The organism is Burkholderia sp. SCN-KJ (assembly GCF_024656005.1).
Taxonomy (GTDB): domain Bacteria; phylum Pseudomonadota; class Gammaproteobacteria; order Burkholderiales; family Burkholderiaceae; genus Burkholderia.
Genome location: NZ_JANKOG010000036.1, coordinates 1 through 45,942, shown reverse-complemented (window position 1 = coordinate 45,942; position 45,942 = coordinate 1). Strand labels below are relative to the sequence as shown.

Here is a 45,942-nt window from a genome sequence, read left to right as displayed (position 1 = left end):
ATCGCAGCAAGCAGGCAAGCAGGCAAGCAGGCAAGCAGGCTGACTGATCAGGCGGGACTTTTATGTACGCCGCGCGCCGTGTCGCGAATGGACGAGTGGCTCGACCCCGCTGCTGCCGGCAACTCCGCAGCCAGGGTGGCCAGTCTTGCACCGCTCGCAGCGCGAGAGTCTGATTGGCGCCGAGTTGTTTGAGCAGATGGCAGCTAATCGACGCATCCTGCTCCTCATCATCGTCGACTGCATCGAACCCGCCCCGCGAGATCTACCACGTCTATCAGCTCCATTGCCACCGGCTTCGAGTCCCGTGCGGTTTCCATCCCGCGATGAACCGACCAGGGGAGCGGTAGCAGATCACCCTTGCGCGCGGCCGAAGGCTCCGTCAATCGCCGGGGTGCCGCCGATGGCCGCGTCATGCTCGAAGTGATCACGCCTCCGGTCGTTCTCCCGTTATTTGCCTCCTCGAGCACATTGCACGGCAAGTCTAGCCATCGCAAATCGGAGTCCATTATCTCGGCTATTGATTGGTGTATATCGGTTATCTCCGCCCAACGTCGTCGATTCTGTTTTGAGGTGCTGGTGTGTGATTGGCGCGTTTCAGGGCAAATCCACGGCTGCCTCGGCGACAGCGCGAGGCCGAGATCGCGCGCCCGTCGGCATATGCGTGACGACCGCAACCGCCATGAGGCCTTCCATCGGCGCGAAGGCGTCGCGGGCGAACCTGATTGGCTGGCTCGATCCTGCCAGAGATCCGTGCTGTTGTTTCTGACGAGAACAGGCTACCCGTTTCGAAGGACATAGATTTCTTCGACGAGCGAATAGGCGGTGCCGCCGAAATAGTCGCGGCCTTCGCCCATCAATCCGAAATGCGTACCGTCCGCGTTGACGCCGGACGACCGCACTATGCATGCAGTGCTTGGACTACCCAGTGCCAAGCGCTCGATGGGGCGAATCGGCGGATCGTGTTGCTGCCCTGGCTCCGGGTCGACATGAGCATCGCCGGGCAGTGAGTAGTCGATGTCGACGAACCCGCGTTGAATGTCGGCTTCCCGGCCGCCTGACTCGTACGGGGCGACGTACAGGCGCCTCGGTCAAAGCCGATGCAGCTCCGCGCTTGACTGAACGAGGTTCCAATCGTATCCACACGTCGGATGGTGCGTGTACAGCGCAGCCTCGCTGCGATAGGCCGCCAAGATATTCATGTTGGTCGGCTCGCATGGCGGACGGTTCGACACAATGCGCGCTGCACTGCTGCAGGGTCGCGGGCGACGGCGACACGCAAGGGACGCGGCAGCCAGGCGTGCGGGCGCAGATCGTCGCGTATCACTGGCAGCAAGACATCTATGCGGGCCGAGCTCTCGGCACCTCCTCGCAAAGGTGCCAGCGTCGCTACCCGCCGCGATAAGTGGGTCGACGCGTCGCTCAGCAACCAAGCGTACGCGATCGCTTCCGGAGTCGTGGCTCGCGAGCGTCGCCGCGCGCTGGTGGCCAACGAGCAGCCGGCGTCGACGGTCGGTTTTAAAGTCTCATACGCTGCGCGAGCCGCGGCACCTTTCGCGCGCCCCGCGGTGTCGCGCTCGGAAAGCGCCTGCTGCCGGACTGCTGGCGATCCTTTCCGTGCTGCGCCACGCATTGTCGACGTCGTCCGCATGCGCACGGGAGAAGCAAAGATCAATGCGAAGGCAAGAAGGACGACTGGGTGTCGCGTGGAGGCAGGGAAACGGGAGAGCTGTCGGCATGATCGCGGGACACGGGATGGTATCGCGCCTGCCTTCCGTCAGCGGTGGTGAGGGGAGCGGGCGAAGATGGCCACTAAGTGCTTTCCTGGTTCGATTCCGGTGTCGCAACGGAGCAAGCGGGAACGGCGGCGCTTTCCCTGGAATCCGGCTTCGGCACCCCGTTTGCCGGAAACCCTTGCGCGCAGAAGCCGGTTGTCCCGGGTTTGGCGGGTGCTGATGTGTCGCCATTAAACAACATCACCCCGCTGGGCTCACGCCGGAGGCCCTGCAGATTCCTCCGGCATGGAAATTGCAAATTTTTTGCATCTACCCGCTTGGCATTATGCGCGAGAGGTCGTATGATGGCGGTCTTTCGTTTTTAGCGAAGATGCAAATCGAAGCTGAAGACGGAGTCTGACGAAGATGTGGGCGCCGATCGGCGATCCTCTTGTGCTTGCCTCAGCCGGGCGAGCGCGGGTGTCGGGTGAGTCGCCAGGGCGCGCTGGAAGAGAATGAAAATAATCTTCCGGATGTGCTTGACAAGAGTGCGATGCACCCCCATAATCGTCAGTTCTCTACGGAGGGGTGCCCGAGTGGCTAAAGGGGGCAGACTGTAAATCTGTTGGCTTACGCCTACGTTGGTTCGAATCCAACCTCCTCCACCAGAACATCAGCGCAGAGAGCGGTAGGGAATCGTTAGTGGCCCGTGCGGGTGTAGCTCAATGGTAGAGCAGAAGCCTTCCAAGCTTACGACGAGGGTTCGATTCCCTTCACCCGCTCCAGTCCGTGTAGTTGAAGCGTAATACCGCCCATGTGGCTCAGTGGTAGAGCACTCCCTTGGTAAGGGAGAGGTCGGCAGTTCGATCCTGCCCATGGGCACCAGCAGTAAAAAGTCAGTGTCTGTTTGCGCGCGGCGCAACATGTGAAATTCCTTTCGGGAGTTGAAAATGGCCAAGGAAAAGTTTGAGCGGACCAAGCCGCACGTCAACGTTGGTACGATTGGTCACGTTGACCACGGCAAGACGACGCTGACGGCAGCGATCACGACGGTGCTGACGAAGAAGTTCGGCGGCGAAGCGAAGGCTTACGACCAGATCGACGCGGCACCGGAAGAAAAGGCGCGCGGCATCACGATCAACACGGCACACGTCGAGTACGAAACGGCTAACCGCCACTACGCACACGTCGACTGCCCGGGCCACGCTGACTATGTGAAGAACATGATCACGGGCGCGGCACAGATGGACGGCGCGATCCTGGTTTGCTCGGCAGCAGACGGCCCGATGCCGCAGACGCGTGAGCACATCCTGCTGGCACGTCAGGTTGGCGTTCCGTACATCATCGTGTTCCTGAACAAGTGCGACATGGTGGACGACGCTGAACTGCTCGAGCTGGTCGAGATGGAAGTTCGCGAACTCCTGTCGAAGTACGACTTCCCGGGCGACGACACGCCGATCGTGAAGGGTTCGGCCAAGCTGGCGCTGGAAGGCGACACGGGCGAGCTGGGCGAAGTGGCGATCATGAGCCTGGCAGACGCACTGGACACGTACATCCCGACGCCGGAGCGTGCGGTTGACGGCGCGTTCCTGATGCCGGTGGAAGACGTGTTCTCGATCTCGGGCCGTGGTACGGTGGTGACGGGTCGTGTCGAGCGCGGCATCGTGAAGGTCGGCGAAGAAATCGAAATCGTCGGTATCAAGCCGACGGTGAAGACGACCTGCACGGGCGTTGAAATGTTCCGCAAGCTGCTGGACCAAGGTCAGGCAGGCGACAACGTCGGTATCCTGCTGCGCGGCACGAAGCGTGAAGACGTGGAGCGTGGCCAGGTTCTGGCGAAGCCGGGTTCGATCACGCCGCACACGCACTTCACGGCTGAAGTGTACGTGCTGAGCAAGGACGAAGGCGGCCGTCACACGCCGTTCTTCAACAACTACCGTCCGCAGTTCTACTTCCGTACGACGGACGTGACGGGCTCGATCGAGCTGCCGAAGGACAAGGAAATGGTGATGCCGGGCGACAACGTGTCGATCACGGTGAAGCTGATCGCTCCGATCGCGATGGAAGAAGGTCTGCGCTTCGCAATCCGCGAAGGTGGCCGTACCGTCGGCGCCGGCGTCGTCGCCAAGATCATCGAGTAAGCCAGTTATTCGTTGATCGACAGTTTTGGGGCTGGCAACAGCCAGCCCCAGCATGGTTTAGGGGTATAGCTCAACTGGCAGAGCGTCGGTCTCCAAAACCGAAGGTTGGGGGTTCGATTCCCTCTGCCCCTGCCAAAAATCGCCACGTGTCCCACGTGGCATTTGTTTTAAGGTGTTATGGCGAATCCATCCGTCGAAACTGTAAATACCTCCGGCGATAAGCTGATGCTGGCCCTGGGCGTATTGCTGGTCTTGGCCGGATTCGTGGGCTTCTTCTGGCTGGCCAACCAGCAGTGGTATGTCCGCGGTGCCGCATTGGCGGTAGGTATCATCGCCGGCGTGGCCGTCGGCCTGATGTCCGCACCTGGCAAGAGCCTCATCGCGTTTGCCAAGGATTCGTACAAGGAAGTCCGCAAGGTCGTTTGGCCCACCCGCAAGGAAGCAACGCAAACCACACTCGTCGTGTTCGGTTTCGTGCTCGTGATGGCGATTTTCCTCTGGTTGAGTGACAAATCGATCGAATGGGTGATTTTCTCGGCGATTCTGGGTTGGAAATGATATGAGCGATACTCCGGCATCCCCGAGCGGAAAGCGTTGGTACGTCGTGCACGCCTACTCCGGTATGGAGAAGAGCGTGCAGCGTGCGCTTCAGGAGCGCATCGAACGTGCTGGCATGCAGGATAAATTCGGTCAGATCCTGGTTCCGACCGAAGAAGTGGTCGAAGTCAAAGGTGGCCACAAGGCAGTAACCGAGCGTCGTTTCTTCCCCGGCTACGTGCTGGTGGAAATGGAAATGACGGACGAAACGTGGCACCTCGTGAAGAACACGGCGAAGGTCACGGGTTTCGTCGGCGGTGCGCGTAACCGCCCGACTCCGATTTCCCCGAAGGAAGTCGAAAAGATCATGTCGCAGATGCAGGAAGGCGTCGAGAAGCCGCGCCCGAAGACCCTGTTCGAAGTTGGCGAGATGGTGCGTGTCAAGGAAGGCCCGTTCACGGACTTCAACGGCACGGTCGAAGAAGTCAACTACGAAAAATCGCGCGTGCGTGTGTCGGTCACGATCTTTGGCCGATCCACTCCGGTCGAACTCGAGTTCGGCCAGGTCGAAAAAGTTTGATCCCGATTCGGTGGGCAGCCTCGGCTGCCCACCTTCGCGCTTACGGTCCGCGTTATGGCCGTTGAGGAGCGTCAGTAGCCAGCGGCGAACGCGCGTTATCACTCACCGAACGCCGTCTGGCGTTCCAACGAGGTTTACAAATGGCAAAGAAGATTGTCGGCTTTATCAAGCTGCAGATTCCTGCAGGTAAAGCCAACCCGTCGCCGCCGGTCGGTCCGGCACTGGGCCAGCGCGGCCTGAACATCATGGAGTTCTGCAAGGCGTTCAACGCGCAGACTCAAGGCATGGAGCCGGGTCTGCCGGTGCCGGTGGTCATCACGGCATACGCTGACAAGAGCTTCACGTTCGTGATGAAGACGCCGCCGGCAACCGTCCTGATCAAGAAGGCGGCGAAGGTGGACAAGGGCTCGAGCAAGCCGCACACCGACAAGGTCGGTTCGATCACGCGCGCTCAAGCCGAAGAAATCGCGAAGACCAAGATGCCGGACCTTACGGCAGCTGATCTGGACGCAGCCGTTCGCACCATCGCTGGTAGCGCACGCTCGATGGGCATCACTGTGGAGGGCGTGTAAATGGCTAAGATCTCCAAGCGCCGTCAGGCATTTGCCGCCAAGGTCGACCGTCAGAAGCTGTACGCGATCGAAGACGCACTGGCACTCGTGAAGGAATGCGCGAGCGCGAAGTTCAACGAATCGATCGACGTCGCAGTCCAGCTCGGCATCGATGCGAAGAAGTCGGACCAGGTCGTTCGTGGTTCGGTCGTTCTGCCGGCAGGTACGGGCAAGTCGGTTCGCGTTGCCGTGTTCGCGCAAGGCGAGAAGGCCGAGCAGGCTCGTGCAGCAGGCGCGGAAATCGTCGGTATGGAAGACCTGGCTGAGCAGATCAAGGCTGGCCAGATGGACTTCGACATCGTGATCGCTTCGCCGGACACGATGCGTATCGTCGGTACGCTCGGTCAGATCCTCGGCCCGCGCGGCCTGATGCCGAACCCGAAGGTCGGCACGGTCACGCCGGACGTCGCAACCGCCGTCAAGAACGCGAAGGCTGGTCAGGTGCAATTCCGTGTCGACAAGGCCGGTATCATCCACGCGACCATCGGCCGTGCATCGTTCGAATCGACCGCACTGCGTTCGAACCTGTCGGCGCTGATCGAAGCGCTGCAGAAGGCGAAGCCGGCAACGAGCAAGGGCGTCTACCTGCGCAAGATCGCACTGTCGAGCACGATGGGCGTCGGCGTGCGTGTCGACCAGGCTACGCTGGCAGCGTAAGAAAGTATTCGGGCCGCTTCGTTCGCGAAGCGGCCTACATGGGCTTTGGGCGGTTGTTCGTGCAGTTGGGCGGGCAACCGGTTATCAAAGACCGTTGGTGGGACGCAGCAGGCAGGCGATCCCTTAATTCAAGCCAACGCAGATGGCGAACCCGAAAAAGTTTTGCAGTGGTGAAGCCGCAGGTCGTGAAGCGATTCACGGCGTGAGGTGGAAATACTCCTAACGAGGTCGGACGCCGTTGTTGAACGAGGTACGTGAGGTTTCGGCCATGCCGGCCGCGCCGAACGTATCGTTTCTGGAGGCTAACCGTGCCGCTTAATAGAGAAGACAAGCAAGCCGTCGTCGCTGAGGTTTCCGCGCAAGTCGCGAAGGCCCAGACCGTTGTGCTGGCTGAGTATCGTGGAATTGCGGTTGGCGATCTGACCAAGCTGCGCGCGAAAGCGCGTGAGCAACAGGTTTACCTGCGCGTGTTGAAGAACACGCTGGCGCGTCGCGCTGTTGAAGGTACCCCGTTTGCTCCGCTGGCAGAGCAGATGACTGGTCCGCTGATCTACGGCATCTCGGAAGATGCAATTGCCGCTGCTAAGGTCGTCAACGACTTCAGCAAGAGCAATGACAAGTTGGTCATCAAGGCTGGTTCGTTCGATGGCAAGGTGATGGACAAGGCTGGCGTGCAAGCGCTGGCAAGCATCCCGAGCCGTGAAGAACTGCTCTCGAAGCTGCTGTTCGTTATGCAATCGCCTGTTTCGGGCTTCGCGCGTGCTCTGGCCGCGCTCGCCGAGAAGAAGCAAGCGGAAGCTGCGTAAGCGAACGTGCATCAGCGTTACTGATCGCTGGCTGTATCCGAATTCAATTTAGGAGTATTTCAAATGGCAATCGCAAAAGAAGACATCCTGGCAGCAGTCGAAGGGATGACCGTTCTGGAACTGAACGAACTGGTCAAGGCGTTCGAAGAGAAGTTTGGCGTGTCGGCAGCTGCAGTGGCAGTCGCTGGCCCGGCAGGCGGCGGCGCTGCTGCTGCTGCAGAAGAGAAGACCGAATTCACGGTCGTTCTGGCTGAAGCAGGCAGCAACAAGGTTGCAGTCATCAAGGCAGTTCGCGAACTGACGGGCCTGGGCCTGAAGGAAGCGAAGGACGTCGTTGACGGCGCACCGAAGGCTGTCAAGGAAGGCGTCGACAAGGCTGCTGCTGAAGAAGCCAAGAAGAAGCTGGAAGAAGCTGGCGCGAAGGTCGAAGTCAAGTAAGTTTCGACGCGCTGTGCGAAGGCTGGCGGTATTTTCACCGCCGGCCTTTTTGTGCTTTGTGGGGACGTTATTCTGGCACTCATTCGGGAGCCCGAATAATCGGCCCCAGAAGCCAAAGAAAACCGCCGAATCGTTGTCAATGCATCGATTGGCGTTTCTCTTTGTCTTCTGAAGCGACTGCAGAAGGCAAGTTTGGTCGGGTAGCGGGCAACACAGGCATCCGCTGCCGTCAGCCAGCGGTTGGTAGCGGCCAACCACCAAGCTTCTCGGCTCGTTCAAGCCATCGGGCGGCCATCGGGTCTCAGTCGGTGAACACTCGGGTATGAAACGTCCAGGTATCCCGCCTCGACAGCACCCGCCGTGATTCGGAGATCGTATGCAATATTCCTTCACCGAGAAGAAGCGCATTCGCAAGAGTTTCGCGAAGCGCCCCATCGTTCACCAAGTTCCGTTCTTGCTGGCCACCCAGCTTGAATCATTCAGCACGTTTCTGCAAGCCGATGTGCCTGGCGCGCAACGCAAGCCTGAAGGTTTGCAGGCCGCCTTCACATCGGTATTTCCCATTGTTTCGCACAACGGCTTCGCGCGCCTCGAGTTCGTGAGCTATGCGTTGTCCGCGCCGGCATTCAACATCAAGGAATGCCAGCAGCGTGGCCTGACGTACTGCTCCGCGCTGCGCGCGAAGGTCCGCCTCGTCATCCTCGACAAGGAATCGCCGAACAAGCCGGTCGTCAAGGAAGTGAAGGAGCAGGAAGTGTACATGGGCGAAATTCCGCTCATGACGCCGACGGGCTCGTTCGTCATCAACGGCACCGAGCGTGTCATCGTCTCGCAGCTGCACCGTTCGCCGGGCGTGTTCTTCGAACACGACAAGGGCAAGACGCACAGCTCGGGCAAGCTGCTGTTCTCGGCACGGATCATTCCGTACCGCGGCTCGTGGCTCGACTTCGAATTCGATCCGAAGGACATCCTGTACTTCCGCGTCGACCGTCGCCGCAAGATGCCGGTCACGATCCTGCTGAAGGCCATCGGCCTGACGCCGGAACAGATCCTCGCGAACTTCTTCGTGTTCGACAACTTCACGCTGATGGGCGAAGGCGCGCAACTCGAGTTCGTGCCCGAGCGCCTGCGTGGTGAAGTCGCGCGCTTCGACATCACGGATCGTGATGGCAAGGTCATCGTCCAGAAGGACAAGCGGATCAACGCGAAGCACATTCGCGACCTCGAAGCCGCGAAGACCAAGTTCATCTCGGTGCCGGAAGACTACCTGCTCGGCCGCGTGCTGGCGAAGAACGTCGTCGACGGCGACACCGGCGAAGTGATCGCGAGCGCGAACGACGAAGTCACGGAAAGCGTGCTCGAGAAGCTGCGCGAAGCGGACATCAAGGACATCCAGACGCTCTACACGAACGATCTGGACCAGGGTCCGTACATCTCGTCGACGCTGCGTGTCGACGAAACGACCGACAAGACGGCCGCGCGCATCGCGATCTACCGCATGATGCGTCCGGGCGAGCCGCCGACCGAAGAAGCGGTCGAGGCGCTGTTCAACCGTCTGTTCTACAGCGAAGAAGCGTACGACCTGTCGAAGGTCGGCCGCATGAAGTTCAACCGCCGCGTCGGCCGCGACGAGATCGTCGGCCCGATGACGCTGCAGGACGACGACATCCTCGCGACGATCAAGATCCTCGTCGAGCTGCGCAACGGCAAGGGCGAAGTGGACGACATCGACCACCTCGGCAACCGTCGCGTGCGTTGCGTCGGCGAACTGGCGGAAAACCAGTTCCGCGCGGGTCTCGTGCGTGTCGAGCGCGCGGTCAAGGAACGCCTCGGCCAGGCCGAAAGCGAAAACCTGATGCCGCACGACCTGATCAACTCGAAGCCGATTTCGTCGGCGATCCGCGAGTTCTTCGGTTCGTCGCAGCTGTCGCAGTTCATGGACCAGACCAACCCGCTGTCGGAAATCACGCACAAGCGCCGTGTTTCCGCACTGGGCCCGGGCGGTCTGACGCGCGAACGCGCAGGCTTCGAAGTGCGTGACGTGCACCCGACCCACTATGGCCGCGTGTGCCCGATCGAAACGCCGGAAGGTCCGAACATCGGTCTGATCAACTCGCTCGCACTGTACGCGCACCTGAACGAGTACGGCTTCCTCGAGACGCCGTACCGCAAGGTCGTGGACAGCAAGGTGACCGACCAGATCGACTACCTGTCGGCGATCGAGGAAGGCCGCTACATGATCGCGCAGGCGAACGCCGCGATCGACGAGAACGGCACGCTGATCGACGAACTCGTGTCGTCGCGTGAAGCCGGCGAAACGATGATGGTCACGCCGGACCGTATCCAGTACATGGACGTCGCGCCGTCGCAGATCGTGTCGGTTGCAGCTTCGCTGATCCCGTTCCTCGAGCACGACGACGCGAACCGTGCACTGATGGGTTCGAACATGCAGCGTCAGGCCGTGCCGTGTCTGCGTCCGGAGAAGCCGGTCGTCGGTACGGGCATCGAGCGCACCTGCGCGGTCGACTCGGGCACGACGGTCCAGGCGTTCCGTGGCGGCGTGGTCGACTACGTCGACGCAGGCCGTATCGTGATTCGCGTGAACGACGACGAAGCGGTCGCGGGTGAAGTCGGTGTCGACATCTACAACCTGATCAAGTACACGCGTTCGAACCAGAACACGAACATCAACCAGCGTCCGATCGTGAAGATGGGCGACAAGGTCTCGCGCGGCGACGTGCTGGCCGACGGCGCCTCGACGGACCTGGGCGAGCTCGCGCTCGGCCAGAACATGCTGATCGCGTTCATGCCGTGGAACGGCTACAACTTCGAAGACTCGATCCTGATCTCGGAGAAGGTGGTCGCGGACGATCGCTACACGTCGATCCACATCGAAGAGCTGAACGTCGTTGCACGCGACACGAAGCTCGGGCCGGAAGAAATCACGCGCGACATCTCGAACCTGGCGGAAGTCCAGCTCGGCCGTCTCGACGAATCGGGCATCGTGTACATCGGTGCTGAAGTCGAAGCGGGCGACGTGCTGGTCGGCAAGGTCACGCCGAAGGGCGAGACCCAGCTGACGCCGGAAGAGAAGCTGCTGCGCGCGATCTTCGGCGAGAAGGCTTCGGACGTGAAGGACACGTCGCTGCGCGTGCCGTCGGGCATGAGCGGCACCGTGATCGACGTCCAGGTGTTCACGCGTGAAGGCATCCAGCGCGACAAGCGCGCGCAACAGATCATCGACGACGAACTGAAGCGCTACCGTCTCGACCTGAACGACCAGCTGCGCATCGTGGAAGGCGACGCGTTCCAGCGTCTCGCACGCATGCTGGTGGGCAAGGTCGCGAACGGCGGTCCGAAGAAGCTCGCGAAGGGCACGAAGATCGACCAGGCTTACCTGGAAGACCTCGACCACTACCACTGGTTCGACATCCGCCTCGCGGACGACGAAGCAGCGGCATCGCTCGAAGCGATCAAGAACTCGATCGAAGAGAAGCGTCACCAGTTCGACCTCGCGTTCGAAGAGAAGCGCAAGAAGCTCACGCAAGGCGACGAACTGCCGCCGGGCGTGCTGAAGATGGTCAAGGTGTACCTCGCGGTCAAGCGTCGCCTGCAGCCTGGCGACAAGATGGCAGGCCGTCACGGTAACAAGGGTGTCGTGTCGAAGATCGTCCCGATCGAAGACATGCCGTACATGGCCGACGGCCGTCCGGCAGACGTCGTGCTGAACCCGCTGGGCGTTCCGTCGCGGATGAACGTGGGTCAGGTTCTGGAAGTGCACCTCGGCTGGGCCGCGAAGGGCCTCGGCTGGCGTATCGGCGAAATGCTGCAGCGTCAGGCGAAGATCGAGGAACTGCGTGTGTTCCTGACGAAGATCTACAACGAGTCGGGCCGCCAGGAAGACCTGGAAAGCTTCACCGACGACGAGATCCTCGAACTCGCGAAGAACCTGCGCGAAGGCGTGCCGTTTGCAACGCCGGTGTTCGACGGTGCGACCGAGGAAGAAATGGGCAAGATGCTCGACCTCGCGTTCCCGGACGACATCGCGGAACAGCTCGGCATGAACCCGTCGAAGAACCAGGTCCGCCTGTACGACGGCCGCACGGGTGAAATGTTCGAACGTCGCGTGACGCTCGGCTACATGCACTACCTGAAGCTGCACCACTTGGTCGACGACAAGATGCACGCACGTTCGACCGGCCCGTACTCGCTCGTCACGCAGCAGCCGCTGGGTGGTAAGGCGCAGTTCGGTGGCCAGCGTTTCGGTGAAATGGAAGTGTGGGCACTCGAAGCGTACGGCGCGTCCTACGTGCTGCAGGAAATGCTGACGGTGAAGTCGGACGACGTGACCGGCCGGACGAAGGTTTACGAGAACCTCGTCAAGGGCGATCACGTGATCGATGCAGGCATGCCGGAATCCTTCAACGTGCTCGTGAAGGAAATCCGCTCGCTCGGTATCGACATCGATCTCGACCGCAATTAATCGGACTACGGAGAGAAGGCAATGAAAGCTCTGCTCGATCTATTCAAGCAAGTCCAACAGGAAGAAGTTTTCGACGCGATCAAGATCGGTCTGGCCTCGCCGGACAAGATCCGTTCGTGGTCGTTCGGCGAAGTGAAGAAGCCGGAGACCATCAACTACCGTACGTTCAAGCCGGAACGCGATGGTCTGTTCTGCGCGAAGATCTTCGGGCCGATCAAGGACTACGAGTGCCTGTGCGGCAAGTACAAGCGCCTGAAGCACCGCGGCGTGATCTGCGAGAAGTGCGGCGTCGAAGTGACGCTGGCGAAGGTGCGTCGCGAACGGATGGGCCACATCGAGCTGGCCTCGCCGGTCGCGCACATCTGGTTCCTGAAGTCGCTGCCGTCGCGTCTGGGCATGGTGCTCGACATGACGCTGCGCGACATCGAACGCGTGCTGTACTTCGAAGCATACGTGGTGATCGAACCGGGCATGACGCCGCTGAAGGCGCGGCAGATCATGACCGAAGAGGATTACTACAACAAGGTCGAGGAATACGGCGACGAATTCCGTGCCGAGATGGGCGCGGAAGGCGTGCGTGAACTGCTGCGCGCGATCAACATCGACGAGCAGGTCGAGACGCTGCGCACCGAGCTGAAGAACACCGGCTCGGAAGCGAAGATCAAGAAGTACGCGAAGCGCCTGAAGGTCCTCGAGGCATTCCAGCGCTCGGGCATCAAGCCCGAGTGGATGATCCTCGAAGTGCTGCCGGTGCTGCCGCCGGAACTGCGTCCGCTCGTGCCGCTGGACGGCGGCCGTTTCGCGACGTCGGACCTGAACGACCTGTATCGCCGCGTGATCAACCGTAACAACCGGTTGAAGCGCCTGCTCGAGCTGAAGGCACCTGAAATCATCGTCCGCAACGAAAAGCGGATGCTGCAGGAAGCCGTCGACTCGCTGCTCGACAACGGTCGTCGCGGCAAGGCGATGACGGGCGCGAACAAGCGTCCGCTGAAGTCGCTCGCCGACATGATCAAGGGCAAGGGCGGTCGTTTCCGTCAGAACCTGCTGGGCAAGCGCGTCGACTACTCGGGCCGTTCGGTCATCGTGGTCGGCCCGACGCTGAAGCTGCACCAGTGCGGTCTGCCGAAGCTGATGGCGCTCGAGCTGTTCAAGCCGTTCATCTTCAACAAGCTGGAAGTGATGGGCGTCGCGACGACCATCAAGGCTGCGAAGAAGGAAGTCGAGAACCAGACGCCGGTGGTGTGGGACATCCTCGAAGAGGTGATCCGCGAGCACCCGGTGATGCTGAACCGTGCGCCGACGCTGCACCGTCTCGGTATCCAGGCATTCGAGCCGGTGCTGATCGAAGGCAAGGCGATTCAGCTGCACCCGCTCGTCTGCGCGGCGTTCAACGCCGACTTCGACGGTGACCAGATGGCCGTTCACGTGCCGCTGTCGCTCGAAGCGCAGATGGAAGCGCGTACGCTGATGCTGGCGTCGAACAACGTGCTGTTCCCGGCCAACGGCGATCCGTCGATCGTGCCGTCGCAGGATATCGTGCTGGGTCTGTACTACGCGACCCGCGAAGCGATCAACGGCAAGGGCGAAGGCCTGTCGTTCACCGGCGTGTCGGAAGTGATCCGCGCGTACGAGAACAAGGAAGTCGAGCTGGCCTCGCGCGTCAACGTGCGGATCACCGAAATGGTCCGCAACGAGGACACGTCGGAAGGCGCGCCGGAATTCGTGCCGAAGATCTCGCTGTACGCGACGACCGTCGGTCGCGCGATCCTGTCGGAGATCCTGCCGCACGGCCTGCCGTTCTCGGTGCTGAACAAGCCGCTGAAGAAGAAGGAAATCTCGCGCCTGATCAACACCGCATTCCGCAAGTGCGGTCTGCGTGCGACGGTCGTGTTCGCCGACCAGCTGATGCAGTCGGGTTTCCGCCTCGCGACACGTGCCGGCATTTCGATCTGCGTGGACGACATGCTCGTGCCGCCGCAGAAGGAAACGATCGTCGGCGACGCCGCGAAGAAGGTGAAGGAGTACGACCGCCAGTACATGTCGGGTCTCGTCACCGCGCAGGAACGCTACAACAACGTGGTCGACATCTGGTCGGCAACGTCGGAAGCGGTCGGCAAGGCGATGATGGAGCAGCTGTCGACGGAGCCGGTGACGGACCGCGACGGCAACGAGACGCGCCAGGAGTCGTTCAACTCGATCTACATGATGGCCGACTCGGGCGCCCGGGGTTCGGCGGTGCAGATTCGTCAGCTGGCCGGTATGCGAGGCCTGATGGCGAAGCCGGACGGCTCGATTATCGAGACGCCGATTACCGCGAACTTCCGCGAAGGCCTGAACGTGTTGCAGTACTTCATCTCGACCCACGGCGCACGTAAGGGTCTGGCTGATACGGCACTGAAGACCGCGAACTCGGGTTACCTGACGCGTCGTCTCGTCGACGTCACGCAGGATCTGGTGGTGGTCGAGGACGATTGCGGCACGTCGAACGGCGTCGCGATGAAGGCGCTGGTCGAAGGCGGTGAAGTCGTCGAAGCGCTGCGCGACCGTATCCTCGGCCGCGTCGCGGTCGCGGACGTCGTGAACCCGGAAACGCAGGAAACGCTGTACGAATCGGGCACGCTGCTCGACGAAACGGCGGTCGAGGAAATCGAACGCCTCGGCATCGACGAAGTGCGCGTGCGCACGCCGCTGACCTGCGAAACGCGCTACGGTCTGTGCGCGGCCTGCTACGGCCGTGACCTCGGCCGCGGCTCGCTCGTGAACGTCGGCGAAGCAGTCGGCGTGATCGCGGCACAGTCGATCGGTGAACCGGGCACGCAGCTGACGATGCGTACGTTCCACATCGGTGGTGCGGCATCGCGTGCGGCAGTGGCGTCGTCGGTCGAAGCGAAGAGCAACGGTATCGTGCGTTTCACGGCGACGATGCGTTACGTCACCAACGCGAAGGGCGAGCAGATCGTCATTTCGCGTTCGGGCGAGGCGCTGATCACCGACGATTTCGGTCGCGAGCGCGAGCGTCACAAAGTGCCGTACGGCGCGACGCTGCTGCAACTCGACGGCGCGACGATCAAGGCCGGCACGCAGCTGGCGACGTGGGACCCGATGACGCGTCCGATCATCACCGAGTACGGTGGTACGGTGAAGTTCGAGAACGTCGAGGAAGGCGTGACCGTCGCGAAGCAGATCGACGACGTGACCGGCCTGTCGACGCTGGTCGTGATCGACGTGAAGCGTCGTGGTTCGCAAGCTTCGAAGAGCGTGCGTCCGCAGGTGAAACTGCTCGACGCAAACGGCGACGAAGTGAAGATCCCGGGCACGGAGCACGCAGTGCAGATCGGCTTCCAGGTCGGCGCACTGATCACCGTGAAGGACGGCCAGCAAGTGCAGGTGGGTGAAGTGCTTGCACGTATCCCGACCGAAGCGCAGAAGACGCGTGACATTACCGGCGGTCTGCCGCGGGTGGCGGAACTGTTCGAAGCGCGTTCGCCGAAGGATGCCGGCATTCTGGCGGAAGTCACCGGTACGACGTCGTTCGGCAAGGACACGAAGGGCAAGCAGCGTCTCGTCATCACGGACCTCGAAGGCAATCAGCACGAGTTCCTGATCGCGAAGGAAAAGCAGGTCCTGGTCCACGATGCTCAGGTCGTCAACAAGGGCGAAATGATCGTGGACGGCCCGGCCGATCCGCACGACATCCTGCGTCTGCAGGGTATCGAGGCGCTGTCGCGCTACATCGTCGACGAAGTGCAGGACGTGTATCGTCTGCAGGGCGTGAAGATCAACGACAAGCACATCGAGGTGATCGTTCGCCAGATGCTGCGTCGTGTGCAGATCACCGACAACGGTGATACGCGCTTCATCCCGGGCGAACAGGTCGAGCGTTCCGACATGCTGGACGAGAACGATCGCATGATCGCCGAGGGCAAGCGCCCGGCTTCGTACGACAACGTGCTCCTCGGTATCACGAAGGCGTCGCTGTCGACCGACTCGTTCATCTCCGCGGCATCGTTCCAGGAAACGACCCGCGTGCTGACCGAAGCGGCGATCATGGGCAAGCGCGACGATCTGCGCGGCCTGAAGGAAAACGTGATCGTCGGCCGTCTGATCCCGGCCGGTACGGGTCTCGCGTTCCACAAGGCACGCAAGGCGAAGGAGATGTCCGACCGCGAGCGTTTCGACCAGATCGCAGCGGAAGAGGCATTCGACTTCGGTACGCCGAGCGCGCCGGCGGAAGAGCCGCAACACCCGGCAGCCGAGTAAGCGCGGGCGGCGCGAGCCGCCTTACGCTGCCGTATTCGCTGTCATCGAAACCGCCCGGTCCGCCGGGCGGTTTTTTTTATCCGTCGTTCACGTGCATGACGGGCTTGCCGCACGGTCGCGCAGGCCCGTCATGCGCGCGCTCGAACCCTGTCCGATCGGCCAACGTTGCACGATTCGCCGCGCGCTGCGCGAGCGGGTTGTTAAAATTGCGGTCATCCTTCCGCCGTCCTCGTTCTCACTCATGTCTCGCGCCCTCGAAATCCTCGACGAAGTTTTTGGTTATTCCGCCTTTCGCGGCCAGCAGGGCGAGATCGTCGAACACGTCGCCGGCGGCGGTGATTGCCTCGTGCTGATGCCGACGGGCGGCGGCAAGTCGCTGTGCTACCAGATCCCGGCGCTGCTGCGCCGCGAGGCCGGGCAGGGCGCGGGCATCGTGGTGTCGCCGCTGATCGCGCTGATGCAGGACCAGGTCGCCGCGCTGAGCGAAGTCGGCGTGCGCGCGGCCTACCTGAACTCGACACTGTCGGGCGCCGAGGCCGCGGCGACCGAGCGCGCGTTGCGCGAGGGCGAGATCGACCTGCTGTACGTCGCGCCCGAGCGGCTGATGACGGCCCGCTTCCTCGACCTGCTCGAGCGCGCGAAGATCGGCCTGTTCGCGATCGACGAGGCGCACTGCGTGTCGCAGTGGGGGCATGACTTCCGTCCCGAATACATCCAGCTGTCGGTGCTGCACGAACGCTTCCCGTCGGTGCCGCGCATCGCGCTGACGGCCACTGCCGACGCGATCACGCGCGACGAGATCATCCATCGCCTCGCGCTCGACGACGCGCGCGTGTTCGTGTCGAGCTTCGATCGCCCGAACATCCGTTACCGGATCGTCGAGAAAGACAACGCGCGTTCGCAGCTGCTCGATTTCATCCGCGCGGAACACACGAACGCGGACGGCACGACCGACGCGGGCGTCGTCTACTGCCTGTCGCGCCGCAAGGTCGAGGAAACGGCCGAATGGCTGAAGGCTCAGGGTGTGCGCGCGCTGCCGTATCACGCGGGGATGGAGTTCGAGGTACGGCAGAAGCACCAGGAAATGTTCCAGCGCGAGGAAGGCATCGTGATGTGCGCCACGATCGCGTTCGGCATGGGCATCGACAAGCCGGATGTGCGCTTTGTCGCGCACCTCGATTTGCCGAAGAGCGTCGAGGGCTACTACCAGGAAACCGGCCGTGCGGGCCGCGACGGGATGCCGGCGAACGCGTGGATGGCGTACGGGCTCGGCGACGTCGTCCAGCAGCGCAAGATGATCGACGAGTCCGATGCGGACGACGCGCACAAGCGCGTGCAGACGTCGAAGCTCGACGCGTTGCTCGGGTTGTGCGAGACGATCTCGTGCCGGCGCGTGCGGCTCCTCAACTATTTCGGCGAGGCGAGCCAGCCGTGCGGCAACTGCGACACGTGCCTCGAACCGCCCGATTCATGGGACGCGACGCGCGAGGCGCAGATGGCGCTGTCATGCGTATTCCGCGCGCAGCGCGCGAGCGGCTTCAATTTCGGCTCGAGCCATCTGATCGAGATCCTGCGCGGCGGCCGCACGGAGAAAGTGTTGCAGCGCGGCCACGACCAGCTCAGCACGTTCGGGATCGGCGCATCGCTGTCCGAACCCGAGTGGCGCGCGATTTTCCGGCAACTCGTCGCGTACGGCTATCTCGCGGTCGACCATGGCGGCTTCGGCGCGCTGATGCTGACCGAGGCCGCGAAGCCGGTGCTGAAGAACGAGGAGAAGGTCACGCTGCGCCGCTACGTGAAGCCGCAGCGCACGCGCCAGTCGTCGAGCCGCAGCGGCACGCGCGTCGACCCGACGGCCGGCATGGGCACGCGCGAGCGCGCACGCTGGGACGCGCTGCGCGCGTGGCGCGCGGAAACCGCGAAGTCCGACGGCGTGCCGGCCTACGTGATCTTCCACGATGCGACGCTGGCGGAAATCGCGCGCAACGCGCCGGAGACGATCGACGACCTGCGCCATATCCCCGGCATGGGAGTGCGCAAGCTCGAACGCTTCGGCGACGAGATCATCGACGTCGTCGAATCGGCCTGACACAGGTGTTCCGACCCTTCCGGTAAACCGGCCGCGCAGCTGGCAAATCACGCAAGCCGTTGACTTAGTTGGCATTTCCGGAATATCATGCTCGGTTCCGGTATTCGGTGGGCCGTGTAGCGTTCGAAAGCTCGCACCCGATTCGCCGGTTCGGAAGTCAACTGTGCGTCGATTCTCGCTTTGCCCGAAATCGATGCGCAGATTTTGTTCAATTTCAGGAATAAACAATGCCAACCATCAACCAACTGGTTCGCAAAGGCCGTCAGTCGGAAACGACGAAGAGCAAGAGCCCGGCCCTGCAGGACTGCCCCCAGCGTCGCGGCGTGTGCACCCGTGTGTACACGACGACGCCGAAGAAGCCGAACTCGGCACTCCGTAAGGTCGCCAAGGTTCGTCTGACGAACGGCTTCGAAGTGATTTCGTACATCGGCGGTGAAGGCCACAACCTGCAGGAACACTCGGTTGTGCTGATCCGCGGCGGCCGTGTGAAGGACTTGCCGGGTGTGCGTTACCACATGGTTCGCGGCTCGCTGGATACCCAGGGCGTCAAGGACCGTAAGCAAGCGCGCTCGAAGTACGGCGCGAAGCGTGCAAAGGCTGCCAAGTAAGCAGTTTTTGATCAGGGATCGCCGCAGGGCGGTCAAGGCGGGAGTGCCGGATTGCCGGTGCTGTCGAGTAAGTGGTCACCCGGCCAAGCTGGTTAGTCGTGAAGATGTGATCGGGTTTGTTGGTGGCCGCGGAGCTGGAACCAGCTCCAACTGAACAAGTAAAGGAAGAATCATGCCGCGTCGTCGCGAAGTCCCCAAGCGGGAAGTGTTGCCGGATCCGAAGTTCGGCAACGTTGATGTTGCCAAGTTCATGAACATGCTGATGCTGTCCGGCAAGAAGTCGGTTGCAGAGCGCATCGTTTATGGCGCATTCGAACAAATCCAGACCAAGGGTGGCAAGGACCCGCTGGAAGTGTTCACGGTTGCGCTCAACAACGTGAAGCCGGTGGTCGAAGTGAAGAGCCGCCGCGTTGGTGGTGCCAACTATCAAGTTCCGGTCGAAGTGCGCCCGTCGCGTCGTATGGCATTGGCGATGCGCTGGCTGCGTGAGGCTGCGAAGAAGCGCAGCGAGAAGTCGATGGCTCTGCGCCTGGCAGGTGAACTCTCCGAAGCGGCCGAAGGCCGTGGCGGCGCGATGAAGAAGCGCGATGAAGTTCACCGCATGGCAGAAGCCAACCGCGCGTTCTCGCATTTCCGTTTCTAAGCGCCTGGCTGGGCTGTTTGCGGAAATAAATTCCGGGCGGGTGCGCTTTTCAGGCGCCTCGCCCGTTTGTGTTGAAGCATGATGCAGCTGGGCTGCATCATGTCATCCCAGTAGAGGATCAAAGTGGCTCGCAAGACTCCTATCGAGCGCTACCGCAATATCGGTATTAGCGCTCACATCGACGCCGGCAAAACGACGACGACCGAGCGCATTCTGTTTTACACCGGTGTGAACCACAAGATCGGTGAAGTCCACGACGGCGCAGCAACGATGGACTGGATGGAGCAGGAACAGGAGCGTGGCATCACGATCACGTCCGCTGCTACCACGGCCTTCTGGAAGGGCATGGGCGGCAACTATCCGGAACACCGCATCAACATCATCGACACCCCGGGCCACGTCGACTTCACGATCGAAGTGGAGCGTTCGATGCGCGTGCTCGACGGCGCGTGCATGGTGTACTGCGCAGTGGGCGGCGTGCAGCCGCAGTCGGAAACGGTGTGGCGCCAGGCTAACAAGTACAAGGTGCCCCGTCTCGCGTTCGTCAACAAGATGGACCGTACCGGCGCGAACTTCTTCAAGGTCTACGACCAGCTCCGTCTGCGCCTGAAGGCGAACCCGGTTCCGGTCGTGGTGCCGATCGGCTCGGAAGAAAACTTCAAGGGCGTGGTCGACCTGATCAAGATGAAGGCGATCATTTGGGACGAAGCGTCGCAAGGCACGAAGTTCGACTACGTCGACATCCCGGCCGAGCTCGCCGAGACCTGCAAGGAATGGCGCGAAAAGATGGTCGAAGTGGCTGCTGAAGCCAGCGAAGACCTGATGAACAAGTACCTGGAAGAAGGCGATCTGCCGGAAGCCGACATCGTCAAGGCGCTGCGCGACCGTACGATCGCGTGCGAAATCCAGCCGATGCTGTGCGGTACCGCGTTCAAGAACAAGGGCGTGCAGCGTATGCTCGACGCCGTGATCGACTTCCTGCCGTCGCCGGTCGACATCCCGCCGGTCAAGGGCGAGCTCGAAAACGGTGAAGAAGCAGAGCGCAAGGCGTCGGACGAAGAGAAGTTCTCGTCGCTCGCGTTCAAGATCATGACCGACCCGTTCGTCGGCCAGCTGATCTTCTTCCGTGTGTACTCGGGCGTCGTCAATTCGGGCGACACGCTGCTGAACTCGACCAAGGGCAAGAAGGAACGCCTCGGCCGGATTCTGCAGATGCACGCGAACCAGCGTGAAGAAATCAAGGAAGTCCGTGCAGGCGACATCGCTGCTGCAGTCGGCCTGAAGGAAGCGACCACGGGCGACACGCTGTGCGACCCGGCGAACCCGATCGTTCTCGAACGCATGGTGTTCCCGGAGCCGGTGATTTCGCAGGCTGTCGAGCCGAAGACCAAGGCTGACCAGGAAAAGATGGGCCTCGCGCTGAACCGTCTGGCGCAGGAAGATCCGTCGTTCCGCGTGCAGACCGACGAAGAGTCGGGCCAGACCATCATTTCGGGCATGGGCGAGCTCCACCTCGAAATTCTGGTCGACCGGATGAAGCGTGAATTCGGCGTGGAAGCGACCGTCGGCAAGCCGCAGGTTGCATACCGCGAAACGATCCGTTCGACGGCGAAGGATGTCGACGGCAAGTTCGTCAAGCAGTCGGGTGGTCGCGGCCAGTACGGTCACGCGGTCATCACGCTCGAGCCGAACGAACAAGGCAAGGGCTACGAGTTCTTCGACGAGATCAAGGGTGGTGTGATTCCGCGTGAATACATCCCGGCGGTCGACAAGGGTATCCAGGACACGCTGAAGTCGGGCGTGCTGGCTGGCTTCCCGGTCGTCGACGTGAAGGTTCACCTGACGTTCGGTTCGTACCACGACGTTGACTCGAACGAAAACGCGTTCCGCATGGCCGGTTCGATGGCGTTCAAGGAAGCGATGCGCAAGGCGAACCCGGTCGTCCTCGAGCCGATGATGGCTGTCGAAGTCGAGACGCCGGAAGACTACATGGGCAACGTGATGGGCGACCTGTCGGGCCGTCGCGGCATCGTCCAGGGCATGGAAGACATGGTTGGCGGCGGCAAGATCGTTCGCGCCGAAGTGCCGCTGTCGGAAATGTTCGGTTACTCGACGTCGCTGCGTTCGCTGACGCAAGGTCGTGCAACGTACACGATGGAGTTCAAGCACTACGCTGAAGCTCCGCGCAACGTTGCTGAAGCGATCATCAGCGCGAAGTCGAAGTAAATCTGCAGCTACCAACCGATATTTTTTGAAAGAAGAGAATCATGGCAAAAGAAAAGTTTGAGCGGACCAAGCCGCACGTCAACGTTGGTACGATTGGTCACGTTGACCACGGCAAGACGACGCTGACGGCAGCGATCACGACGGTGCTGACGAAGAAGTTCGGCGGCGAAGCGAAGGCTTACGACCAGATCGACGCGGCACCGGAAGAAAAGGCGCGCGGCATCACGATCAACACGGCACACGTCGAGTACGAAACGGCTAACCGCCACTACGCACACGTCGACTGCCCGGGCCACGCTGACTATGTGAAGAACATGATCACGGGCGCGGCACAGATGGACGGCGCGATCCTGGTTTGCTCGGCAGCAGACGGCCCGATGCCGCAGACGCGTGAGCACATCCTGCTGGCACGTCAGGTTGGCGTTCCGTACATCATCGTGTTCCTGAACAAGTGCGACATGGTGGACGACGCTGAACTGCTCGAGCTGGTCGAGATGGAAGTTCGCGAACTCCTGTCGAAGTACGACTTCCCGGGCGACGACACGCCGATCGTGAAGGGTTCGGCCAAGCTGGCGCTGGAAGGCGACACGGGCGAGCTGGGCGAAGTGGCGATCATGAGCCTGGCAGACGCACTGGACACGTACATCCCGACGCCGGAGCGTGCGGTTGACGGCGCGTTCCTGATGCCGGTGGAAGACGTGTTCTCGATCTCGGGCCGTGGTACGGTGGTGACGGGTCGTGTCGAGCGCGGCATCGTGAAGGTCGGCGAAGAAATCGAAATCGTCGGTATCAAGCCGACGGTGAAGACGACCTGCACGGGCGTTGAAATGTTCCGCAAGCTGCTGGACCAAGGTCAGGCAGGCGACAACGTCGGTATCCTGCTGCGCGGCACGAAGCGTGAAGACGTGGAGCGTGGCCAGGTTCTGGCGAAGCCGGGTTCGATCACGCCGCACACGCACTTCACGGCTGAAGTGTACGTGCTGAGCAAGGACGAAGGCGGCCGTCACACGCCGTTCTTCAACAACTACCGTCCGCAGTTCTACTTCCGTACGACGGACGTGACGGGCTCGATCGAGCTGCCGAAGGACAAGGAAATGGTGATGCCGGGCGACAACGTGTCGATCACGGTGAAGCTGATCGCTCCGATCGCGATGGAAGAAGGTCTGCGCTTCGCAATCCGCGAAGGCGGCCGTACCGTCGGCGCCGGCGTCGTCGCCAAGATCATCGAGTAATATCGACGATCCGCGGATCCCTCCTGGGTCCGCGATTCCACGGTAGGCAGTCGTACCGTCGAAACCGGGTGTCCAGTTCGATCTGGCACCCGGTTTTTCTTTGTGGAGTGTGCGTTGCCGTATTGACAAACGCACACCACCGCTTCGATTTTTCGTGTAGAATCGCGGGCTTAGCAGTGGAAGTACCGTTCGGGACCGGGCGCCTCGCTCCCCGCAGGCAACAGGTTTCGCGTTCTTTTAGTGTCCGGCGATGCAACATCGCCTCGCTCTTTTCAAGGAATCGTCATGCAGCAACAGAAAATCCGCATTCGCCTGAAGGCTTTCGACTATCGTCTGATCGATCAATCGGCTGCCGAGATCGTCGATACCGCGAAGCGGACTGGCGCAATCGTCCGTGGCCCGGTGCCGCTGCCGACGCGCATCCAGCGTTTTGACATCCTGCGTTCGCCGCACGTCAACAAGACGTCGCGCGATCAGCTCGAAATCCGTACCCACCAGCGCCTGATGGACATCGTCGATCCGACCGACAAGACGGTTGACGCGCTGATGAAGCTCGACCTGCCGGCTGGCGTCGACGTGGAAATCAAGCTGCAGTAAGGCTTTCGGCGCCTCCCGGCGTGCCGGGCGGTGCTAAGTCTTTGTATTGCTTGCGGAAATCGAGAAGTCGGGCTATACTGCTTGGCTTTTCGCGTATTCGCGTAAAAAAGTTGGGCCTTGCGTGCCCGGCATTTTGTAAATCAGCCCCGACCAATCGCAGTCGGGAATGGAGAAAATGATGAGCCTTGGACTCGTAGGTCGCAAGGTTGGCATGACCCGTATCTTCACGGCTGAAGGGGATTCGATTCCCGTCACCGTGCTGGACGTGTCGGACAACCGCGTGACGCAGATCAAGACTGTTGAAACCGACGGCTACACGGCCGTGCAGGTTGCATTCGGCTCCCGCCGCGCATCGCGCGTGACGAAGCCGCTGGCAGGTCATCTCGCCAAAGCCGGTGTCGAAGCCGGTGAAATCCTCAAGGAATTCCGCATTGACGCGGCCAAGGCAGCCGAGCTGTCGAATGGCGCCGTGGTCGGTGCTGATCTTTTCGAAGTAGGCCAGAAGGTCGACGTGCAAGGCGTGTCGATCGGTAAGGGCTACGCCGGTACGATCAAGCGTTACAACTTCTCCTCCGGCCGTGCTACCCACGGTAACTCGCGCTCGCACAACGTGCCGGGCTCGATCGGTATGGCGCAGGATCCGGGTCGCGTTTTCCCGGGTAAGCGCATGACGGGTCACCTCGGTGACGTTACGGTGACGGTGCAGAACCTCGAAATCGCTCGTATCGACGCAGAGCGCAAGCTGCTGCTCGTCAAGGGCGCGATTCCGGGCGCGAAGGGCGGCAAGGTTTTCGTGACGCCGGCCGTCAAGACCAAGGGGGCGAAATAATGGAACTCAAGCTCCTGAACGAAAATGGTCAGGAAGGTGCAGTGGTCAACGCGTCGGACGTCGTGTTCGGTCGTGACTACAACGAAGCGCTGATCCACCAGGTCGTCGTCGCGTACCAGGCGAATGCTCGCCAGGGTAACCGCGCACAGAAGGACCGCGAGCAAGTCAAGCACACCACCAAGAAGCCGTGGCGTCAGAAGGGTACGGGCCGCGCTCGTGCCGGTATGTCGTCGAGCCCGTTGTGGCGTGGCGGTGGTCGCATCTTCCCGAACTCGCCGGAAGAAAACTTCTCGCACAAGGTCAACAAGAAGATGCATCGCGCAGGTCTCTGCTCGATCTTCTCGCAGCTGGCCCGCGAAGGCCGTCTGTCGGTCGTCGAGGACATCATCCTCGAAGCGCCGAAGACCAAGCTGCTGGCTGACAAATTCAAGACCATGGGTCTCGACTCCGTTCTGATCATCACGGACACGGTCGACGAGAACCTGTACCTGGCTTCGCGCAACCTGCCGCACGTGGCGATTGTCGAGCCGCGCTACGCTGACCCGCTGTCGCTGATCTACTTCAAGAAAGTGCTGGTCACGAAGGCTGCGGTCGCCCAGATCGAGGAGTTGCTGTCATGAGCGAGATTCGCAAGAACGATCATCGTTTGATGCAGGTCCTGCTCGCACCGGTGATCTCGGAAAAGGCGACGCTGGTTGCCGACAAGAACGAGCAAGTCGTGTTCGAAGTCGCACCGGATGCCACGAAGCAGGAAGTGAAGGCGGCTGTCGAGCTGCTGTTCAAGGTTGAAGTTGATTCGGTCAACGTGCTGGTTCAGAAGGGCAAGCAAAAGCGCTTCGGCCGTTCGATGGGCCGCCGCAAGGACGTGAAGAAGGCGTACGTTTGCCTGAAGCCCGGCCAGGAAATCAACTTTGAAGCGGAGGCCAAGTAATCATGGCAATCGTGAAAGTTAAACCGACATCGCCGGGTCGCCGCGCGATGGTCAAGGTGGTCAACAAGAACCTGCACCAGGGCAAGCCGTTCGCGGCACTGCTCGACTCGCAGAGCTCGACCGCCGGCCGTAACAACAACGGCCGTATCACCACGCGTCACAAGGGTGGTGGTCACAAGCAGCACTATCGTATCGTCGATTTCCGTCGCACGAAGGATGGCATCCCGGCAAAGGTCGAGCGTCTCGAGTACGACCCGAACCGTAGCGCGAACATCGCGCTGGTGCTCTACGCAGACGGCGAGCGTCGCTACATCATCGCCCCGAAGGGCCTGACCGTCGGCCAACAGCTGATGTCGGGTTCGGAAGCGCCGATCCGTGCAGGCAACACGCTGCCGATCCGCAACATTCCGGTCGGTACGACGATCCACTGCATCGAGATGCTGCCGGGCAAGGGCGCGCAAATGGCGCGTTCGGCTGGCACGTCGGCCATGCTGCTGGCACGTGAAGGCGTCTACGCGCAGGTTCGTCTGCGTTCGGGCGAAATCCGCCGCGTGCACATCGAGTGCCGTGCAACGATCGGTGAAGTCGGCAACGAAGAGCATAGCCTGCGCCAAATCGGCAAGGCTGGCGCGAACCGCTGGCGCGGTATCCGCCCGACGGTGCGTGGCGTTGCGATGAACCCGGTTGATCACCCGCACGGTGGTGGTGAGGGCAAGACGGCTGCAGGTCGCGACCCGGTGAGCCCGTGGGGTACGCCGGCTAAGGGTTACCGCACCCGCAGCAACAAGCGCACGACGACGATGATCGTCCAGCGCCGTCACAAGCGTTAAGGAGTAGGCAATGGCACGTTCTGTAAAAAAAGGTCCGTTCTGCGACGCCCATTTGCTGAAGAAAGTTGAGGCGGCTGCAGCTTCGCGCGACAAAAAGCCGATCAAGACCTGGTCGCGTCGCTCGACGATTCTGCCGGATTTCATCGGCCTGACGATCGCTGTTCACAACGGCCGTCAACACGTTCCGGTGTACATCTCGGAAAACATGGTCGGCCACAAGCTTGGCGAGTTCGCACTGACCCGTACGTTCAAGGGTCACGCGGCCGACAAGAAGGCCAAGAAATAAGGGGCAATCAAGATGGAAGTGAAAGCAATTCATCGCGGTGCCCGCATCTCGGCGCAAAAAACGCGCCTTGTGGCTGACCAGATCCGCGGTTTGCCGGTCGACAAGGCGCTGAACGTTCTGACGTTCTCGCCGAAGAAGGCGGCTGGCATCGTGAAGAAGGTTGTGCTGTCGGCAATCGCGAATGCGGAGCACAACGAAGGCGCTGATATCGACGAGCTCAAGATCAAGAGCATCTACGTCGACAAGGCGGCATCGCTCAAGCGTTTCACCGCGCGCGCCAAGGGCCGCGGTAACCGCATCGAGAAGCAATCCTGTCACATCACTGTGACGGTCGGGAATTAAGGAGCCATACGATGGGACAGAAAATTCATCCGACTGGCTTCCGCCTGGCTGTCAGCCGCAATTGGGCTTCGCGTTGGTACGCGAACAACAACAATTTCGCGGCGATGCTGCAGGAAGACATCGGTGTTCGTGAATACCTGAAGAAGAAGCTGAAGAACGCTTCGGTCGGTCGGGTGGTCATCGAGCGTCCGGCGAAGAACGCGCGCATCACGATTTACAGCTCGCGTCCGGGCGTCGTCATCGGCAAGAAGGGCGAGGATATCGAACAGCTGAAGACGGAACTGCAACGCCGCATGGGCGTGCCGGTTCACGTCAACATCGAAGAAATCCGCAAGCCGGAAACCGATGCGCAACTGATCGCTGACTCGATCACGCAACAGCTCGAGCGCCGGATCATGTTCCGTCGCGCGATGAAGCGTGCGATGCAGAACGCGATGCGTCTGGGTGCCCAAGGCATCAAGATCATGAGCGCAGGCCGTCTGAACGGTATCGAAATCGCTCGTACGGAGTGGTATCGCGAAGGTCGCGTGCCCCTTCACACGCTGCGTGCCGACATCGACTACGCGACCTCGGAAGCGAAGACGACCTACGGGATCATCGGCGTCAAGGTGTGGGTGTACAAGGGCGACACGCTCGGCCGCAATGACGCGCCGGTGGTCGAAGAAGTAGCCGAAGACAAGCGTCCGCGTCGCAATGCGCGTCCGGGCGACCGTCGTCCGCGCCGTGACGGCGAAGGCGGCGCTCCGGGTGCTCGTCGTGGCGCACCGCGCCGTGGCGCCGGCAAGCCCGAAGACGGCAAGACTGGAGAATAACGATGCTGCAACCGAAACGCAGAAAGTATCGTAAAGAGCAGAAGGGTCGTAACACCGGCAAGGCGACGCGCGGCAACGCAGTGTCGTTCGGTGAATTCGGTCTGAAGGCGATCGGTCGCGGTCGTTTGACCGCACGTCAGATTGAAGCGGCGCGTCGTGCAATGACGCGTCACATCAAGCGTGGCGGCCGCATCTGGATCCGGATCTTCCCGGACAAGCCGATTTCGCAAAAGCCGGCAGAAGTGCGTATGGGTAACGGTAAGGGTAACCCGGAGTACTACGTCGCCGAGATCCAGCCGGGCAAGATGCTCTATGAAATGGACGGCGTAACCGAAGAACTGGCACGCGAAGCGTTCCGTCTGGCTGCAGCCAAGCTGCCGCTGAAGACGGCATTCATCGTGCGCCAGCTCGGCGCCTAAGGAGAAAACATGAAGGCTTCCGAACTTCTCCAGAAAGACCAGGCCGCGCTCAACAAGGAGCTGGCGGACCTGCTGAAGGCGCAATTCGGCCTGCGCATGCAACTCGCGACCCAGCAGCTCACGAACACGAGCCAGCTGAAGAAGGTTCGTCGCGACATCGCACGTGTGCGGACCGTCATGACTCAGAAGGCGAACCAGAAATGAACGATAGCGTGAAAACCTCGCTGAAGCGGACGCTGGTCGGTCGGGTCGTCAGCAACAAGATGGACAAGACCGTCACCGTGCTGATCGAGCACCGCGTCAAGCACCCGATCTACGGCAAGTATGTCGTGCGCTCGAAGAAGTACCACGCGCATGATGAAGCGAACACCTGCAACGAAGGCGATCTCGTCGAAATCCAGGAAACTCGTCCTGTTTCGAAGACGAAGGCCTGGACGGTGTCGCGCCTCGTCGAAGCAGCTCGCGTCATCTAAGCGGGCAGAGCAGTAGGCAGTAACAAGCACTTCGCCACGAAGTGCTTGAAATCGCAAAGTTTTTGCTTGCGTGACCAGGGTTATTTGTTATAATCCTGGTCTTCCCTCTTTATGGGAGCCCCGTCGCGGGCGAAGTTGGTGGGGGAAGCGGACTGGCGCCAGCCTGTCCGAAAGATTCACCGAATTGCGATGGCGGGTTTCGTTTGCCGTCGCTGCTGTTCCAACCCAAGCAGCCGATTGGCTGACGGGACCAAGACTGACCGAATGCATCATGGTGGTGCAATCGGATTAAGTTGGGAAAGACAAACCATGATCCAGACCGAATCTCGGCTCGAAGTAGCCGACAACACGGGTGCACGTGAAGTCATGTGCATCAAGGTGCTCGGCGGCTCGAAGCGTCGTTATGCCGGCATTGGCGACATCATCAAGGTGACCGTCAAAGAAGCAACGCCGCGCGGGCGCGTGAAGAAAGGCGAAATCTACAACGCCGTGGTGGTCCGCACCGCCAAGGGTGTTCGCCGTCAAGACGGCTCGCTGATCAAGTTCGACGGCAACGCCGCTGTGCTTTTGAATAACAAGCTTGAGCCGATCGGCACCCGTATCTTCGGGCCGGTGACGCGTGAGCTGCGTAGCGAACGATTCATGAAGATCGTTTCGCTGGCGCCGGAAGTGCTGTAAGGAGTCGCGATGAACAAGATTCGCAAAGGTGACGAAGTCATCGTCGTCACTGGCAAAGACAAGGGCAAGCGCGGCGTCGTGCTGGCTGTCGGTGCAGAACATGTGACGGTTGAAGGTATCAACCTCGTCAAGAAGCATGTGAAGCCGAACCCGATGAAGGGTACGACGGGCGGCGTGGAAGCGAAGACGATGCCCCTGCATATTTCGAACGTCGCACTGGTCGACGCGAATGGCAAGGCGTCGCGTGTTGGCATCAAGGTCGAGGAAGGCAAGAAGGTTCGCTTCCTGAAGACGACCGGTGCCGTACTGAGCGCCTGACGCAGCGGAGTAAAAAATGGCTCGTTTTCAAGAGTTTTACAAAGAAAAGGTTGTGCCCGGCCTGATCGAGAAGTTCGGTTACAAGTCGGTCATGGAAGTGCCGCGCATCACCAAGATCACGCTGAACATGGGTCTTGGCGAAGCGATCGCTGACAAGAAGATCATCGAGAACGCCGTCGGCGACCTCACGAAGATCGCTGGTCAGAAGCCGGTCGTCACGAAGGCACGCAAGGCAATCGCAGGCTTCAAGATCCGCCAGGGTTACCCGATCGGCGCGATGGTGACGCTGCGTGGCCAAGCGATGTACGAATTCCTCGACCGTTTCGTGACCGTTGCCCTGCCCCGCGTGCGTGACTTCCGCGGTGTGTCGGGTCGTGCCTTCGATGGCCGCGGCAACTACAACATCGGTGTGAAAGAGCAGATCATTTTCCCCGAAATCGACTACGACAAGATCGACGCACTGCGTGGGCTGAACATCAGCATCACGACGACTGCGAAGACCGACGACGAAGCAAAGGCTCTGCTCGCCAGCTTCAAGTTCCCGTTCAGAAACTGAGGTTACCGTGGCTAAACTGGCACTGATCGAACGTGAAAAGAAGCGCGCCCGCCTGGTCGCGAAGTTCGCAGCAAAGCGCGAAGCGCTGAAGGCGATCGTCGAAGACCAAAGCAAGTCGGAAGAAGAGCGCTACGAAGCACGCCTTGAGCTGCAGCAACTGCCCCGCAACGCAAACCCGACCCGCCAGCGTAACCGCTGCGCGATCACGGGCCGTCCGCGTGGCACGTTCCGTAAATTCGGCCTCGCGCGTAACAAGATTCGTGAAATCGCATTCCGTGGCGAGATTCCTGGCCTGACCAAGGCGAGCTGGTAATAGGAGAAACGTAAATGAGCATGAGTGATCCTATCGCCGATATGCTGACTCGCATCCGCAACGCGCAGATGGTCGAGAAGGTATCGGTTGCGATGCCCTCGTCGAAGGTCAAGGTTGCAATCGCGCAAGTCCTGAAGGACGAAGGTTATATCGACGATTTCGCCGTCAAGGCGGAAGGTGCGAAGTCCGAACTGAATATCGCGCTGAAGTACTACGCAGGTCGCCCGGTCATCGAACGCCTCGAGCGCGTGTCGAAGCCTGGTCTGCGCGTGTACCGCGGCCGTAACGACATTCCGCAGGTCATGAACGGCCTGGGTGTGGCAATCGTGTCGACGCCGAAGGGCGTGATGACCGACCGCAAGGCGCGCGCTACCGGCGTCGGTGGCGAAGTCATCTGCTACGTTGCTTAAAGCCGAGGAGAGAGAAACATGTCTCGAGTAGGTAAGAGCCCGATCGCGCTGCAAGGCGCGGAAGTCAAGCTGGCCGACGGTGCGATCACCGTCAAGGGCCCGCTGGGCACCATCACGCAAGCGATCAATCCGCTCGTGAACGTGGCGAACAACGACGGCACGCTGAATCTGTCGCCGGTCGACGAAAGCCGCGAAGCAAACGCACTGTCGGGCACGATGCGCGCGATCATCGCGAATGCCGTGCACGGCGTGACCAAGGGTTTCGAGCGCAAGCTGACGCTGGTTGGCGTCGGTTATCGTGCGCAAGCGCAAGGCGACAAGCTGAACCTGTCGCTGGGTTTCTCGCACCCGGTGGTGCACCAGATGCCGGAAGGCGTCAAGGCTGAAACCCCGACGCAAACCGAAATCGTGATCAAGGGGATCAACAAGCAACAAGTCGGTCAAGTGGCTGCGGAAGTCCGCGGTTACCGTCCGCCGGAGCCGTACAAGGGCAAGGGCGTGCGCTATTCCGACGAGGTTGTGATCCTCAAAGAAACGAAGAAGAAGTAAGGGTGCGCAATCATGGATAAGACTCAATCTCGCCTGCGCCGCGCTCGCCAGACGCGTATCAAGATCGCTGAGCTGCAGGTCGCGCGTCTCGCCGTGCATCGCACGAACACGCACATCTACGCTCAAGTGTTCTCGCCCTGCGGCACCAAGGTGCTCGCCAGCGCGTCGACGCTCGAAGCAGAAGTGCGCGCTGAACTGGCCGACAAGTCGGGCAAGGGCGGCAACGTTAATGCCGCGACGCTGATCGGCAAGCGTATTGCCGAGAAGGCAAAGGCTGCCGGCATCGAATCCGTCGCCTTCGACCGCTCGGGCTTCCGCTACCACGGCCGCGTCAAGGCGCTGGCTGAGGCAGCTCGCGAAGCTGGGCTCAAGTTCTAAGGAAGGAATTCGTCATGGCAAAGATGCAAGCGAAAGTTCAGGCTGACGAGCGCGACGACGGCCTTCGCGAAAAGATGATTTCGGTCAATCGCGTGACCAAGGTCGTGAAGGGTGGCCGTATTCTCGGCTTCGCCGCACTGACCGTGGTTGGCGACGGTGATGGCCGCATCGGTATGGGCAAGGGCAAGGCGAAGGAAGTGCCGGTCGCTGTCCAGAAGGCAATGGAACAAGCTCGCCGCAACATGTTCAAGGTGCCGCTCAAGAACGGCACGCTGCAGCACGAAGTGCACGGCAAGCATGGCGCATCCGCTGTCCTCCTCGCTCCGGCGAAGGCAGGTACGGGCGTGATCGCCGGCGGCCCGATGCGCGCAGTGTTCGACGTGATGGGCGTTCAGAACGTCGTGGCGAAGAGCCACGGTTCGACGAACCCGTACAACCTCGTTCGCGCCACGCTGGACGGTCTGCGCAAGCAGTCGACCCCGGCAGACATCGCGGCGAAGCGCGGCAAGTCCGTCGAAGATATTTTGGGCTAAGCCCGGGTGGTCACCATGTCTGAAAAAACTGTCAAGGTTCAGCTCGTCAAGAGCCTGATCGGGACCCGCGAATCGCACCGTGCGACCGTGCGTGGCCTGGGCCTGCGCCGACTCAACTCGGTTAGCGAGCTGCAGGATACGCCGGCGGTCCGCGGCATGATCAACAAGGTCTCGTACCTCGTTAAGGTCATCGCGTAAGCGGCCCTACGGATCAAGGAGTTGATATGGAATTGAATAACCTGAAGCCGGCCGCTGGTGCAAAGCACGCCAAGCGTCGTGTCGGCCGCGGCATCGGTTCGGGCCTCGGCAAGACGGCTGGCCGTGGTCACAAGGGTCAGAAATCGCGTTCGGGCGGCTTCCACAAAGTCGGTTTCGAAGGCGGTCAGATGCCGCTGCAACGTCGTCTGCCGAAGCGCGGCTTCACGTCGCTGACGAAGGAATTCGTCGGTGAAGTGCGCCTGGGCGACCTCGAGAAGCTGCCGGTCGATGAAATCGATCTGCTCGCACTGAAGCAAGCCGGCCTGGTCGGCGAGCTGACGAAGAGCGCAAAGATCATCGCGACGGGCGAACTGAAGCGCAAGATCGTCGTGAAGGGTCTCGGCGCCACCAAGGGTGCGCGCGCTGCGATCGAAGCGGCTGGCGGTTCGTTCGCCGAGTGACACGCGTAGCGCGTCGTTACTTGCATTCATCGGAGAAGGTACTTGGCTAACAGCCCGAGTCTTGCAAAACCCGGTCGAAGCACGGCGAAATTCGGCGATCTGCGTCGGCGAGCGATGTTCCTGCTCCTGGCGCTGATCGTCTATCGCATCGGCGCGCACATCCCCGTGCCGGGCATCGATCCGGATCAACTGGCGAAGCTGTTCCAGAGCCAGGCGGGCGGCATCCTGGGCATGTTCAACATGTTCTCGGGTGGCGCGCTTTCCCGCTTCACGATCTTTGCGCTGGGGATCATGCCGTACATCTCGGCGTCGATCATCATGCAGTTGCTGGCGATCGTCTCGCCGCAACTCGAGGCGCTGAAGAAGGAAGGGCAGGCAGGGCAACGGAAGATCACGCAGTACACGCGGTATTTCACCGTGGTGCTCGCGACCTTCCAGGCGTTCGGTATCGCGGCTGCGCTGGAAAACCAGCCGGGCCTCGTGATCGACCCCGGCATGCTGTTCCGGCTGACGACGGTCGTGACGCTGGTTACCGGCACGATGTTCCTGATGTGGCTGGGTGAGCAGATCACCGAGCGTGGTCTGGGCAACGGCATCTCGATCATCATCTTCGGCGGGATCGCAGCAGGGTTCCCGAATGCCGTCGGTGGGCTGTTCGAGCTGGTGCGTACGGGTTCGATGAGCATCATTTCGGCGATCATCATCGTCGTTCTGATCGCCGCGGTGACTTACCTGGTCGTGTTCATCGAACGCGGTCAGCGCAAGATCCTCGTGAACTACGCGAAGCGCCAGGTCGGCAACAAGATCTACGGTGGCCAGTCGTCGCACTTGCCGCTGAAGCTGAACATGTCGGGCGTGATTCCGCCGATCTTCGCATCGTCGATCATCCTGTTCCCGGCCACGATTCTCGGCTGGTTCAGCACGGGTCAGCCGTCGGGAAGCTGGATCTCCAACACGTTGCATAACGTCGCGGAGGCGCTGAAGCCGGGCCAGCCGGTCTATGTGCTGCTGTACACGCTGGCGATCGTGTTTTTCTGCTTCTTCTACACCGCACTGGTGTTCAACAGCAGGGAAACCGCGGACAACCTGAAGAAGAGCGGCGCGTTTGTTCCGGGCATTCGTCCGGGCGACCAGACCGCACGATATATCGACCGCATCCTCACGCGTCTGACGCTGGCCGGTGCGATCTACATCGTCTTCGTGTGTCTGCTGCCGGAATTCCTGGTGCTGCGCTGGAACGTGCCGTTTTATTTTGGTGGAACGTCGCTGCTGATCATTGTCGTCGTCACGATGGACTTCATGGCGCAGGTGCAGTCGTACGTTATGTCGCAACAGTATGAGTCGCTGCTCAAGAAGGCAAACTTCAAGGGCGGCAACATCCCAATGCGTTAATCAAGGACTATGGCCAAAGACGATGTAATCCAGATGCAGGGTGAGGTGATCGAAAACCTCCCGAATGCGACCTTCCGCGTGAAGCTGGAAAACGGCCATGTCGTGTTGGGGCATATCTCCGGGAAGATGCGGATGCACTACATCCGCATCCTGCCGGGCGACAAGGTGACGGTTGAATTGACGCCTTACGATCTGTCTCGTGCGCGGATCGTGTTCCGGGCGAAGTGATTTGAAAAAAGGGTATTATCATGAAAGTGATGGCATCGGTTAAGCGCATTTGCCGCAATTGCAAGATCATCAAGCGCAAAGGCGTCGTTCGCGTGATCTGCAGCTCGGATCCGCGCCACAAGCAGCGCCAAGGCTGACCGCGCGTTTGTTTGCGCTTTTTGTTTGAGGAAAAACAATGGCTCGTATCGCAGGGGTTAACATCCCGAATCACCAGCATACCGAGATCGGCCTGACGGCAATCTTCGGTATCGGCCGCACGCGCTCGCGCAGCATCTGCACGGCAGCTGGCGTGGAATTCTCGAAGAAGGTCAAGGACCTGACCGACGCAGACCTCGAAAAGCTGCGTGAAGAAGTGGGCAAGTTCATCGTCGAAGGCGATCTGCGCCGTGAAGTGACGATGAACATCAAGCGCCTGATGGACCTCGGTTGCTACCGTGGCGTTCGTCATCGCAAGGGCCTGCCGATGCGCGGTCAGCGTACGCGTACGAACGCACGTACCCGCAAGGGTCCGCGTCGTGCAGCGCAAGCGCTGAAGAAGTAAGCGGAACTGACAGTTACAGGAAAACGTAATGGCTAAGGCTTCGAACACCGCGGCGCAACGCGTTCGCAAGAAGGTTAAGAAGAACGTCGCTGAAGGCGTGGTTCACGTTCACGCGTCGTTCAACAACACGATCATCACGATCACCGATCGCCAGGGCAATGCACTGGCATGGGCGACGTCGGGCGGCCAGGGCTTCAAGGGCTCGCGCAAGTCGACGCCGTTCGCTGCTCAGGTTGCTGCTGAGTCGGCCGGTCGCGTGGCGATGGAATATGGCGTGAAGAATCTGGAAGTGCGGATCAAGGGCCCGGGCCCGGGTCGTGAGTCGGCAGTGCGTGCACTGCATGGCCTCGGCATCAAGATCACCGCGATTTCGGACGTCACCCCGATTCCGCACAACGGCTGCCGTCCGCCGAAGCGCCGTCGTATCTAAGAATGCTGCTGGCACGTTCGTGCTGGCGCATTTGCCTGTCGCCGCGTAGCGTCGACGGGCGTTGCTTTTTTGATTGACTAAGCCCACCGTTCGCCCCAAAGGGCGCGAACTAGCGCGGATTCCGGTCCGCGTGACTGATTGATAAAGGAATGCAAAGTGGCACGTTATATCGGCCCTAAGGCCAAGCTGTCCCGCCGTGAAGGCACCGACCTGTTCCTGAAGAGCGCGCGCCGCTCGCTCGCCGACAAGTGCAAGCTCGACAGCAAGCCGGGTCAGCACGGCCGTACCTCGGGCGCACGTACGTCCGACTATGGTACGCAGCTGCGCGAAAAGCAGAAGGTCAAGCGTATTTACGGCGTCCTGGAGCGTCAGTTCCGCCGCTACTTCGCTGAAGCCGACCGCCGCAAGGGCAACACGGGTGAAAACCTGCTGCAACTGCTCGAGTCGCGTCTCGACAACGTCGTGTATCGCATGGGCTTCGGCTCGACCCGCGCTGAAGCGCGTCAGCTGGTGAGCCACAAGTCGATCACGGTGAACGGCGTCGTCGCGAACGTGCCGTCGCAGCAAGTGAAGGCGGGTGACGTCGTCGCGATCCGCGAAAAGGCGAAGAAGCAGGCGCGTATCGTCGAAGCGCTGTCGCTGGCCGAGCAAGGCGGCATGCCGAGCTGGGTTGCAGTCGATGCGAAGAAGTTCGAAGGCACGTTCAAGCAAATGCCGGAACGCGCTGAAATCGCAGGCGACATCAACGAAAGCCTGATCGTCGAATTGTATTCGCGTTAATCCGATTGACGGCCGAGGTACCCCGATTGCGTTATGCAAGGAGGGGCCTCGGCTGTTTATTTTCTGGTTGTTACCGGTCAGCCTTATCGGTGTAACGAGCCGAGGGTATTGAAAAGGAAAGCCCATGCAAACCAGTTTGCTGAAACCCAAGATCATCGCCGTGGAATCGCTGGGCGAGAACCACGCGAGGGTGGTCATGGAACCGTTCGAACGCGGTTACGGCCACACCTTGGGCAATGCGCTTCGCCGCGTGCTGCTGTCGTCGATGGTTGGCTACGCGCCGACCGAAGTCACGATCGCTGGCGTGGTGCACGAGTATTCGACGCTTGACGGCGTGCAAGAGGACGTCGTCAACCTGCTGCTGAACCTGAAGGGTGTGGTGTTCAAGCTGCACAACCGTGACGAAGTGACGGTGACCCTGCGCAAGGAAGGCGAAGGCGTCGTCACGGCCGGCGATATCGAGCTGGCGCACGATTGCGAAGTCATCAACCCGAATCACGTGATCGCACACCTGTCGAAGGGCGGCAAGCTCGACGTTCAGATCAAGATCGAAAAGGGTCGCGGCTATGTGCCCGGCAACGTCCGTCGCTACGGCGAAGACACGGCCAAGATCATCGGCCGCATCGTCCTCGACGCATCGTTCTCGCCGGTTCGCCGCGTGAGCTACGCCGTTGAAAGCGCACGTGTCGAGCAGCGTACCGACCTCGACAAGCTCGTGATGAACATCGAGACGAGCGGCGTGATCACCCCGGAAGAGGCGATCCGTCAATCGGCCCGCATCCTGGTCGACCAGCTGTCCGTGTTCGCGGCACTGGAAGGCACGGAAACGGCTGCCGAAGCACCGTCGCGCGCACCGCAGATCGATCCGATCCTGCTGCGTCCGGTGGACGATCTCGAGCTGACGGTTCGTTCGGCGAACTGCCTGAAGGCCGAGAACATCTACTACATCGGCGACCTGATCCAGCGCACGGAAAACGAGCTGCTGAAGACGCCGAACCTCGGTCGCAAGTCGCTCAACGAGATCAAGGAAGTGCTCGCTTCGCGCGGTCTCACGCTGGGCATGAAGCTCGAAAACTGGCCGCCGGCTGGTCTCGACAAGTAAGCCCGGTTGTAGCCTGGCTGTAGCAGTAGTTGGCAAAGATGCGGATTTTCCTTTAAAATCCGCATCTTGCTTTTTTCTCTACCGGCCCGTGCACCCCAGAGGTGCGATAGAAGAGCTGGATCAAAACTTTGAATCAAGGAAACTGAAATGCGCCATCGTCATGGTCTGCGGAAACTGAACCGCACGAGCAGCCACCGTCTGGCTATGCTCCGTAACATGTCCAACTCGCTGATCGAGCACGAAGTCATCAAGACGACGCTGCCGAAGGCGAAGGAACTCCGTAAAGTCGTCGAGCCGCTGATCACGCTCGGCAAGAAGCCGTCGCTGGCAAACCGTCGTCTGGCGTTCAACCGCCTGCGCGATCGTGACTCGGTGGCGAAGCTGTTCGACGTGCTCGGTCCGCGTTTCGCGAACCGTCCGGGCGGCTACCTGCGCGTGCTGAAGTTCGGCTTCCGCGTCGGTGACAACGCACCGATGGCACTGGTCGAGCTGCTCGATCGTCCGGAAGTCGACGAAACGGAAAACGTGCAAGAAGCCGAGTAAGCTTCCGGTACGCAGCAGGATCCGAAAGGGCCGAGCAATTGCTTGGCCCTTTTTGTTTTTGGCGGCGCCTCGGCTGCGATCGATTGTCGCAGGCCGGTGCCGGCAGTGTCGCGCGGGCTGCGCTACGATATGCAGTTATCGGCGCGGGCCCGCGATGGGCGATTCGTGGCGGTGGAAGCCGGTAAAGGCCAGTCAGGAGGGCGCGTATGGTGGTGGTATTGATGCTGACGACGGTGCCGGATGCGGCGACGGCCGCGGCGCTCGCTGACGGCGCGCTCGACGCGCGGCTTGCCGCATGCGTGTCGGAGCTCGGTGCGATCAAGTCGCGCTATCACTGGCAGGGCAAGGTCGAGACGGCCGACGAGATCCAGTTGCTGTTCAAGACGAGCCCCGGCCGCTCGCTCGAACTGGAGCGATTTATTCTCGCGCATCATCCGTACGAGACGCCGGAAATCGTCTCGTGGCAGGCGACGGCTACGGCCGCGTACGGCCAGTGGGTGACCAGCGAAACTCAACGTCTATTTCATGTTTAACGGTATGGCGCTTTCCGTGCGCGTGCGCGCGCTGCGGTTTCTCGCAGTCCTGATGTCGTTCATGTTCGTGCTGGGCGGCCTGTCGGTCGCGCGCGCGGCCGACGATTTTCTCGATCCGTCCGTCGCGTTCAAGTTCAGCGCGAGCGAATCGCCGGGGCAGGTGGACGTCCGTTTCAAGGTTGCCAGCGGCTATTACCTGTACCGCGAGCGGTTCGCGTTCGCGGTGAAGGGCGGGCAGGCGACGCTCGGCGATCCGCAATTCCCGGCCGGCCATGTGAAGTTCGACCAGACGTTCCAGAAGGAAGTCGAGACCTATCGCGACGAGGTCGTGATTCATGTTCCGGTCAAGCAGGCGGCGGGGCCGTTCGAGCTCGCGGTGACGTCGCAAGGATGCGCCGACGAAGGAATCTGCTATCCGCCTGCGGAGCACGTCGTGAAGGTCGACGGCGCAGCGCTGGGCGCGGCCGCGCCGGTCGATCGCACGGCGGCTTCGGGCAGCTGGTTCGACAAGGTCACGAGCGCGGATTTCGCGCAGTCGCTGCTCGAGGGGCACGGTTTCTTCACCATCGTCGCGCTGTATTTCGTCGCCGGCGTCGTGCTGAGTCTCCTGCCCTGCTCGTATCCGATGATTCCGATCGTGTCCGCGATCATCATCGGCCAGGGCACGCGCGCGACGCATGCACGCGGCTTCGCGCTGTCGCTGACGTACGTGGTCGGCATGGCGCTCGTCTATACGGTGCTGGGTATCGCGGCGGCGCTGGTCGGCCAGAGCCTGGGCGCGTGGCTGCAGAACCCGTGGGTGCTCGGCGCATTCGGCGTGCTGCTCACCGCATTCGCCGTATCGCTGATTTCCGGCAAGGACATCGCGCTGCCCGAGCGCTGGCAGAACGGCGCGGCCGAAGCCTCGAGCGCGCGCCGGGGCGGCCACTTCGCCGCGGTCGCCGCGATGGGGGCGTTGTCGGCGCTGGTCGTCGGCGCATGCATGACTGCGCCGCTGTTTGCGGTGCTCGCGTTCATCGCGCACACCGGCAATGCGCTGCTCGGCGGCGCCGCGTTGTTCGCCATGGGGCTGGGGCTCGGCGTGCCGCTGCTCGTCGTCGGCATCGGTGCCGGCACGGTGCTGCCGCGCGCGGGCGCATGGATGGACGGCGTGAAGGTGTTCTTCGGCATCGTGCTGCTTGCCGCCGCGCTGTGGATCGTGTGGCCGGTGCTCGCGGGCGCGCTGAAGATGGTGCTCGCCGCATTGTGGCTGCTCGTCGCGGCCGCGGCGCTCGGCCTGTTCACGCCGCATGCCGGTGCCGCATCGATCTGGCGCCGTCTCGGCCGCGGCCTCGGTGCCGCGCTTGCGATCTGGGCTGCAACGCTGCTCGTCGGTCTTGCCGCGGGCTCCAACGACCCCGTGAAGCCACTGGCCGTGCTTGCGGCGCGCACGGTTGCGTCGGGCGATGCGTCGGCGGCCGGTGCGGCGGCCGGAGGGCAGGGGCCCGCGTTCGCGTCGGTGCGCTCCAGTCGCGAGCTCGACGCGCTGCTGAAGACGTCGGGCCAGCCCGTGATGCTCGACTTCTATGCCGACTGGTGCGTGAGCTGCAAGGAGATGGAGCATCTGACGTTCACCGATTCGCGCGTGCAGGCGCGGCTCGCGCAGCTTCACCTGGTGCGTGCCGACGTCACCGCGAACAATCCGGACGACCAGGCGCTGCTCAAGCGCTTCAACCTGTTCGGGCCGCCAGGCATCATCTTCTTCGATCGCAACGGCAACGAGATCGGCCGTGTGGTCGGTTATCAGGCGGCCGAAACGTTCCTGCGCAGCCTCGATCGCGCGGCGGTACCGACGGTGTAACGCGCGCTCGTCGGCGCACGGGCGGCCCGCTGCGCCGGCTGGACGGTGCAAAAAAACGGCGGGACACCGCAGTGTCCCGCCATTTTTCCTTGTGCCGGCCGGCGCGCGGCTCAGCGCTGCGCTTTCAGCAGACGCGCGGCGTCGAGCGCGAAGTACGTGAGCACGCCGTCGGCGCCTGCGCGCTTGAATGCGAGCAGCGATTCGAGCACGACCTTGTCGTGATCGAGCCAGCCGTTCATCGCGGCGGCCTTCAGCATCGCGTATTCGCCGCTCACCTGGTACACGTAGGTCGGGAAGCGGAACTCGTCCTTCACGCGGCGCACGATGTCGAGATACGGCATGCCGGGCTTGACCATCACCATGTCGGCGCCTTCGTCGATGTCGAGGCGCACTTCGCGCAGCGCTTCGTCGCTGTTCGCCGGATCCATCTGGTAGGTCATCTTGTTGCCCTTGCCCAGATTGGACGCCGAGCCGACCGCATCGCGGAACGGGCCGTAGAACGCCGACGCGAACTTGGCCGAATAGGCCATGATGCGCGTATGGATGTGACCGTCGCTTTCCAGCATTTCACGGACCGCGCCGATGCGGCCGTCCATCATGTCCGACGGCGCGACGATGTCGACGCCGGCTTCGGCCTGCGCACGCGCCTGGTCGACCAGGATCTCGATCGTGTCGTCGTTGATCACGTAGCCGTTCTCGTCGAGCACGCCGTCCTGGCCGTGGCTCGTGTACGGGTCGAGCGCGACGTCGGTCAGCACGCCGAGTTCGGGGAAGCGCTTCTTCAGCTCGCGAACCGCGCGCGGGATCAGGCCTTCCGGATTGGCCGCTTCGCGGCCGTCAGGTGTCTTCAGCGACGGCTCGATGGCCGGGAACAGCGACAGCACGGGCACGCCGAGTTCGACGCACTGCTCGGCGACATGCATCAGCAGATCGACCGACACGCGCTCGACGCCGGGCATCGACGGGACGCTCTGGCGTTCGTTGGTGCCGTCGACGACGAACACCGGGTAGATCAGGTCGTCGGTGGTCAAGCGGTTTTCGCGCATCAGGCGCCGGGAGAAGTCGTCGCGGCGCATCCGGCGCGGACGGTGAAGCGGATGGAAGCTCATGGCGATTGGGCAGAAATCAGGGTAGTAAGAACCTTACGGAACCCTTAGGTCATTTTCGAGAGCGTTGGTATATGATAGCGATCGAGCGGCACGCGTCGCGTGCAGCTCCCCGCTTCTCCTCCCTGAGCGGGTGCCTGTCGTTATTCGATTAGGCTGTTTGACCCGCCGTTCAACGGCGGGTTTTTTTATGAGCCGGCCGAATCCGCAGGTGCCGTCAGGTGCGCACGGCCGGTCCCGGCCGCGCGTTGCCCGCTCATTGTGCTACAGGCTCGCTTTTTTCGTCGGCGACGGACGGCCGCACCCAGCTCTCGATCAGTTCATGGGCCTCGTCGAGCCCCGTGCGCTTCAGCGCCGAGAACAGCTGGACCGTCAGCTTGCCCTTCACGCCCTGGTCACGGTACGCGTCGAGTCCCTTCTGCGTGTTGCGCAGCGCGTTGATGCTTTCCTGCCGCGTCAATTTGTCGCACTTCGTCAGCAGCGTGTGGATCGGCTTGCCGGTCGGCGCGAACCACTCGATCATCCGGCGATCGAGGTCGGTCAACGGGCGGCGCGAATCCATCATCAGGATCAGGCCGCACAGCTGCGAACGCGTCGCGAGATAGGACGACAGCAGCATTTCCCAGTGGGCCTTCGCGGCCCCCGGCACTTCCGCGTAGCCGTAGCCGGGCAGGTCGACGAGGTTCGCGACGGGCTCGGCGGCCGGGCCGACGGAGAAGTAGTTGATGTGCTGGGTGCGGCCGGGCGTCTTTGACGCGAAGGCGAGCCGCTTCTGGTTGCACAGCACGTTGATCGCCGTCGATTTGCCGGCATTCGAGCGGCCCGCGAACGCGATTTCCGGTTGTACCGTCGGCGGCAGGTCGCGCAGATGGTTGACGGTCGTGTAGAAGCGGGCTTGGTGGAGCAAAAAGGCCATGGGGAAACCGGTGGGACGGGGCGGCGCGAGCCGCTTGGTGGAGGCGGGGTAGCCCCGATAGGCGCGGGAGCTTTCAGCGCGATATTGTACAATACGGCGGTTTTGCCGAAGGGCTGCGGGCGCCTGCCTCGCGCTTTTATGCAGCTTCTGCGGTAGACTGGTCGACGTCGTTTTTTGCAGAACCTCAAATTCCCACAAGACGAAACAGGGTGTGCGAATGAATCGACTGTGCAAGTCTCTGATGGTGCTTCAGGTTGCAGCAGGGTTCGTAGGTTTCGTAGCGGAGGCAAATGCGGCGGATGCGGCAAAGCCGGATCTGGACCGCGGCAAGGCGATTGCCGGGCAAGTTTGCGCGTCGTGTCACGGCGCGGACGGCAACAGCGCGTCGGGCAGTTTCCCGAAGCTGGCCGGCCAGCATCCCGACTATCTGGTCAAGCAGTTGAACGACTTCAAGGCCCAGCCGGGCGCGAAGGGGCCGGCGCGGACCAATCCGGTGATGGTCGGGTTCGCGAGCGCGTTGAGCGCGGACGACATGCGCAACGTCGCTGCGTATTACGGATCGCAGACGACGAAGCTCGGCACCGCACGCGACGCGGCGACCGTGCCGATCGGCCAGAAGATCTATCGCGGCGGCATCGCGGAAAAGGGTGTACCCGCCTGCGCGAGCTGCCACGGGCCGACGGGGCAGGGCATTCCGGTCCAGTACCCGCGTCTGTCGGGGCAATGGGCCGATTACACGGTTGCCCAGTTGACCGCGTTCCAGCAGGGTGTCGGCGCGCGCAACAACAACGAGGCGATGCATCAGATCGCAGCGCGTCTGTCGGACAACGAGATCAAGGCCGTCGCGGATTACATCGCGGGCCTGCGTTGACCGGACGGTCGCGAATGGAATGACCGGGCGCCCGAAGGGCGGCCGGCGTCAGAACAAGAAAAAGGGTGGGGCGCCGCGAGATTGCGGTTGCCTCGCCCTTTTTTGTCGGCACTCGCCGGGTCGTCCCAAGCGTGCTGACCGCCCCCTCGGGGGGCAGCGAACATAGTGAACGTAGGGGCTGTTTCCCCTTAGTCGGAGTTTGAATGAGCGTTACCACGTCGGGGTTGCAGTCGAAGTCGGGTCAAAGTGCGTCCAGGCGCGCGATCGAGCTGCTGAGCTCGATGCGCTTCGCGATCGCGCTGCTGGTAGTGCTGTCGATCGCGAGCATCGTCGGCACGGTCCTGACGCAGGACGACCCGTATCCGAACTACGTGAACCAGTTCGGGCCGTTCTGGGCGGACATCTTCCGCTCGCTGGGCCTGTACAACGTGTACAGCGCCTGGTGGTTCATGCTGATCCTGATCTTCCTCGTCGTGTCGATCTCGCTGTGCGTGATCCGCAATGCGCCAAAGATGCTGGCCGATGCGAAGAGCTGGAAGGACAAGGTCCGCGAAGGCAGCCTGCGCGCGTTCCACCACAAGGCCGAATACTCGGCGTCCGGCACGCGCGCGACCGTCGCGGCCACGCTCGCCACGTTCGTCACCAAGGCCGGCTACAAGCACGTCGTGCGTGAAACCGACGGCGCGACGCTGATCTCCGCGAAGCGCGGCGCGCTGACGAAGTGGGGCTACATCTCCGCGCACCTTGCGATCGTCGTGATCTGTATCGGCGGCCTGCTGGACAGCAACCTGCCGATCAAATTCCAGATGTGGATGTTCGGCAAGAGCCCGGTCAACACGAGCGCGACGATCAGCGAAATCTCGCCCGACCACCGGCTGTCCGTGTCGAACCCGACGTTCCGCGGCTACGCGTGGGTGCCGGAAGGCCAGTTCGTGTCGACCGCGATCCTGAACCAGCCGAGCGGCTCGCTGATCCAGGACCTGCCGTTCTCGATCCAGCTCAACAAGTTCATCGTCGACTACTACACGACCGGGATGCCGAAGCTGTTCGCGAGCGACATCGTCGTGATCGATCGCGAGACGGGCCAGAAGATCCCGGCGCGCGTCGAGGTCAACAAGCCGTTCACGTACAAGGGCGTGTCGATCTACCAGTCGAGCTTCCAGGACGGCGGCTCGCAGATGGAGATGACGGCCTACCCGATGACGGGCGGCAACGCGAAGACATTCGCAGTGAAGGGCACGATCGGCAGCACGGCGCCGCTGCAGATGCCGGGCAGCGACGGCGACACGATCGAGTTCTCCGACTTCCGCGCGATCAACGTCGAGAACATGGCCGACGCGAACGGCAAGCCGGACGTGCGCGGCGTCGCGAAGACGGCGTCGCTGAAGGAAGCGTTCGACGAGCGGCTCGGTTCGGGCGCGAAGACGTCGAAGCCGGTGCAGCTCCACAACATCGGCCCGTCGGTGCAGTACAAGATTCGCGGCAAGGACGGCCAGGCGCGCGAATTCAACAACTACATGCTGCCCGTCGACATGGGCGGCACGCGCGTGTTCCTCGCCGGCGTGCGTGCGAGCCCGAACGATCCGTTCCGCTACATGCGGATTCCGGCCGACGGCCAGGATTCGATCGGTGAATGGATGCGCCTGCGCGCCGCGCTCGAGGATCCGGCCGTGCGTGCCGACGCCGCCGCGCGCTTCGCGCAGCGTTCGCTGCCGACGACCGAAGCGTCGCTGCGCGGCCGCCTGCAGGACAGCGCGTTCAAGGTGCTGACCCTTTTTGCGGCGAGCGATGACAGCATCGGTCGCGGCGCCGACGGCCAGCCGGTCGGCGGCTTCCAGGCGGTGGCGACTTTCATCGATCGTTCGGTGCCGAAGGCCGAGCAGGAGAAGGCGGCGAGCCTGCTGCTGCGTATGCTCGAGGGTTCGATGTGGGAGGTCTGGCAGATCGCGCGCGAGCGCGCCGGCGAGCCGGCCGCCCAGCAGGGCGCCGACACGATCCGCTTCGTGCAGAACGCGATCAATGCGCTATCGGACAGCTTCTTGTATGGATCGCCGGTCTATTTGCAGCTTGACTCCTTCAAGCAGGTGCAAGCTTCGGTATTTCAGTTGACGCGCGCACCCGGCAAGAATCTGGTGTATCTTGGCAGCCTGCTGCTGGTCGCCGGCATCTTCTCGATGTTCTACGTGCGCGAGCGGCGCCTCTGGTTCTGGCTCAAGGATGCCGGTTCGGGCGTCGATGTGGTGATGGCGATGTCCACGGCCCGCAAGACCTTCGATTTCGAGAAAGAATTCGTGCAGACGCGCGACGCGGCCGGCGCCGCCTTGCGCGCCGCACCGCGCGATGCCGCGCCCGCCGGTGCGGCAGCGACTGCCCGTCCGCCTAGCGGCGGCGATTCCGAGAATTCCACCCGGTAACATCATGGATCTCACGCAAGTTTCCTCTTCCCGTTCGGGGCCGGTCCAGGCCCCGAATCCGGCGCCGTTGTTCGACGACCGTCCGTTCCTCGCGCGCCTGTCGGTCATCGACTGGCTGTTCGCCCTGGCACTCGTGGTCGGCGCGGGCTATGCGTTCGTGCATTACAACGAACACATGAATTACTACGACAAGGCGGTGATGATCGGCACCGTGCCGGCGCTCGTCGTGCTCGGCTGGCGCTGGAAGCCCGCGCGGCTGATGATGGCGTCGATCGCCGCGCTCTCGCTGCTGTCGATCCAGATCTAC

The 45,942-nt window shown here is 61.8% G+C and carries 50 protein-coding genes, 4 tRNA genes and 1 pseudogene; 53 read left to right on the top strand and 2 right to left on the bottom strand.

The genetic code is table 11. The features are described from left to right. The first annotated feature begins 722 nt into the window (after positions 1-722). The 50 genes from NQV17_RS34425 (at position 723) to dsbD (ending at position 40,328) form a co-directional block, all read left to right on the top strand. On the top strand, positions 723-1,007 hold the full coding sequence (locus NQV17_RS34425; protein ID WP_257775653.1) for a hypothetical protein: 285 nt from the start codon (positions 723-725) through the stop codon (positions 1,005-1,007). Between the two features lie 1,287 nt (positions 1,008-2,294). Next, positions 2,295-2,380: transfer RNA gene (locus tag NQV17_RS34420), tRNA-Tyr, on the top strand. Between the two features lie 43 nt (positions 2,381-2,423). Next, positions 2,424-2,497 (top strand) — tRNA-Gly (locus tag NQV17_RS34415). Between the two features lie 25 nt (positions 2,498-2,522). Beyond that, positions 2,523-2,597, top strand: a tRNA-Thr gene (locus NQV17_RS34410). 65 nt (positions 2,598-2,662) lie between these two features. Next, complete coding sequence (tuf, locus tag NQV17_RS34405) at positions 2,663-3,853, top strand: elongation factor Tu (protein WP_006482910.1); 1,191 nt, start codon at positions 2,663-2,665, stop codon at positions 3,851-3,853. Positions 3,854-3,912: 59 nt separating this feature from the next. Further along, positions 3,913-3,988 (top strand) — tRNA-Trp (locus tag NQV17_RS34400). 42 nt (positions 3,989-4,030) lie between these two features. Continuing rightward, positions 4,031-4,411 (top strand): preprotein translocase subunit SecE, encoded by a 381-nt coding sequence (gene secE / locus NQV17_RS34395; RefSeq protein ID WP_006482892.1) that lies wholly within the window; start codon positions 4,031-4,033, stop codon positions 4,409-4,411. A gap of 1 nt (position 4,412) precedes the next feature. Beyond that, positions 4,413-4,970 (top strand): transcription termination/antitermination protein NusG, encoded by a 558-nt coding sequence (gene nusG, locus NQV17_RS34390; protein WP_006400672.1) that lies wholly within the window; start codon positions 4,413-4,415, stop codon positions 4,968-4,970. Between the two features lie 140 nt (positions 4,971-5,110). Further along, on the top strand, positions 5,111-5,542 hold the full coding sequence (gene rplK, locus NQV17_RS34385; protein WP_006400671.1) for a 50S ribosomal protein L11: 432 nt from the start codon (positions 5,111-5,113) through the stop codon (positions 5,540-5,542). Continuing rightward, entirely contained in the window at positions 5,543-6,238 is a 696-nt protein-coding gene (gene rplA, locus NQV17_RS34380; RefSeq protein WP_044849038.1) for a 50S ribosomal protein L1, read from the top strand. Positions 6,239-6,546: 308 nt separating this feature from the next. Continuing rightward, positions 6,547-7,044: a 50S ribosomal protein L10 gene (gene rplJ / locus NQV17_RS34375; protein WP_021161756.1), complete on the top strand. Its 498-nt coding sequence runs from the start codon at positions 6,547-6,549 to the stop codon at positions 7,042-7,044. Between the two features lie 63 nt (positions 7,045-7,107). Then, complete coding sequence (rplL, locus tag NQV17_RS34370) at positions 7,108-7,482, top strand: 50S ribosomal protein L7/L12 (protein WP_021161757.1); 375 nt, start codon at positions 7,108-7,110, stop codon at positions 7,480-7,482. Between the two features lie 376 nt (positions 7,483-7,858). Continuing rightward, the gene (rpoB, locus tag NQV17_RS34365) at positions 7,859-11,965 is read left to right on the top strand and encodes a DNA-directed RNA polymerase subunit beta (protein ID WP_044849037.1); all 4,107 of its coding nucleotides are present in this window, start codon (positions 7,859-7,861) and stop codon (positions 11,963-11,965) included. A 21-nt stretch (positions 11,966-11,986) separates the two neighbouring features. After that, positions 11,987-16,228 carry a DNA-directed RNA polymerase subunit beta' gene (rpoC, locus tag NQV17_RS34360; RefSeq protein WP_044849036.1) on the top strand — a complete coding sequence of 1,414 codons (4,242 nt, stop codon included), beginning with the start codon at positions 11,987-11,989 and terminating at the stop codon, positions 16,226-16,228. 241 nt (positions 16,229-16,469) lie between these two features. Next, positions 16,470-18,317 carry a DNA helicase RecQ gene (recQ, locus tag NQV17_RS34355; protein WP_257775652.1) on the top strand — a complete coding sequence of 616 codons (1,848 nt, stop codon included), beginning with the start codon at positions 16,470-16,472 and terminating at the stop codon, positions 18,315-18,317. A 227-nt stretch (positions 18,318-18,544) separates the two neighbouring features. Then, a complete protein-coding gene (gene rpsL, locus NQV17_RS34350) occupies positions 18,545-18,925 on the top strand; it encodes a 30S ribosomal protein S12 (RefSeq protein WP_006400662.1) in 381 nt (126 codons plus the stop codon). Between the two features lie 172 nt (positions 18,926-19,097). Then, positions 19,098-19,568 (top strand): 30S ribosomal protein S7, encoded by a 471-nt coding sequence (rpsG, locus tag NQV17_RS34345; RefSeq protein ID WP_006477195.1) that lies wholly within the window; start codon positions 19,098-19,100, stop codon positions 19,566-19,568. A 123-nt stretch (positions 19,569-19,691) separates the two neighbouring features. After that, a complete protein-coding gene (gene fusA, locus NQV17_RS34340; RefSeq protein WP_044849034.1) occupies positions 19,692-21,794 on the top strand; it encodes an elongation factor G in 2,103 nt (700 codons plus the stop codon). A gap of 41 nt (positions 21,795-21,835) precedes the next feature. Next, complete coding sequence (gene tuf, locus NQV17_RS34335) at positions 21,836-23,026, top strand: elongation factor Tu (RefSeq protein WP_006482910.1); 1,191 nt, start codon at positions 21,836-21,838, stop codon at positions 23,024-23,026. Between the two features lie 285 nt (positions 23,027-23,311). Continuing rightward, positions 23,312-23,623, top strand: a complete 312-nt coding sequence (gene rpsJ, locus NQV17_RS34330) for a 30S ribosomal protein S10 (protein WP_004199280.1) — start codon at positions 23,312-23,314, stop codon at positions 23,621-23,623. 178 nt (positions 23,624-23,801) lie between these two features. Further along, complete coding sequence (gene rplC, locus NQV17_RS34325) at positions 23,802-24,452, top strand: 50S ribosomal protein L3 (RefSeq protein ID WP_006752926.1); 651 nt, start codon at positions 23,802-23,804, stop codon at positions 24,450-24,452. Next, complete coding sequence (gene rplD, locus NQV17_RS34320) at positions 24,452-25,072, top strand: 50S ribosomal protein L4 (RefSeq protein WP_006477192.1); 621 nt, start codon at positions 24,452-24,454, stop codon at positions 25,070-25,072. Before rplC ends, rplD begins: the two co-directional genes overlap by 1 nt. Then, entirely contained in the window at positions 25,069-25,383 is a 315-nt protein-coding gene (rplW, locus tag NQV17_RS34315) for a 50S ribosomal protein L23 (protein ID WP_004199275.1), read from the top strand. Before rplD ends, rplW begins: the two co-directional genes overlap by 4 nt. A gap of 2 nt (positions 25,384-25,385) precedes the next feature. Further along, positions 25,386-26,213: a 50S ribosomal protein L2 gene (rplB, locus tag NQV17_RS34310; RefSeq protein ID WP_006482900.1), complete on the top strand. Its 828-nt coding sequence runs from the start codon at positions 25,386-25,388 to the stop codon at positions 26,211-26,213. A gap of 10 nt (positions 26,214-26,223) precedes the next feature. Further along, positions 26,224-26,499 carry a 30S ribosomal protein S19 gene (gene rpsS / locus NQV17_RS34305; protein ID WP_004199273.1) on the top strand — a complete coding sequence of 92 codons (276 nt, stop codon included), beginning with the start codon at positions 26,224-26,226 and terminating at the stop codon, positions 26,497-26,499. A gap of 12 nt (positions 26,500-26,511) precedes the next feature. After that, positions 26,512-26,841 carry a 50S ribosomal protein L22 gene (gene rplV / locus NQV17_RS34300; protein ID WP_004199272.1) on the top strand — a complete coding sequence of 110 codons (330 nt, stop codon included), beginning with the start codon at positions 26,512-26,514 and terminating at the stop codon, positions 26,839-26,841. An 11-nt stretch (positions 26,842-26,852) separates the two neighbouring features. Then, positions 26,853-27,653 (top strand): 30S ribosomal protein S3, encoded by an 801-nt coding sequence (gene rpsC, locus NQV17_RS34295; RefSeq protein ID WP_006482899.1) that lies wholly within the window; start codon positions 26,853-26,855, stop codon positions 27,651-27,653. Between the two features lie 2 nt (positions 27,654-27,655). Further along, positions 27,656-28,072 (top strand): 50S ribosomal protein L16, encoded by a 417-nt coding sequence (gene rplP / locus NQV17_RS34290; protein ID WP_006482873.1) that lies wholly within the window; start codon positions 27,656-27,658, stop codon positions 28,070-28,072. A 9-nt stretch (positions 28,073-28,081) separates the two neighbouring features. Beyond that, on the top strand, positions 28,082-28,276 hold the full coding sequence (gene rpmC / locus NQV17_RS34285) for a 50S ribosomal protein L29 (RefSeq protein WP_006400652.1): 195 nt from the start codon (positions 28,082-28,084) through the stop codon (positions 28,274-28,276). Beyond that, complete coding sequence (rpsQ, locus tag NQV17_RS34280; protein WP_006752928.1) at positions 28,273-28,545, top strand: 30S ribosomal protein S17; 273 nt, start codon at positions 28,273-28,275, stop codon at positions 28,543-28,545. Before rpmC ends, rpsQ begins: the two co-directional genes overlap by 4 nt. A gap of 309 nt (positions 28,546-28,854) precedes the next feature. Next, the gene (gene rplN / locus NQV17_RS34275) at positions 28,855-29,223 is read left to right on the top strand and encodes a 50S ribosomal protein L14 (protein ID WP_006752929.1); all 369 of its coding nucleotides are present in this window, start codon (positions 28,855-28,857) and stop codon (positions 29,221-29,223) included. A 9-nt stretch (positions 29,224-29,232) separates the two neighbouring features. Further along, complete coding sequence (gene rplX, locus NQV17_RS34270) at positions 29,233-29,541, top strand: 50S ribosomal protein L24 (RefSeq protein ID WP_006477187.1); 309 nt, start codon at positions 29,233-29,235, stop codon at positions 29,539-29,541. Between the two features lie 16 nt (positions 29,542-29,557). After that, the gene (gene rplE / locus NQV17_RS34265) at positions 29,558-30,097 is read left to right on the top strand and encodes a 50S ribosomal protein L5 (protein WP_006477186.1); all 540 of its coding nucleotides are present in this window, start codon (positions 29,558-29,560) and stop codon (positions 30,095-30,097) included. 7 nt (positions 30,098-30,104) lie between these two features. Next, positions 30,105-30,410: a 30S ribosomal protein S14 gene (gene rpsN, locus NQV17_RS34260; RefSeq protein ID WP_006482884.1), complete on the top strand. Its 306-nt coding sequence runs from the start codon at positions 30,105-30,107 to the stop codon at positions 30,408-30,410. Between the two features lie 14 nt (positions 30,411-30,424). Further along, positions 30,425-30,820: a 30S ribosomal protein S8 gene (rpsH, locus tag NQV17_RS34255; RefSeq protein WP_006477185.1), complete on the top strand. Its 396-nt coding sequence runs from the start codon at positions 30,425-30,427 to the stop codon at positions 30,818-30,820. Positions 30,821-30,838: 18 nt separating this feature from the next. Then, positions 30,839-31,369 carry a 50S ribosomal protein L6 gene (gene rplF / locus NQV17_RS34250; protein ID WP_006758786.1) on the top strand — a complete coding sequence of 177 codons (531 nt, stop codon included), beginning with the start codon at positions 30,839-30,841 and terminating at the stop codon, positions 31,367-31,369. Between the two features lie 12 nt (positions 31,370-31,381). Beyond that, positions 31,382-31,747 carry a 50S ribosomal protein L18 gene (gene rplR, locus NQV17_RS34245; protein ID WP_006477183.1) on the top strand — a complete coding sequence of 122 codons (366 nt, stop codon included), beginning with the start codon at positions 31,382-31,384 and terminating at the stop codon, positions 31,745-31,747. A 14-nt stretch (positions 31,748-31,761) separates the two neighbouring features. Beyond that, positions 31,762-32,280, top strand: a complete 519-nt coding sequence (rpsE, locus tag NQV17_RS34240; protein ID WP_006752931.1) for a 30S ribosomal protein S5 — start codon at positions 31,762-31,764, stop codon at positions 32,278-32,280. Positions 32,281-32,295: 15 nt separating this feature from the next. Continuing rightward, positions 32,296-32,478 carry a 50S ribosomal protein L30 gene (gene rpmD / locus NQV17_RS34235; RefSeq protein WP_006400644.1) on the top strand — a complete coding sequence of 61 codons (183 nt, stop codon included), beginning with the start codon at positions 32,296-32,298 and terminating at the stop codon, positions 32,476-32,478. 26 nt (positions 32,479-32,504) lie between these two features. Next, positions 32,505-32,939, top strand: a complete 435-nt coding sequence (rplO, locus tag NQV17_RS34230; RefSeq protein ID WP_006482880.1) for a 50S ribosomal protein L15 — start codon at positions 32,505-32,507, stop codon at positions 32,937-32,939. Positions 32,940-32,981: 42 nt separating this feature from the next. Further along, positions 32,982-34,331, top strand: a complete 1,350-nt coding sequence (gene secY / locus NQV17_RS34225) for a preprotein translocase subunit SecY (RefSeq protein ID WP_006400642.1) — start codon at positions 32,982-32,984, stop codon at positions 34,329-34,331. A gap of 9 nt (positions 34,332-34,340) precedes the next feature. After that, positions 34,341-34,559: a translation initiation factor IF-1 gene (gene infA / locus NQV17_RS34220; RefSeq protein WP_004521905.1), complete on the top strand. Its 219-nt coding sequence runs from the start codon at positions 34,341-34,343 to the stop codon at positions 34,557-34,559. 20 nt (positions 34,560-34,579) lie between these two features. Next, entirely contained in the window at positions 34,580-34,696 is a 117-nt protein-coding gene (gene rpmJ, locus NQV17_RS34215; protein WP_004199844.1) for a 50S ribosomal protein L36, read from the top strand. A 38-nt stretch (positions 34,697-34,734) separates the two neighbouring features. Continuing rightward, positions 34,735-35,100 carry a 30S ribosomal protein S13 gene (rpsM, locus tag NQV17_RS34210; RefSeq protein WP_039323572.1) on the top strand — a complete coding sequence of 122 codons (366 nt, stop codon included), beginning with the start codon at positions 34,735-34,737 and terminating at the stop codon, positions 35,098-35,100. Positions 35,101-35,128: 28 nt separating this feature from the next. Further along, positions 35,129-35,530 carry a 30S ribosomal protein S11 gene (gene rpsK / locus NQV17_RS34205; protein ID WP_004197937.1) on the top strand — a complete coding sequence of 134 codons (402 nt, stop codon included), beginning with the start codon at positions 35,129-35,131 and terminating at the stop codon, positions 35,528-35,530. A gap of 156 nt (positions 35,531-35,686) precedes the next feature. Beyond that, positions 35,687-36,310 carry a 30S ribosomal protein S4 gene (rpsD, locus tag NQV17_RS34200; RefSeq protein ID WP_006477177.1) on the top strand — a complete coding sequence of 208 codons (624 nt, stop codon included), beginning with the start codon at positions 35,687-35,689 and terminating at the stop codon, positions 36,308-36,310. Between the two features lie 124 nt (positions 36,311-36,434). Then, the gene (locus tag NQV17_RS34195; RefSeq protein ID WP_006477176.1) at positions 36,435-37,412 is read left to right on the top strand and encodes a DNA-directed RNA polymerase subunit alpha; all 978 of its coding nucleotides are present in this window, start codon (positions 36,435-36,437) and stop codon (positions 37,410-37,412) included. Positions 37,413-37,559: 147 nt separating this feature from the next. After that, entirely contained in the window at positions 37,560-37,955 is a 396-nt protein-coding gene (rplQ, locus tag NQV17_RS34190; protein ID WP_006477175.1) for a 50S ribosomal protein L17, read from the top strand. Positions 37,956-38,161: 206 nt separating this feature from the next. Continuing rightward, the gene (cutA, locus tag NQV17_RS34185) at positions 38,162-38,488 is read left to right on the top strand and encodes a divalent-cation tolerance protein CutA (protein WP_257775651.1); all 327 of its coding nucleotides are present in this window, start codon (positions 38,162-38,164) and stop codon (positions 38,486-38,488) included. Next, a complete protein-coding gene (gene dsbD, locus NQV17_RS34180; RefSeq protein ID WP_257775650.1) occupies positions 38,481-40,328 on the top strand; it encodes a protein-disulfide reductase DsbD in 1,848 nt (615 codons plus the stop codon). Before cutA ends, dsbD begins: the two co-directional genes overlap by 8 nt. 110 nt (positions 40,329-40,438) lie before the next feature. Here the strand turns inward: dsbD and hemB are convergent, their stop codons facing one another. Together hemB and yihA are read right to left on the bottom strand one after the other, a co-directional pair. Continuing rightward, on the bottom strand, positions 40,439-41,437 hold the full coding sequence (gene hemB / locus NQV17_RS34175; protein ID WP_121860787.1) for a porphobilinogen synthase: 999 nt from the start codon (positions 41,435-41,437) through the stop codon (positions 40,439-40,441). Positions 41,438-41,690: 253 nt separating this feature from the next. Next, positions 41,691-42,350 carry a ribosome biogenesis GTP-binding protein YihA/YsxC gene (gene yihA, locus NQV17_RS34170; RefSeq protein WP_044848923.1) on the bottom strand — a complete coding sequence of 220 codons (660 nt, stop codon included), beginning with the start codon at positions 42,348-42,350 and terminating at the stop codon, positions 41,691-41,693. Positions 42,351-42,567: 217 nt separating this feature from the next. On the opposite strand from yihA, the gene NQV17_RS34165 reads away from it, so the two are divergent. The 3 genes and pseudogenes from NQV17_RS34165 to NQV17_RS34155 all read left to right on the top strand — a co-directional run. Beyond that, positions 42,568-43,221, top strand: coding sequence for a cytochrome c (locus tag NQV17_RS34165; RefSeq protein ID WP_044848922.1), 654 nt, complete (start codon positions 42,568-42,570; stop codon positions 43,219-43,221). Positions 43,222-43,424: 203 nt separating this feature from the next. Next, positions 43,425-45,635, top strand: a complete 2,211-nt coding sequence (locus tag NQV17_RS34160; protein WP_257775649.1) for a cytochrome c biogenesis protein ResB — start codon at positions 43,425-43,427, stop codon at positions 45,633-45,635. Positions 45,636-45,639: 4 nt separating this feature from the next. Beyond that, positions 45,640-45,942 (top strand): annotated as a pseudogene (locus tag NQV17_RS34155) (c-type cytochrome biogenesis protein CcsB); the annotation flags it as partial.

Coding starts and splice junctions, on each gene's coding strand:
- rpsL (WP_006400662.1), top strand. CDS start 18,545: ATGCCAACCATCAACCAACTGGTTCGCAAAGGCCGTCAGTCGGAAACG.
- NQV17_RS34165 (WP_044848922.1), top strand. CDS start 42,568: ATGAATCGACTGTGCAAGTCTCTGATGGTGCTTCAGGTTGCAGCAGGG.
- rplF (WP_006758786.1), top strand. CDS start 30,839: ATGTCTCGAGTAGGTAAGAGCCCGATCGCGCTGCAAGGCGCGGAAGTC.
- rpmC (WP_006400652.1), top strand. CDS start 28,082: ATGAAGGCTTCCGAACTTCTCCAGAAAGACCAGGCCGCGCTCAACAAG.
- yihA (WP_044848923.1), bottom strand. CDS start 42,350: ATGGCCTTTTTGCTCCACCAAGCCCGCTTCTACACGACCGTCAACCAT.
- rpsJ (WP_004199280.1), top strand. CDS start 23,312: ATGCAGCAACAGAAAATCCGCATTCGCCTGAAGGCTTTCGACTATCGT.
- rplK (WP_006400671.1), top strand. CDS start 5,111: ATGGCAAAGAAGATTGTCGGCTTTATCAAGCTGCAGATTCCTGCAGGT.
- rpoB (WP_044849037.1), top strand. CDS start 7,859: ATGCAATATTCCTTCACCGAGAAGAAGCGCATTCGCAAGAGTTTCGCG.
- rplW (WP_004199275.1), top strand. CDS start 25,069: ATGAGCGAGATTCGCAAGAACGATCATCGTTTGATGCAGGTCCTGCTC.
- rplC (WP_006752926.1), top strand. CDS start 23,802: ATGAGCCTTGGACTCGTAGGTCGCAAGGTTGGCATGACCCGTATCTTC.
- tuf (WP_006482910.1), top strand. CDS start 2,663: ATGGCCAAGGAAAAGTTTGAGCGGACCAAGCCGCACGTCAACGTTGGT.
- rpsK (WP_004197937.1), top strand. CDS start 35,129: ATGGCTAAGGCTTCGAACACCGCGGCGCAACGCGTTCGCAAGAAGGTT.
- rpsG (WP_006477195.1), top strand. CDS start 19,098: ATGCCGCGTCGTCGCGAAGTCCCCAAGCGGGAAGTGTTGCCGGATCCG.
- rplD (WP_006477192.1), top strand. CDS start 24,452: ATGGAACTCAAGCTCCTGAACGAAAATGGTCAGGAAGGTGCAGTGGTC.
- NQV17_RS34160 (WP_257775649.1), top strand. CDS start 43,425: ATGAGCGTTACCACGTCGGGGTTGCAGTCGAAGTCGGGTCAAAGTGCG.
- rplA (WP_044849038.1), top strand. CDS start 5,543: ATGGCTAAGATCTCCAAGCGCCGTCAGGCATTTGCCGCCAAGGTCGAC.
- rplP (WP_006482873.1), top strand. CDS start 27,656: ATGCTGCAACCGAAACGCAGAAAGTATCGTAAAGAGCAGAAGGGTCGT.
- rpmD (WP_006400644.1), top strand. CDS start 32,296: ATGTCTGAAAAAACTGTCAAGGTTCAGCTCGTCAAGAGCCTGATCGGG.
- rplQ (WP_006477175.1), top strand. CDS start 37,560: ATGCGCCATCGTCATGGTCTGCGGAAACTGAACCGCACGAGCAGCCAC.
- recQ (WP_257775652.1), top strand. CDS start 16,470: ATGTCTCGCGCCCTCGAAATCCTCGACGAAGTTTTTGGTTATTCCGCC.
- rpsC (WP_006482899.1), top strand. CDS start 26,853: ATGGGACAGAAAATTCATCCGACTGGCTTCCGCCTGGCTGTCAGCCGC.
- NQV17_RS34195 (WP_006477176.1), top strand. CDS start 36,435: ATGCAAACCAGTTTGCTGAAACCCAAGATCATCGCCGTGGAATCGCTG.
- nusG (WP_006400672.1), top strand. CDS start 4,413: ATGAGCGATACTCCGGCATCCCCGAGCGGAAAGCGTTGGTACGTCGTG.
- rpoC (WP_044849036.1), top strand. CDS start 11,987: ATGAAAGCTCTGCTCGATCTATTCAAGCAAGTCCAACAGGAAGAAGTT.
- rplL (WP_021161757.1), top strand. CDS start 7,108: ATGGCAATCGCAAAAGAAGACATCCTGGCAGCAGTCGAAGGGATGACC.
- rplR (WP_006477183.1), top strand. CDS start 31,382: ATGGATAAGACTCAATCTCGCCTGCGCCGCGCTCGCCAGACGCGTATC.
- rpsH (WP_006477185.1), top strand. CDS start 30,425: ATGAGCATGAGTGATCCTATCGCCGATATGCTGACTCGCATCCGCAAC.
- tuf (WP_006482910.1), top strand. CDS start 21,836: ATGGCAAAAGAAAAGTTTGAGCGGACCAAGCCGCACGTCAACGTTGGT.
- rpsQ (WP_006752928.1), top strand. CDS start 28,273: ATGAACGATAGCGTGAAAACCTCGCTGAAGCGGACGCTGGTCGGTCGG.
- rpsM (WP_039323572.1), top strand. CDS start 34,735: ATGGCTCGTATCGCAGGGGTTAACATCCCGAATCACCAGCATACCGAG.
- rpsS (WP_004199273.1), top strand. CDS start 26,224: ATGGCACGTTCTGTAAAAAAAGGTCCGTTCTGCGACGCCCATTTGCTG.
- infA (WP_004521905.1), top strand. CDS start 34,341: ATGGCCAAAGACGATGTAATCCAGATGCAGGGTGAGGTGATCGAAAAC.
- rpmJ (WP_004199844.1), top strand. CDS start 34,580: ATGAAAGTGATGGCATCGGTTAAGCGCATTTGCCGCAATTGCAAGATC.
- rplO (WP_006482880.1), top strand. CDS start 32,505: ATGGAATTGAATAACCTGAAGCCGGCCGCTGGTGCAAAGCACGCCAAG.
- rplX (WP_006477187.1), top strand. CDS start 29,233: ATGAACAAGATTCGCAAAGGTGACGAAGTCATCGTCGTCACTGGCAAA.
- cutA (WP_257775651.1), top strand. CDS start 38,162: ATGGTGGTGGTATTGATGCTGACGACGGTGCCGGATGCGGCGACGGCC.
- rplB (WP_006482900.1), top strand. CDS start 25,386: ATGGCAATCGTGAAAGTTAAACCGACATCGCCGGGTCGCCGCGCGATG.
- rplN (WP_006752929.1), top strand. CDS start 28,855: ATGATCCAGACCGAATCTCGGCTCGAAGTAGCCGACAACACGGGTGCA.
- rplV (WP_004199272.1), top strand. CDS start 26,512: ATGGAAGTGAAAGCAATTCATCGCGGTGCCCGCATCTCGGCGCAAAAA.
- rpsE (WP_006752931.1), top strand. CDS start 31,762: ATGGCAAAGATGCAAGCGAAAGTTCAGGCTGACGAGCGCGACGACGGC.
- rplE (WP_006477186.1), top strand. CDS start 29,558: ATGGCTCGTTTTCAAGAGTTTTACAAAGAAAAGGTTGTGCCCGGCCTG.
- secE (WP_006482892.1), top strand. CDS start 4,031: ATGGCGAATCCATCCGTCGAAACTGTAAATACCTCCGGCGATAAGCTG.
- dsbD (WP_257775650.1), top strand. CDS start 38,481: ATGTTTAACGGTATGGCGCTTTCCGTGCGCGTGCGCGCGCTGCGGTTT.
- hemB (WP_121860787.1), bottom strand. CDS start 41,437: ATGAGCTTCCATCCGCTTCACCGTCCGCGCCGGATGCGCCGCGACGAC.